The 56,162-nt window shown below is 63.8% G+C and carries 54 protein-coding genes and 1 pseudogene (1 of these 55 running past the window's edge); 31 read left to right on the top strand and 24 right to left on the bottom strand.

All coding sequences use genetic code 11. The features are described 5' to 3' along the window. On the bottom strand, positions 1-125 hold the start of the coding sequence (locus EIP75_RS00275; protein ID WP_125241221.1) for an acyl-CoA synthetase. The gene continues 1,432 nt to the left of window position 1, outside the view; only the first 125 of its 1,557 coding nucleotides appear in the window; its start codon is at positions 123-125; its stop codon lies beyond the left edge, outside the window. Positions 126-154: 29 nt separating this feature from the next. Then, the gene (locus tag EIP75_RS00270; RefSeq protein ID WP_125241220.1) at positions 155-1,309 is read right to left on the bottom strand and encodes a CaiB/BaiF CoA transferase family protein; all 1,155 of its coding nucleotides are present in this window, start codon (positions 1,307-1,309) and stop codon (positions 155-157) included. A gap of 284 nt (positions 1,310-1,593) precedes the next feature. Here EIP75_RS00270 and roxA point away from each other — a divergent pair, with 284 nt between their 5' ends. From roxA to EIP75_RS00200, 14 genes are all read left to right on the top strand, one after another. Next, positions 1,594-3,630: a rubber dioxygenase RoxA gene (gene roxA, locus EIP75_RS00265; RefSeq protein WP_199758450.1), complete on the top strand. Its 2,037-nt coding sequence runs from the start codon at positions 1,594-1,596 to the stop codon at positions 3,628-3,630. A 178-nt stretch (positions 3,631-3,808) separates the two neighbouring features. After that, entirely contained in the window at positions 3,809-4,573 is a 765-nt protein-coding gene (locus EIP75_RS00260) for a tetratricopeptide repeat protein (RefSeq protein ID WP_125241219.1), read from the top strand. Then, positions 4,570-6,009 (top strand): aldehyde dehydrogenase family protein, encoded by a 1,440-nt coding sequence (locus EIP75_RS00255; protein ID WP_199758449.1) that lies wholly within the window; start codon positions 4,570-4,572, stop codon positions 6,007-6,009. Before EIP75_RS00260 ends, EIP75_RS00255 begins: the two co-directional genes overlap by 4 nt. Next, the gene (locus EIP75_RS00250) at positions 6,006-6,488 is read left to right on the top strand and encodes a GFA family protein (RefSeq protein ID WP_125241218.1); all 483 of its coding nucleotides are present in this window, start codon (positions 6,006-6,008) and stop codon (positions 6,486-6,488) included. The genes EIP75_RS00255 and EIP75_RS00250 overlap by 4 nt, the downstream gene beginning before the upstream one ends. 6 nt (positions 6,489-6,494) lie before the next feature. After that, positions 6,495-7,139, top strand: coding sequence for a cytochrome c biogenesis heme-transporting ATPase CcmA (gene ccmA / locus EIP75_RS00245; RefSeq protein WP_125241217.1), 645 nt, complete (start codon positions 6,495-6,497; stop codon positions 7,137-7,139). After that, positions 7,139-7,807, top strand: a complete 669-nt coding sequence (gene ccmB / locus EIP75_RS00240) for a heme exporter protein CcmB (RefSeq protein ID WP_125241216.1) — start codon at positions 7,139-7,141, stop codon at positions 7,805-7,807. Before ccmA ends, ccmB begins: the two co-directional genes overlap by 1 nt. Positions 7,808-7,837: 30 nt before the next feature. Continuing rightward, the gene (gene ccmC, locus EIP75_RS00235; protein WP_125241215.1) at positions 7,838-8,632 is read left to right on the top strand and encodes a heme ABC transporter permease CcmC; all 795 of its coding nucleotides are present in this window, start codon (positions 7,838-7,840) and stop codon (positions 8,630-8,632) included. Continuing rightward, positions 8,629-8,841 carry a heme exporter protein CcmD gene (ccmD, locus tag EIP75_RS00230; RefSeq protein ID WP_233584600.1) on the top strand — a complete coding sequence of 71 codons (213 nt, stop codon included), beginning with the start codon at positions 8,629-8,631 and terminating at the stop codon, positions 8,839-8,841. Before ccmC ends, ccmD begins: the two co-directional genes overlap by 4 nt. Next, entirely contained in the window at positions 8,838-9,296 is a 459-nt protein-coding gene (gene ccmE, locus EIP75_RS00225) for a cytochrome c maturation protein CcmE (RefSeq protein WP_125241214.1), read from the top strand. The genes ccmD and ccmE overlap by 4 nt, the downstream gene beginning before the upstream one ends. Continuing rightward, complete coding sequence (locus EIP75_RS00220; RefSeq protein WP_125241213.1) at positions 9,293-11,281, top strand: heme lyase CcmF/NrfE family subunit; 1,989 nt, start codon at positions 9,293-9,295, stop codon at positions 11,279-11,281. The genes ccmE and EIP75_RS00220 overlap by 4 nt, the downstream gene beginning before the upstream one ends. A 5-nt stretch (positions 11,282-11,286) precedes the next feature. After that, a complete protein-coding gene (locus EIP75_RS00215) occupies positions 11,287-11,841 on the top strand; it encodes a DsbE family thiol:disulfide interchange protein (protein WP_125241212.1) in 555 nt (184 codons plus the stop codon). Positions 11,842-11,854: 13 nt separating this feature from the next. Further along, the gene (locus tag EIP75_RS00210; protein ID WP_233584599.1) at positions 11,855-12,316 is read left to right on the top strand and encodes a cytochrome c-type biogenesis protein; all 462 of its coding nucleotides are present in this window, start codon (positions 11,855-11,857) and stop codon (positions 12,314-12,316) included. A gap of 95 nt (positions 12,317-12,411) precedes the next feature. Beyond that, the gene (locus EIP75_RS00205) at positions 12,412-12,870 is read left to right on the top strand and encodes an Rrf2 family transcriptional regulator (protein WP_125241559.1); all 459 of its coding nucleotides are present in this window, start codon (positions 12,412-12,414) and stop codon (positions 12,868-12,870) included. Between the two features lie 96 nt (positions 12,871-12,966). Further along, positions 12,967-13,857, top strand: coding sequence for an NAD(P)/FAD-dependent oxidoreductase (locus tag EIP75_RS00200; RefSeq protein WP_125241211.1), 891 nt, complete (start codon positions 12,967-12,969; stop codon positions 13,855-13,857). A 6-nt stretch (positions 13,858-13,863) separates the two neighbouring features. Here the strand turns inward: EIP75_RS00200 and EIP75_RS00195 are convergent, their stop codons facing one another. Continuing rightward, positions 13,864-15,201 carry a hypothetical protein gene (locus EIP75_RS00195; protein WP_125241210.1) on the bottom strand — a complete coding sequence of 446 codons (1,338 nt, stop codon included), beginning with the start codon at positions 15,199-15,201 and terminating at the stop codon, positions 13,864-13,866. Between the two features lie 103 nt (positions 15,202-15,304). Beyond that, entirely contained in the window at positions 15,305-15,703 is a 399-nt protein-coding gene (locus tag EIP75_RS00190; RefSeq protein ID WP_125241209.1) for a VOC family protein, read from the bottom strand. 157 nt (positions 15,704-15,860) lie between these two features. Between EIP75_RS00190 and EIP75_RS00185 the strand changes: the two genes are divergently transcribed. The 4 genes from EIP75_RS00185 to EIP75_RS00170 all read left to right on the top strand — a co-directional run bounded on the left by EIP75_RS00185 (position 15,861) and on the right by EIP75_RS00170 (position 17,930). Continuing rightward, positions 15,861-16,706: a PA4780 family RIO1-like protein kinase gene (locus EIP75_RS00185; RefSeq protein WP_125241208.1), complete on the top strand. Its 846-nt coding sequence runs from the start codon at positions 15,861-15,863 to the stop codon at positions 16,704-16,706. Positions 16,707-16,732: 26 nt separating this feature from the next. Beyond that, entirely contained in the window at positions 16,733-17,209 is a 477-nt protein-coding gene (locus EIP75_RS00180; protein ID WP_125241207.1) for a helix-turn-helix domain-containing protein, read from the top strand. After that, positions 17,206-17,616 (top strand): VOC family protein, encoded by a 411-nt coding sequence (locus EIP75_RS00175; RefSeq protein ID WP_125241206.1) that lies wholly within the window; start codon positions 17,206-17,208, stop codon positions 17,614-17,616. The genes EIP75_RS00180 and EIP75_RS00175 overlap by 4 nt, the downstream gene beginning before the upstream one ends. A 119-nt stretch (positions 17,617-17,735) precedes the next feature. Next, on the top strand, positions 17,736-17,930 hold the full coding sequence (locus EIP75_RS00170; protein ID WP_125241205.1) for a hypothetical protein: 195 nt from the start codon (positions 17,736-17,738) through the stop codon (positions 17,928-17,930). Between the two features lie 3 nt (positions 17,931-17,933). On the opposite strand, the gene EIP75_RS00165 is transcribed toward EIP75_RS00170, so the two are convergent. From EIP75_RS00165 to EIP75_RS00150, 4 genes are all read right to left on the bottom strand, one after another. Then, the gene (locus tag EIP75_RS00165) at positions 17,934-20,129 is read right to left on the bottom strand and encodes an ATP-binding protein (protein ID WP_125241204.1); all 2,196 of its coding nucleotides are present in this window, start codon (positions 20,127-20,129) and stop codon (positions 17,934-17,936) included. 133 nt (positions 20,130-20,262) lie between these two features. After that, the gene (locus tag EIP75_RS00160) at positions 20,263-21,468 is read right to left on the bottom strand and encodes a zinc-dependent alcohol dehydrogenase (protein ID WP_125241203.1); all 1,206 of its coding nucleotides are present in this window, start codon (positions 21,466-21,468) and stop codon (positions 20,263-20,265) included. Between the two features lie 71 nt (positions 21,469-21,539). After that, the gene (locus EIP75_RS00155; protein ID WP_125241202.1) at positions 21,540-22,202 is read right to left on the bottom strand and encodes a cysteine hydrolase family protein; all 663 of its coding nucleotides are present in this window, start codon (positions 22,200-22,202) and stop codon (positions 21,540-21,542) included. 51 nt (positions 22,203-22,253) lie between these two features. After that, complete coding sequence (locus EIP75_RS00150; protein ID WP_125241201.1) at positions 22,254-22,748, bottom strand: YciE/YciF ferroxidase family protein; 495 nt, start codon at positions 22,746-22,748, stop codon at positions 22,254-22,256. 242 nt (positions 22,749-22,990) lie between these two features. On the opposite strand from EIP75_RS00150, the gene EIP75_RS00145 reads away from it, so the two are divergent. Both EIP75_RS00145 and EIP75_RS00140 read left to right on the top strand, forming a co-directional pair. Further along, on the top strand, positions 22,991-24,007 hold the full coding sequence (locus EIP75_RS00145) for a patatin-like phospholipase family protein (RefSeq protein ID WP_125241200.1): 1,017 nt from the start codon (positions 22,991-22,993) through the stop codon (positions 24,005-24,007). 7 nt (positions 24,008-24,014) lie between these two features. Next, the gene (locus tag EIP75_RS00140) at positions 24,015-25,010 is read left to right on the top strand and encodes a TIGR03557 family F420-dependent LLM class oxidoreductase (RefSeq protein ID WP_125241199.1); all 996 of its coding nucleotides are present in this window, start codon (positions 24,015-24,017) and stop codon (positions 25,008-25,010) included. Between the two features lie 12 nt (positions 25,011-25,022). Here EIP75_RS00140 and EIP75_RS00135 read toward each other — a convergent pair whose 3' ends face one another. Then, positions 25,023-27,158: a catalase gene (locus tag EIP75_RS00135; RefSeq protein WP_158622716.1), complete on the bottom strand. Its 2,136-nt coding sequence runs from the start codon at positions 27,156-27,158 to the stop codon at positions 25,023-25,025. Positions 27,159-27,546: 388 nt separating this feature from the next. Here EIP75_RS00135 and EIP75_RS00130 point away from each other — a divergent pair, with 388 nt between their 5' ends. From EIP75_RS00130 to EIP75_RS00115, 4 genes are all read left to right on the top strand, one after another. Further along, positions 27,547-28,014, top strand: a complete 468-nt coding sequence (locus EIP75_RS00130; RefSeq protein WP_125241197.1) for a DUF421 domain-containing protein — start codon at positions 27,547-27,549, stop codon at positions 28,012-28,014. A 121-nt stretch (positions 28,015-28,135) separates the two neighbouring features. Beyond that, the gene (locus EIP75_RS00125) at positions 28,136-28,804 is read left to right on the top strand and encodes a hypothetical protein (RefSeq protein ID WP_125241196.1); all 669 of its coding nucleotides are present in this window, start codon (positions 28,136-28,138) and stop codon (positions 28,802-28,804) included. Between the two features lie 16 nt (positions 28,805-28,820). Continuing rightward, positions 28,821-29,024 (top strand): hypothetical protein, encoded by a 204-nt coding sequence (locus tag EIP75_RS00120; RefSeq protein ID WP_125241195.1) that lies wholly within the window; start codon positions 28,821-28,823, stop codon positions 29,022-29,024. 193 nt (positions 29,025-29,217) lie between these two features. After that, a complete protein-coding gene (locus EIP75_RS00115) occupies positions 29,218-29,784 on the top strand; it encodes a YceI family protein (protein WP_125241558.1) in 567 nt (188 codons plus the stop codon). A gap of 60 nt (positions 29,785-29,844) precedes the next feature. Here the strand turns inward: EIP75_RS00115 and EIP75_RS00110 are convergent, their stop codons facing one another. Together EIP75_RS00110 and EIP75_RS00105 are read right to left on the bottom strand one after the other, a co-directional pair. After that, positions 29,845-30,327, bottom strand: a complete 483-nt coding sequence (locus EIP75_RS00110) for a GreA/GreB family elongation factor (protein ID WP_125241557.1) — start codon at positions 30,325-30,327, stop codon at positions 29,845-29,847. Further along, a complete protein-coding gene (locus EIP75_RS00105) occupies positions 30,320-31,336 on the bottom strand; it encodes a helix-turn-helix transcriptional regulator (protein WP_125241194.1) in 1,017 nt (338 codons plus the stop codon). Before EIP75_RS00105 ends, EIP75_RS00110 begins: the two co-directional genes overlap by 8 nt. A 107-nt stretch (positions 31,337-31,443) precedes the next feature. On the opposite strand from EIP75_RS00105, the gene EIP75_RS00100 reads away from it, so the two are divergent. After that, on the top strand, positions 31,444-32,064 hold the full coding sequence (locus tag EIP75_RS00100) for a glutathione S-transferase family protein (RefSeq protein ID WP_274379794.1): 621 nt from the start codon (positions 31,444-31,446) through the stop codon (positions 32,062-32,064). Between the two features lie 49 nt (positions 32,065-32,113). Here EIP75_RS00100 and EIP75_RS00095 read toward each other — a convergent pair whose 3' ends face one another. Then, positions 32,114-32,998, bottom strand: a complete 885-nt coding sequence (locus EIP75_RS00095) for a LysR family transcriptional regulator (RefSeq protein ID WP_125241193.1) — start codon at positions 32,996-32,998, stop codon at positions 32,114-32,116. Between the two features lie 76 nt (positions 32,999-33,074). On the opposite strand from EIP75_RS00095, the gene EIP75_RS00090 reads away from it, so the two are divergent. Then, complete coding sequence (locus tag EIP75_RS00090) at positions 33,075-34,334, top strand: SGNH/GDSL hydrolase family protein (RefSeq protein ID WP_125241192.1); 1,260 nt, start codon at positions 33,075-33,077, stop codon at positions 34,332-34,334. 86 nt (positions 34,335-34,420) lie between these two features. On the opposite strand, the gene EIP75_RS00085 is transcribed toward EIP75_RS00090, so the two are convergent. The 3 genes from EIP75_RS00085 to EIP75_RS00075 all read right to left on the bottom strand — a co-directional run bounded on the left by EIP75_RS00085 (position 34,421) and on the right by EIP75_RS00075 (position 37,822). Further along, on the bottom strand, positions 34,421-35,743 hold the full coding sequence (locus tag EIP75_RS00085) for a M16 family metallopeptidase (protein WP_125241191.1): 1,323 nt from the start codon (positions 35,741-35,743) through the stop codon (positions 34,421-34,423). Between the two features lie 215 nt (positions 35,744-35,958). After that, positions 35,959-36,804 (bottom strand): SDR family NAD(P)-dependent oxidoreductase, encoded by an 846-nt coding sequence (locus tag EIP75_RS00080; protein ID WP_125241190.1) that lies wholly within the window; start codon positions 36,802-36,804, stop codon positions 35,959-35,961. Positions 36,805-36,829: 25 nt separating this feature from the next. Continuing rightward, positions 36,830-37,822: an alpha/beta hydrolase gene (locus tag EIP75_RS00075; RefSeq protein WP_233584597.1), complete on the bottom strand. Its 993-nt coding sequence runs from the start codon at positions 37,820-37,822 to the stop codon at positions 36,830-36,832. Here EIP75_RS00075 and EIP75_RS00070 point away from each other — a divergent pair. Further along, positions 37,805-38,899 (top strand): AraC family transcriptional regulator, encoded by a 1,095-nt coding sequence (locus EIP75_RS00070; RefSeq protein ID WP_233584596.1) that lies wholly within the window; start codon positions 37,805-37,807, stop codon positions 38,897-38,899. The two genes, EIP75_RS00075 and EIP75_RS00070, sit on opposite strands and share 18 nt — an antisense overlap. Positions 38,900-39,573: 674 nt before the next feature. Here EIP75_RS00070 and EIP75_RS00065 read toward each other — a convergent pair. After that, a complete protein-coding gene (locus tag EIP75_RS00065; RefSeq protein ID WP_125241189.1) occupies positions 39,574-39,801 on the bottom strand; it encodes a hypothetical protein in 228 nt (75 codons plus the stop codon). A gap of 14 nt (positions 39,802-39,815) precedes the next feature. Between EIP75_RS00065 and EIP75_RS24995 the strand changes: the two are divergent. From EIP75_RS24995 to EIP75_RS00050, 4 genes and pseudogenes are all read left to right on the top strand, one after another. After that, positions 39,816-40,277: pseudogene (locus EIP75_RS24995) on the top strand (hypothetical protein); the annotation flags it as partial. A gap of 4 nt (positions 40,278-40,281) precedes the next feature. Continuing rightward, positions 40,282-41,076: a hypothetical protein gene (locus EIP75_RS00060; protein WP_125241188.1), complete on the top strand. Its 795-nt coding sequence runs from the start codon at positions 40,282-40,284 to the stop codon at positions 41,074-41,076. Positions 41,077-41,373: 297 nt separating this feature from the next. Then, positions 41,374-42,603, top strand: a complete 1,230-nt coding sequence (locus tag EIP75_RS00055) for a hypothetical protein (protein WP_125241187.1) — start codon at positions 41,374-41,376, stop codon at positions 42,601-42,603. 5 nt (positions 42,604-42,608) lie between these two features. Then, the gene (locus EIP75_RS00050) at positions 42,609-43,235 is read left to right on the top strand and encodes an ATP-binding cassette domain-containing protein (protein ID WP_125241186.1); all 627 of its coding nucleotides are present in this window, start codon (positions 42,609-42,611) and stop codon (positions 43,233-43,235) included. A 301-nt stretch (positions 43,236-43,536) separates the two neighbouring features. Here the strand turns inward: EIP75_RS00050 and EIP75_RS00040 are convergent, their stop codons facing one another. The 8 genes from EIP75_RS00040 to EIP75_RS00005 all read right to left on the bottom strand — a co-directional run bounded on the left by EIP75_RS00040 (position 43,537) and on the right by EIP75_RS00005 (position 55,808). Then, on the bottom strand, positions 43,537-44,316 hold the full coding sequence (locus EIP75_RS00040) for a hypothetical protein (RefSeq protein WP_148100957.1): 780 nt from the start codon (positions 44,314-44,316) through the stop codon (positions 43,537-43,539). Positions 44,317-44,383: 67 nt separating this feature from the next. Next, the gene (locus tag EIP75_RS00035) at positions 44,384-44,983 is read right to left on the bottom strand and encodes a DUF416 family protein (protein WP_125241184.1); all 600 of its coding nucleotides are present in this window, start codon (positions 44,981-44,983) and stop codon (positions 44,384-44,386) included. Between the two features lie 6 nt (positions 44,984-44,989). Then, on the bottom strand, positions 44,990-49,600 hold the full coding sequence (locus EIP75_RS00030; protein ID WP_199758448.1) for an RHS repeat-associated core domain-containing protein: 4,611 nt from the start codon (positions 49,598-49,600) through the stop codon (positions 44,990-44,992). A 115-nt stretch (positions 49,601-49,715) separates the two neighbouring features. After that, entirely contained in the window at positions 49,716-52,454 is a 2,739-nt protein-coding gene (locus tag EIP75_RS00025; protein ID WP_125241183.1) for a transglutaminase-like domain-containing protein, read from the bottom strand. Between the two features lies 1 nt (position 52,455). Further along, positions 52,456-53,181: a hypothetical protein gene (locus tag EIP75_RS00020; RefSeq protein WP_125241182.1), complete on the bottom strand. Its 726-nt coding sequence runs from the start codon at positions 53,179-53,181 to the stop codon at positions 52,456-52,458. Between the two features lie 17 nt (positions 53,182-53,198). Beyond that, complete coding sequence (locus tag EIP75_RS00015) at positions 53,199-54,503, bottom strand: leucine-rich repeat domain-containing protein (RefSeq protein ID WP_125241181.1); 1,305 nt, start codon at positions 54,501-54,503, stop codon at positions 53,199-53,201. Positions 54,504-54,669: 166 nt separating this feature from the next. After that, a complete protein-coding gene (locus EIP75_RS00010) occupies positions 54,670-55,251 on the bottom strand; it encodes a hypothetical protein (protein ID WP_125241180.1) in 582 nt (193 codons plus the stop codon). A 50-nt stretch (positions 55,252-55,301) separates the two neighbouring features. Further along, entirely contained in the window at positions 55,302-55,808 is a 507-nt protein-coding gene (locus EIP75_RS00005; RefSeq protein ID WP_158622686.1) for an archaeosortase/exosortase family protein, read from the bottom strand. Between the last annotated feature and the right edge of the window lie 354 nt (positions 55,809-56,162).

Here is a 56,162-nt window from a genome sequence, read left to right as displayed (position 1 = left end):
ACGCCGGCCAGGCGGGCCACGCGGTCGGCCAGTTGCCGGAAGCTCAGTTCCTGGTCGCCACAGGCCACGGCCAGGGCGTTGGGGCATTCGCGCACGGCCTTGTGCAAGGCTTGGGTCAGTTGCATGGGGAGGTCTCCTTCGTTGTGTCCGGGGCCTAGCGGCCCTCGGTGGGTACTGACGACTCTGGTTGGCCGGGACCGCCGCGCCAGCGGGCCAGGCCCGCCTCGCTCAGGCCCCAGTCGCGCAGCACGTGGTCCGGCTGCTGGGGAACTCGGCGGCGCGGCGGTGTCGCGGGTGTGCGGCTGAAGCGGGGCGCGGGCGCAGGCTGCACCACGCCATCGACGGACACGAAGGTCTCGCGGGCGCGGTTGTGGGGATGGCGGGGCGCTTCGTCCCAGTCGAGCACGGGCGAGAAGCAGGCGTCGCTGCCCTCCAGGATGCGGCACCACTCGTCGCGGGTGCGGGTGCGGAACACATCGGCCATGCGCAGCTTGAGCAGCGGCCAGCGCGCGGCATCCATCTGCACGTCGAAGGCCTGGTCCTGCACGCCGCACAGCTCCAGCAACTGGGCGTAGAAGCGCGGCTCGATCGCCCCGATGGCCACGTACTTGCCGTCGGCACAGGCGTAGGTGTCGTAGAAGTGCGCGCCGCCATCGAGCAGATTGGCGCCACGCTGGTTGCTCCACTGGCCCGCGGCCTTGAAGCCGTACAGGGCCGAGGACATCAGGGCCGCGCCGTCGACACAGGCGGCATCCACGACCTGCCCATGGCCCGAGCGCTGCGCCTCGTACAGCGCGGCCAGCACGCCGAAGGTCAGCAGCATGCCGCCCCCTCCGGCATCGCCCAGCACATTCAAGGGCGGCGCCGGGGTGTCGCTGTCGCGGCCCATGGCGTGCAGGGCGCCGCTGATGGCGATGTGGTTGATGTCATTGCCGGCGGTGTGCGCCAGCGGGCCGTACTGGCCCCAGCCCGTGACACGGGCATAGACCAGGCGGGGGTTGCGGGCCAGGCACACCTCGGGCGGCAGGCCCCAGCCTTCCATCACGCCAGGCCGGTGTCCTTCGATCAGCACATCCGCCGATTCGACCAGGTGCAGGAAGGTGTCCACCGCCTCGGGCCGCGCCAGGTCCAGCGGCAGGGTCTGGCGCCCGCGGGTCGTCACGTCGCGCGGGTCGTCCTGCGTGGGAGCACCTGCTCCCGCGATGCGCAACACGGCGGCACCCATGTCCGCCAGCATCATCGCGCCGAAGGGGGTGGGGCCGGCGCCGGCCATCTCTATCACCTTCAGCCCTGTCAAGGGACCCGACATCAAGTGCCTCCTGCAAGCCAGCAACCCTGGCCGAGGGCCGCATGGTGGCTCAAGCACGGCCAACAAGCCATCGTCAGAACCGACGAGGCGCACCCGGAAACGGGGTCCATCGCACGCGCAATGGCCGCCCCAAAAATCGTCAGATCTGACGAGAGCTGGCGCAGGAGCCAAGCCCTACTGTTCGACCCTGCGCCACCGACCTCGGCCGGTATTTGCCCGCGGCGGCGCACAAGGTCCCCTCGCTGAGACAGCGATCCCCACCAGGTGATCCAGGAGAACACACCGTGAACACATCCCCCAGGCGGGCCGTCCAGCCCGCCGCCGCCCTTGCGTTCCTGACGCTGGCAGGCCATGCCCTGGCCGCCGACCTCCCCTTGCTCGACATGCAGGACATCCGCGCGCCCTGGGCCGCGGCCTGCGAAGGCAAGCCCGATGCGACACCCTTGCCGGTGGACCCGCGCATGCTGGTCAAGGAAGGTGTCAACAAGCCGGGCACGGCCATCCAGTTCAACGCCTTCTACGTGGATCTGCACAACCCGCCCGAGCCCTACGTGGCCAAGCTGCCAGCGCGGCCGCAGACCTGCGGCCAGTACCGTGCAGCCGCGTACCGCGGCTACAAGTACATCACCGGCAAACAGTATTTCCAGCCCTTCAGCACGGCCACCGGCTATGCCAACCTGTGGAAGGTGTGGGGGCTCAAGAGCCGCCCCGCGGATTTCGATGAACAGGTGATCAAGCGCTACGGCTACACCTCTGCCGAATACCGCAACCCCTACCCGCTGCCGGGCGAGGACCCCAACAAGACCAATGGCGGCAGCGGCCAGCTGCCCCTGGGCTTCATGCAGGACAAGGGCAAGGACGGCAAGTGGAACGGCCTGGTGGGCGTGACGTGCTCGGCCTGCCACGACTCGCGCGTCGGCAACCCCGGCGAGCGTCCCTTCGCCTGGGGCCGCTCCAACGATGCCAACGACGCGGGCGTGACCCAGTCGGACATCTTCCGCGCCAACGGCGTCACAGCCGTGCTGCAGCTGGCGCCCATCCCCTGGAGCGTGGGCCGCGGCACCACCGATGCCATCGGCATCGTGGACGCCCTGCCCGCCATCTGGGACATGGACTCCATCCTGCTGTCGCCCAGCCTGATGGAGTGGTTCCCGAGCCATGCGGCCGGCATGTCCAAGGCGCCGCACTGGTGGCACCGGGCCTGGAAGCCCCGCCAGTTCTGGGACGGCGCACTCACGTCCGACAACGTGCGATCGGAGATGGCCTTCGCGGTGGCCAACGTGATGCGCAGCGCCGCCGAGCGCCGCGCCATCTACTACGAGTTCGAAGACATCAACATCTGGCTGATCTCGCTGTCGCCCCCCAAGTGGGACCAGGGCCCCATCGACACGCCGCTGGCCGAGAAGGGCGCCGTGATCTTCCACGAGCGCGACCTGTGGGCCAACGGCGCCAATGCGGGCATCCCCAAGCAGCCCGGCAATGGCTCGTGCGCCAGCTGCCACGGCGTCTACTCGCCACGCCACGCGGCCAACCCGAGCTTCCTGCCCGACCCGCGCCTCAAGGGCGTGGCCGGCGTCATCACGCCGTACGAAACCATCCTGACCGACGACAAGCGCGTCGGCCTGATGCAGGACGAGCGCAAGCGCCGCGCCTGGCAGACCTCCTGGTTCGCCTACAACGAGCTCAACCCGAAGTGGAAAGGCTGGAACGACAACCAGCTGATCAGCCAGCTGCGCCGCATTCCCCGCCGCACCTATGACCTGGGCTACGGCGCGCCACCCACCTACTCGCCCACAGGCCCCAACGAATGGCTCAAGCCCTTCGGCTACGTGGCACCGCCGCTGTACGGCGCATGGCAGGGTGCCCCGTACTTCCACAACGGCAGCGTGCCCACGCTGTGGGATGTGCTCCAGCCCTCGTCGGCACGGCCCAAGATCTGGCAGCGCCAGTACACGGCCCCCGGCATCGGCGGCAAGAACCAGGGCTACGACGCCAGCCTCGCTTCGTACGACTTCAAGAAGCTGGGGTGGAAGGTCAAGGACCTGCCGTGCAACAACAGCCAGGCCACCGCATCGCCCTACCTGCCCTGCTCCAACGGCATGGCGACCATCGACCAGCTGTTCGCCGGCATCGCCAACGCGGTGGGTGCGAACAACTCGCTGGCCTACCAGTCGCCCCCGCCGGTCACGGACAAGCAGATCCAGTCGCGCATGGTGTTCAACAGCCACCTGTACGGCCAGGGCAATGGCGGCCACGACTTCGTGCAGTCGCTGACCGACGAAGAGCGCTGGGCCCTCCTGGAGTACCTCAAGACCCTGTGAGGCACCCACCCACCTGAGCCCCCGGCCGGGGAAGGAGCTTGCGCTTCTTCCCCGGCCGCAGGCGCAACGGCAACGCCCGAGTCATCCACCTCTTCAAGCCCATGTCCCCACCATGACCTCTCCCTCCACCAGCCCAGACTCTCCAGGATCCCGCCCGTCCTTGCGACTGCTGGCGGGCATGATCACGTTCGTCGCCGTCACCAGCGGTGCCGGCATCGCCCTGCTGGGCCACCCGTCGGGCGCCGTGGCCAATGGCACGGGGGACAAGGCCCAGGCGCCGGAGACGGTTGCGGCAGGCAACGGCATGGGCGAAGAAGCCGCACAGCCGCTCGCCGCACCGGCCGAGAACACCGCAGCATCCCCCGCTGCTGTGCCGGGCGCATCCGCCGCGCTGCAACCGCCCCCCGACCCCGCCGTCATGGTGGCCCGTCTGGCCGCACGGCTGGAGAAGGAGCCCGACGATGCCGAAGGCTGGGACCGGCTGGCCCGCGCCTACACCGTGCTCGACCAGCCCGCCGACACCGTCAAGGCCTACCGCCAGGTGGTGCGGCTCAAGCCCGACGATTCACAGGCCCTGTCCGACCTGGGCCGGGCCATCGGCTACGCCAACGGCCGCAAGCTCAATGAGGAGGCCGAGTCCTTGCTCAACAGGGCCATCCAGAAGGACGAAGGCAACGTCATGGCGCATGCCCTGCTGGGCAAGACCGAGCTGGAACGGGGCCAGCCCCTCAAGGCGCGCCAGCACTGGGAAGCCGCGTTGGCCCACCTCGATCCCAAGCACCCGTTCGCGGACCAGCTGCGCAACGCCATCCAGATGACGGAGCCGCAGGCCTCACCGCCCGCACAGCCTGCAACGACCGCCTCGCCCAAGGTGCCCGCCGCCTCCACCGGCACGCCTTCCGGCCCCCCTCCCACCACCACCGCCTCGCCGCAACGCCCATGAGCACTGCCACCCACACCATGACCATCGACGGCAAGGCCGTCACCGCCGCCGCCACGATCAACGCGGTCAACCCCGCCACCGAGCAGGTGGTCGGCACGGCGCCCGACTGCTCGCGCGAACAGCTCGACCAGGCCGTGGCCGCCGCCCGCCATGCCTTCAGCGCGTGGTCGGCCACGCCCTTGAACGAGCGCCGGGCCGTGCTGGGCCGCATGGCCGGCGTCCTGGCGGCCAACGCCGCCACGCTGGGCGAACTGCTGTCGCAAGAGCAGGGCAAGCCCCTGGCCAAGGCGCAGGAAGAGGTGCTGATCTCTGCTCACTGGTGCGCCGAGGTGGCCAAGCTGCCGCTGGAGCCCGACACCCTGGCCGACACGCCCGACTCGCTGGTGCAGGTGCACCGCGTGCCCATCGGCGTGGTGGGCGCCATCGTGCCCTGGAACTTTCCCGTGGCGCTGGCCTTCTTCAAGATCGCGCCGGCCCTGCTGGCGGGCAACACCATGGTGCTCAAGCCCTCGCCGTTGACACCGCTCACGGCGCTGAAGTTCGGCGAGCTGCTGCGCGATGCCCTGCCGCCCGGTGTGTTCAACGTGGTCAGCGGCGGCGATGCCCTGGGCCCCTGGATGACGGCCCACCCCGGCATCGACAAGATCAGCTTCACAGGCTCGACCGCCACCGGCCGCAAGGTGATGGAAAGCGGCGCGGCCACGCTCAAGCGGCTGACGCTGGAGCTGGGCGGCAACGACGCGGCCATCGTGCTGCCCGATGTCGACGTCAACGCCGTGGCACCGCTGATCTTCTGGGGCGCCTTCGCCAACAGCGCGCAGTTCTGCCTGGCCATCAAGCGCCTGTACATCCACGACGCCGTCTACGACAGGCTCTCGCAGGCGCTGGCCAAACTGGCCGGCAGCGTGAAGCTGGGCGCGGCCACCGAGGCCGGCGTGGAGCTGGGCCCCGTGCAGAACAAGGCGCAGTTCGAGCGGCTCAAGGGCCTGCTGGCCGATTGCAAGGCGCAGGGCCTGCGCCTCCTGGCGGGTGGCGAGGTGGCCCAGCAGCCAGGCTACTTCTTCCCCGTCACGCTGGTGGACAACCCGCCCGAATCCAGCCGCATCGTGCAGGAAGAGCCCTTCGGCCCGATCCTGCCGCTGCTGCGCTTCACCGACATCGACGATGCCGTCGCGCGCGCCAACGCCTCGCCCTACGGGCTGGGGGCCTCGGTGTGGACGGCCGACGAGGCCCAGGGCCTGGCCATCGGCCGGCGCCTGCAGGCGGGTACGGTGTGGGTCAACGAGATCCACACCATCTCGCCGATCAAGCCCATGGCCGGGCACAAGCAGTCGGGCCTGGGTGTGGAACAGGGTGAGGATGGCCTGCTGGAGTACACGCTGCCGCAGACCGTCTCGCTCAAGCGCGGCGGGCAGGCATCGGGAGCCGGCGCATGAGTTCGGCCACCACGACCACCGACGCCGGCACAGCGGCACCGGCCGCCGCTCCGCAGAAGACGGCCGCCCTGCTCAGCGGCGGCTGCCTGTGCGGCCAGGTGCGCTACACCGCGCAGACCGGCCGTGCTGCGGCCATGGTGTGCCACTGCCGCGATTGCCAGAAGCAATCGGGCTCGGCCTTCTCGGTGCTGTTCGCGTTGCCCGCCGTCGACCTGGCCCTGCAGGGCGAGCTGCGCACCTACGTGGGCACGGCCGACAGCGGCAACACGGTGCACCGCCGCTTCTGCCCCGAGTGCGGCTCGCCGGTGACCACCGAGCTGCCGGCCCGCCCGGGCCTGGTGGTGGTCAAGGCCGGCACGCTGGACGACCCCACCTGGCTGCGCCCGCGCATGCACCTGTGGTGCGACAGCGCGCAGCCGTGGGTGGCCCTGCCCGCCGACCTGCCGTGTCTGTCCACCCAGCCACCGAGCGGCGGCTGAACGCCCATGAGCCTGCAGTCCCGACAATTGGCCCTGGCCCGCGGCAACCATTGGCTGTTCGATGGCCTGGACATCGATGTGGCGCCCGGTCAGGCGCTGCACGTGACCGGCCGCAATGGCAGCGGCAAGACCAGTCTGCTGCGCGTGCTGTGCGGCCTGGTGCCGCCCAGGGACGGCGAACTGCGCTGGCAAGGCCGCCCTTATGCGGACCAGCGCGACACCCTTCGCCAGACACTGGTCTACATCGGCCACAGCAGTGGCTTGAAGGATGACCTCACCGCGGGCGAGAACCTGCGCATCGCCTCGGCCCTGTCCGGCCACGGCTGCTCGCCCGAAGCCGCCGCCCACGCCCTTGGACGGTTGGGCCTGGCCGACCACCTGGACGTGCCGGCTCGAACACTCTCACAGGGGCAGAAGCGCCGCGCCGCGCTGGCCCGTTTGGCCTTGCCCCTGGCCCCCCGGTTGATCGTGCTGGACGAACCCTTCAATGCGCTGGACGCGGAATCCGCCGCATCGCTGATCGAGCTGCTGAACGCGCACCTGGCCTCGGGCGCCATCCTGGTCTACACCACCCACCAGGCCACGCCCTCGCTGAGCGCCCATGTGCATGAACTGCGTCTGGGGCAGCCCCATGAAGCCGAGACCTGCTGATGCTGCGCACCTTCAGGGTGACCCTGTGGCGCGACCTGCTGCTGGCCCGGCGGCGCCGCGCCGAAGTGCTCACGCCGCTGTTCTTCTTCATGATGGCGGCCTCGCTGTTCCCGCTGGGCATCGGCCCGGAAGGCGCGCTGCTGCGCACCCTGGCACCGGGCATCCTGTGGGTCACGGGCCTGCTGGCCAGCCTGATGTCACTGGGCCGGCTGTTCGAGCAGGACTGGGCCGACGGCACGCTGGAGCAGATGCTGCTGTCGCCCGACCCGCTCGCAGTGATCGTGGCCGCCAAGGTCCTGGCGCACTGGCTGCTTTCAGGGCTGCCCCTGGTGCTGCTGTCGCCGGTGCTGGCCCTGCAGTTCGGCCTGCCGGCCGAAGCGGTGGGCGCGCTCGCCCTGAGCCTGGCATTGGGCACGCCGGTGCTCAGCCTGGTCGGCGCCATCGGGGCGGCCCTGACGCTGGGGCTGCGCGGCTCGGGCGTGCTGGTGGCCCTGCTGGTACTGCCGCTGTGCATGCCGGTGCTGATCTTCGGGGCGGGTGTGGTGGACGCGTGGTCTGCCCCCCAAGGCCCGTCGGCCCACCTGTCGCTGCTGGCCGGCCTGCTGATGGGCGCGGCGGCCCTGTGCCCCTGGGCGGTGGCCGCCGCCTTGCGCCTGGCGGCTGAATGACCTCGCCGCGATCCAAGGAGACAAGACCCCATGACCACACCCCACACCACCGTCAGCCCCTCGCCGGGGCGACCGCCCCGCCTGGCACTGCAGTGGGCCCTGCAGTTCGCAGCGCCCCAGCGCTTCTACCCGATCGCGGGGCAACTGGCCGCCGGCTTCATGGTGCTGGCCGTGGCCTTCACCGTGCTGGGCCTGTGGATCGGGCTGTTCGTGGCCCCCACCGACCACCAGCAGGGCGAGGCCTACCGCATCATCTTCGTGCATGTGCCCGCGGCCTGGCTGTCCATGCTGATCTACCTGCTGATGGCCTTCTGGGCCGCGGTGGGCTGGATCTTCAACACCCGGCTGTCGTCGCTGATGGCACGAGCGCTGGCGCCCAGCGGTGCGCTGTTCACCTTCCTGGCGCTGTGGACGGGCGCCCTGTGGGGCCGGCCCACCTGGGGCACCTGGTGGGTCTGGGATGCGCGGCTGACCTCCGAGCTGATCCTGCTGTTCCTCTACATCGGCTTCATGGCGCTGCAGGCCGCCACCGACGACCAGCGCCGTGGCGACCGGGCCGGTGCGCTGCTGGCCCTGGTCGGCGTGGTCAACATCCCCATCATCTACTTCTCGGTGCAGTGGTGGAACACCCTGCACCAAGGCGCCACCATCCGGCTCACCGAGGCGCCCTCCATGGCCGACACCATGCTGCTGGGCCTGGTGCTGTGCACGGCCGGCCTGTGGGCCTACGCCATCGCCGCCACCCTGCGGCGTCTGCGCTGCCTGGTGCTCGAGCGAGAGCAATCCACGCTGTGGGTGGCCCGGCTGCCGGAGGTGGCGCGATGACCGCGATGAACTGGAACAGCTGGCGGGACTTGATCGCCATGGGTGGCCACGGCCTGTACGTGTGGGGATCGCTGGGCATGGTGCTGGCCGTGATCGCGGCCGAGCAGATCGCCCTGGCCGCGCGCCGCCGCGCGGCCATCCGGGCCATCCAGGCACGCCACCCGGACCGGCGCCAACACGGCGCGACCGCGACGAAGGAGACGGCATGACCAGCCCCCGGCGCAAGCGACTGGCCCTGGTGCTGCTGAGCCTGCTGGGCATGGGCGCCTCGGCCGCCCTGGTGCTGTCGGCCTTCGAGAAGAACCTGGTGTTCTTCTTCACGCCTGCCCAGGTCCTGTCGGGCGAGGCGCCTGCCGGGCAGCGCCTGCGTGTCGGCGGGTTGGTGCAGGCCGGCAGCGTGCAGCGCCATGCCGACGGCCTGAGCGTCAGCTTCGTCATCACCGACACGGTGCAGCAGGTGCCCGTGCGCTACAAGGGCCTGCTGCCCGACCTGTTCAAGGAAGGCAAGGGCGTGGTGGCCCAGGGCCGGCTGGGCCAGGACCGGGTCTTCATGGCCGACGAGGTACTGGCCAAGCACGACGAGAACTACATGCCGCCCGAAGCCGGTGAAGCACTGAAGCAGGCCGCCAACCAGCGCAAGGATCCCAAGGAGGCCACCCGATGACCGCGCAGCTCGGACAGATCGCCCTGGTGCTGGCCTGGAGCCTGTCCATCTTGCTGGGCCTGCTGCCGCTGTGGGGCGCCGCGCGCGGCCTGCCCAGCTGGATGGCCCTGGCCCGCCCACTGGCCATCGCCGTGTGTGCGCTGGTGGCCGTGGCCTTCGGCTGCCTGGTGGCGTCCTTCGTCGCGATGGATTTCAGCCTGGCCTATGTGGCGCGCAACGCCAACTCGCTGCTGCCGCTGCACTACCGCATCGCGGCCACCTGGGGCGGCCATGAAGGCTCGCTGCTGCTGTGGCAGCTGATGCTCAATGCCTGGACCCTGGCCGTGGCCCTGCTGAGCCGGGAGGTGCCCCCGCCCACGCGCGCCCGGGTGCTCGGCGTGCTGGGGCTGATCAGCATGGGCTTCCTGAGCTTCATGCTCTTCACCTCCGACCCGTTCCGGCCGGTGTGGCCCGTGCCGGCCGATGGCGCCGACCTGAACCCCCTGCTGCAGGACGCGGGCATGATCTTCCACCCGCCGCTGCTGTACATGGGCTATGTGGGCCTGTCGGTGGCCTTCGCCTTCGCCATCGCGGCCCTGCTCGATGGCACGCCCGATCCACAGTGGGCACGCCACGCCCGCCCCTGGACACTGACCGCCTGGGCCTGCCTGACGCTGGGCATCCTGCTGGGCAGCTTCTGGGCCTACTACGAGCTGGGCTGGGGCGGCTGGTGGTTCTGGGATGCGGTGGAGAACGCGTCCTTCATGCCCTGGCTGGTGGGCACCGCGCTGCTGCACTCGCTGGTGGTGACGCACAAGCGCCAGGCCTTTCGCAGCTGGACGGTGCTGCTGGCCATCCTGGCGTTCTCGCTCGCGCTGCTGGGCACCTTCCTCGTGCGCTCGGGCGTGCTGACCTCGGTGCATGCCTTTGCGTCGGATCCGGCGCGGGGCCGCTTCATCCTGGTGATGCTGTCGCTGGTGATCGGCGGCTCGCTGGGCCTGTACGCCTGGCGCGCGCCGAAGTGGTCCAGCGGTCCGGCTTTCGGCTGGTTCTCGCGCGAGGCCTTCCTGGTGCTCAACAACCTGTTCCTGCTGGTGGCCGCCGGCACCGTGCTGCTGGGCACGCTCTACCCGCTGGCCGTGGACGCGCTGGACATGGGCCGCATCTCCGTGGGCCCGCCCTACTTCGAGGCGGTGTTCGTGCCGCTGATGCTGCCGGTGCTGCTGCTCATGCCCATCGCCCCCTGGCTGGCCTGGCGCCAGGCCGATCCGGTGCGCGCCTGGCGCGCGCTGAGGGGCGCGGCCCTGGCGTCGGTGGTGCTGGCCGCCGGGCTGCTGGCCAGCCGGCTGGGCTCGGCCACCATGGCGCTGGGCGTGATGCTGGGCAGCTGGATCCTGCTGGCCACCGTGGGCCATGCCGTGTCGCGACTCAAAGACCCACAGGGATGGACCACCGGCCTGCGTCAGCAACCACCCGCCTACTGGGGCATGGTGATGGCCCATGCGGGCATCGGCGTGTTCGTGCTGGGCGTCACCTTGCTCAAGGGCCTGGAGCACTCGCAGGACCAGAGCCTGCGCGTCGGCGAGGCGGTGGAGGTGAGCGGCTACCGCTTCGCCTTCCAGGCCGTCGACGAGGTCAACGGCCCCAACTACCTGGCGGCGCGCGCCACCTTCGAGGTCACGCAGGACGGTATGCCCGTGGCCACGCTGCATCCCGAGCGGCGCCTGTACACCGTGCAGCGCACCCCGATGACGGAGGCCGCGATCGACCGGAGCCCGCTGCGCGACCTGTATGTCTCGCTGGGCGGCACCACGGACGAAGGCCGCTGGGGCGTGCGTCTGCAGGTCAAGCCCTTCATGGGCTGGATCTGGGCCGGCTGCCTGCTGATGGGGGCGGGTGGCCTGGTCTCGGCCTGCGACCGCCGACGCCGGCGTGCCCAGCCCACGACGGCCCACGCGCTCTTGCCCAGCGACGCTCCGGCCTCGCCGGCCCCTCACACCGCCTGACCCACATGATCCGCTACATCCTTCCCCTGGCCTTGTTCATGGGCCTGGCCGCGCTGCTGTGGCAGCCACTGGGCCGCGCACCCTCGGCCCTGCCTTCACCGCTGGTGAACCAGCCCGTGCCCGCCTTCACGCTGGCCACCTTGCCGGACGACCCTCCAGCCACGGCGGCCACCACGCCGAACACATCCTTCAGCCCCGCGCAGCTCCACGGCCGCGTCTGGATGCTCAATGTGTGGGCCTCGTGGTGCGCGGCCTGCCGGGATGAGCATCCCCTGCTGGTCGATCTGTCGCGCAGCCGGCAGCTGCCCATCGTCGGCCTGAACTACCAGGACGATCCCCTGCGGGGCCAGGCCTGGCTGCGCCAGCATGGCAACCCTTACCAGGTGACGGCGCAGGATGTGGACGGCCGCGCGGGCATGGAGCTGGGCGTCTACGGCGTGCCGGAGACCTTCGTCATCGACAAGCAGGGCCGCATCCGGCTGCGCCACGCCGGCCCCATCACGCCGCAGGTGCTGCAGCAATCGCTGCTGCCGCTGATCGCCGAACTGGAGCGCGGCTGACATGGCGACGCGCATGCTGCTCCCCGTGCTGATCTGCACCGCGCTGACCGGCACGGTCGCCCCCTCGGCCCACGCCCATGCGATGACCACGGCCCTCACGCCGGCCGTGGCGTCACCCAGCACCGATGCGCAGCTCGATGAGCGCGTCAACCGCCTGGCGGGCGAGCTGCGCTGCCTGGTCTGTCAGAACCAGACCATCGCCGAATCGTCCGTGCCGCTGGCAAGGCAGCTCAAGGCCGAGGTGCGCACCCAGCTGGCCGGGGGGGCCAGCGAGCAGCAGGTGCGCGATTTCATGGCCCGGCGCTACGGCGACTTCATCCTGTACCGCCCACCGGTGACGCAGCTGACCTGGCTGCTGTGGGGCGGGCCGCTGCTGCTTTTGCTGCTGGGCGGCTTGCTCCTGAGCCAGCAACGCGCCCGTGCCCGCACCGACACGAAGGACGACGCCGAGGCCCTGGACGACGACACCTGGTAGGCCGCAGGCGCTTGCCAGGCGGGACGCGAGGTATGCTCCCTCGCGTACGGCACCGCATCGAGGGGCCGCCACCCAAACGCTCCATCACCGCCCCCGTGAGAACCGACAGCCGCCTCTCCCGCATGCTGCACGTGCTGCTGCACATGGCCCGCGAAGACCAGCCCTTCACCTCCGAACGCATCGCCGAGATGCTGGGCACCAATGCCGCGGTGGTGCGGCGCACGATGGCCGGCCTGCGCAAGGCGGGCATGGTCTCGTCCGAGCGCGGCCCCCAGGGCGGCTGGCAACTGGCCTGCGACCTGCAGCAGGTGAGCTTGCTGGATGTGCACCAGGCCGTGGGCGGCCCCACCCTGTTCGCCATCGGCTCCGACCGATCCAACCCCGACTGCGCCGTCGAGCGCGTGGTCAACGCGGCCCTGGCCGACACCCTGCGCGAGGCCGAGGCCCTGCTGCTGCAACGCCTGGGATCGGTCTCGCTGGCCGACCTGGCCCAGCAGTTCGACCTGCAATGCCGCAAGCGCGGCAAGCGCCCCCGCGCCGGCCACCCGCACTGAGCCTGCCAATACGCTGAAGAACGCATTGCCCCGGCGGCGCCATCCCTTTTGCCATTTATGTATCATCAAAAGATACGAATATCGAAAGGACCCACCATGACCCACGACGTCATCATCATTGGCGGCAGCTATGCGGGCCTGTCCGCCGCCTTGCCGCTGGCACGCGCCCGGCGCTCACTGCTGGTGGTCGATGCGGGCGTGCGGCGCAACCGCTTCGCGGCGTTCTCGCACGGCTTTCTGACGCAGGATGGCGCGCCGCCCGACCAGGTTGCACACACCGGCCAGGCTCAGCTGAAGGCTTATGAGACGGTGGACTGGTCCGCCACGCCCGTCGCCCAGGTCAGCGGCCAGGCCGATGCCTTCTCGGTGCGGCTTCAGGATGGCACCGAGCACACCGCCCGCCGCCTGGTGCTGGCCACCGGTGTGAGCGACACCTTGCCCGAACTGCCCGGCCTGGCCGAACGCTGGGGCCGGCAGGTGTTCCACTGCCCCTACTGCCACGGCTACGAACTGCAGCAAGGCCCGGTGGGCGTGCTGGCCACCTCGGCCCTGTCATCGCACCAGGCCCTGATGCTGCCCGACTGGGGCCCCACCACCTTCTTCCTGAACGACGTTGCCGAACCCGATACCGACACGCTGGCGGCGTTGCAGGCGCGCGGCGTGACCCTGGTGAGCGGCCAAGTGGCGCGGCTGGAGGGCGATGAGGCCCTGCAGGTGGTCATGCAGGATCAGCGGCGCTTCGAGATGGCCGGGCTGTTCATCGCCACGCAGATCTTGCCGGGGCCGCTGGCCACCCAACTGGGCTGCGAGATGGACACCAGCCCCATGGGGCCTTTCGTCAAGACCGATGCGCTCAAGTCCACCACCGTGCCCGGCGTGTTCGCCTGCGGGGATGTGGCCCGGCCTGCCGGCTCGATCGCGCTGGCCGTGGGCGATGGCGCCATGGCGGGTGCGGCGGTGCACCGCTCGCTGATGTTCGGGCTGTGATGCGCCTCAGAACCCCAGGCTCACGCGGCGCTGATAGCCGGCCTCGCGCACGGCCAGCAGGCGCGCACGCTCCACCGCGCTGACCGTGCGGGTGCCCTGGGGCAGCACCGAGGGCAGCGCCGCCAGCTTGACCACCTTGGCCACCACCTGAGGCCCGTTGCCCACGGTCTGCGCGGGCAGGTCCTGCCAGCGGACCATGATGGTGCCTTCGTGGCGCCCCTCCGTGTCCAGCCAGTTGTACACACCCGGATCCTGCGCGGCCACCACGAAGGTATAGGCGCCATCGGCATCGGCCACCGACTGCTTGTTGTTCAGGCTGGTCTGGCGCCGGATGGGATCACCCGACACCAGCCATGGGTCGGTCACCGGCACCACGAAGTAGCCGGCCCCGCCGGCCTGCAGCGTGATCACCAGGGCCTCGTCATCGGCCAGCTTGAAGTGGCCGAAGGCGCTGGTCTGCGTGACCAGCGTGCCCAGCGTGCTGGAGGTGCTGGGCGTGGACAGCGTGTTGACCCGGTTGAGGTGCGTCTTGAGGCCCAGCGCGCCCACGCCGTAGGTGATGATGGATTCCTGCAGGTTGGCCCAGGCCTCCAGGCCCACGGCCGCATCGCCGCGGGGCGCGCGCGTGGGTGCCGCGCCCAGCCGCTGCACGGTCAGTGCATCGGGGGTTTCGGTGGACCAGTCGCCCAGGTTGTTGCGCACGAACAGCTGCTTGGCCGCGCTGGTGGACTGGATGTGGTTCACGCGCCCGTTGGCCGGGTCGCTGTCGATGGTGACTTCGTAGCGGCCATCAGGCCCCACCACCAGGTCCTTGCCGGTGAGGTAGGCGATGGTGTTCTGCGAGTTGACGTTGCTGATCAACGAGAAGGTCACATCGGTCGGACCGGCCCCGAAGCGCCGCCCCTTCAGCACATAGCGCGAGCCCCCCTCGATGGGGATGGTGCGGTAGATGTTGTCCGGGTTGTCGTAGGAATAGCGGCCGCCCTGCACCACCGTGCCGAACCACCGGTGCGGCGGCGCATTGAGCCAGTAGACCTGCGGATACAGCGGATCGCCGTTGACCGCCTTCTGCACGGCGCTGAAAGCCAGCTCGTCGATGGCCTGGTCCAGCCGGGATTGCGCCTCGGCGCTGACGGGCAGCCCATGGGCCAGCTGGTAGGCCGCCTTGGCCTGCAGGCGCGCCACCGGGAAGGGATAGGCCTGGTCCACGCGCACAGCGCGCTGGTCCAGCGCCAGTTGATCGGCCGTGGCCAGGGGGGACCATTCCGCCGCCATGGCCGGGACCTGGGCCGCCATCACCAGCAGGCAGGCCGCCCAGAACGAAACAGGCTTGATGAACACCATGCGCCTCCTCAGGGACATCACAACGAGCCTGACATCCTAGGGAGCCTGCGGAGATCGACCAAATGAGATTTCCGCGCTTGCTCATGCGCCCGCAGACAGCGCGTCAGGCCACGCCTTCCCGCACCTGGAAGACATTGCCCTCGGGATCGAAGCCATCGCACGCGCGAAAGCCCCTGGCCTCCCATTCCTTGCCCTTGGCACCGACCTGGCCGCCCAGCGCCGCGGCACGCAGGCGGGCCTGCTCGATGCTGTCGACAGGCAGGCAGACCTTGATCGGCGTGTTCTCACGCACCTGCGGTGGCACGGTGATCTGCACCTGCGCGGCCACCTTCTTCGGGATGCCATGGATCACCAGCTGGAAGACATCCGTGTCCAGGACGATGTGGTCCTTGTCGCGGTGGGCCTCTTTCATCCCCACCACCTCCGCATAGAAGTGGGCGAGCGCGGTGATGTCCTTGGCGAAGATCACGGCGCTGGGTTTGGGCTTGCGTTGGGTGCTCATCAGGCGCTTTCAGGCTGGGGTTGGAGCACGACTGTACCCGGCGGGCAGCCCACCGATCAGTGCCGCGGATCCCGACGCCTTATCATGGATGTGATCGGGCGATGCGCCCCCCAGCACCGCGCCTCTTCCAGCCCAGCCACCCTCAGCGACCTACCGGATGAAAGTACCACCTCGACTGCAGTCGCTCATCGAAGAAGGCATGATCGATTCGGTCGTGCGCCAGCTCATGAGCGGCAAGGAGGCCATGGTCTACGTGGTGCGCTGCGGCGACGAAGCGCGCTGCGCCAAGATCTACAAGGAAGCCACGCACCGCAGCTTCCGGCAGGCGGTGGACTACACCGAGAACCGCAAGACCAAGAACACCCGCCAGGCCCGCGCCATGGCCAAGGGCACGCGCTTCGGGCGCCAGGCCCAGGAGGCCGCCTGGCAGAGCGCAGAAGTCGATGCCCTGTACCGTCTGGCCGCGGCGGGCGTGCGGGTGCCCAGGCCCTACAACTTCCTGGACGGCGTGCTGCTGATGGAGATGGTGGCCGATGCGAACGGCGAGGCGGCCCCGCGCCTCAACGACGTCGTCTTCACCGCCGAAGAAGCACGCGCACATCACCTGACGCTGCTGACCGAGGTCGTGCGCATGCTGTGCGCAGGCGTGGTGCATGGCGACCTTTCCGAGTTCAACATCCTGCTCGCGCACGACGGCCCCGTCATCATCGACCTGCCCCAGGCGGTCGATGCAGCGGGCAACAACCACGCCAAGCGCATGCTGCTCCGGGATGTGGAGAACCTGCGCAACTTCTTCGGCGGCTTCGCGCCTGACCTGCTGTCCAGCCACTACGGCCCCGAGATCTGGGCCCTGTACGAGCAAGGCGGCCTGACCCCGGAGACCCCGCTCACGGGCCGCTTCGACGGCGCCGCAGGGCCGGTGGACCTGGGCGGTGTCCTGCGCGAGATCGACGATGCGCGGGACGAGGAAACAATGCGCCGGCTGCGCATGCAGCAGGGCTAGGACAGGCGGCGCCCCGGCGAAGATCCATGGACCAGGATCCCGACCTGCTGCGCCGGCTGCTGCGCGCCAAGGACCGGATGGACGCCGCCTCGCACGAGGCTTGGCCTGTCGGGCGGCTGGCGCAGGTGAGCGGCGTCTCGCAGGCCCACTTCGCCAGATCGTTCAAGCAGGCCTTCGGCATACCACCGCACCGCTACCTGCTGACACGGCGCATCGAGCGGGCGATGGCCCTGCTGCGCGACACCGACCTGTCCATCACGGCCATCGCCTTCGACACGGGCTGGAGCAGCCTGGGCACCTTCGGGCGCACCTTCCACGACGTCACCGGCGACAGCCCCAGTGCGGTCCGCGCGCGCGCCAGACAGGCACCGCACGAACTCGCACGCGTGCCGGCCTGCATCGTCAGCGCCGCGCACCGCCCTGGGCTGACGACAGCAGTTTCGGAGAAGCGCCGACAAGCCGGCAGCGGTACAAACGAGCCCGAACAACAGGAGATCCCATGACCCAAGGTGTTGAAGTGGTTGGTTTGTACGTGCACGACCAGGACGAAGCGCTCGCGTTCTATGTCGACAAGCTCGGGTTCCGCGTCCACACGGACGTGGGCAACGGCGACTACCGCTGGCTCACGGTGCAGCACCCCGAGCAGCCCTCGTTCCAGCTGGGGCTGTTCAAACCCGGCCCGCCGGTGCTCGACACAGCGACAGCGCAGGCCCTGCGCGCGCTGGTGGCCAAGGGCGCCATGCCGCCGCTGGTGCTGACCGTGGATGATTGCCGCGCGACCTACGAGCAATGGCTTGGCCGGGGCGTGGAGTTCACGCAGGAGCCCGTGGATCGCTACGGCACGGTGGACGCCGGCTTTCGAGACCCGTCGGGCAACGGCTGGAAGATGATCCAGGCGCGCCGTGGCTGAGGTGTCCACCAGCAACCCGTCACAGGGGTCGAGTCGGGCCTGTGTGCGCTGTACGATGAAGAGCGGCCCTGTGAAGCAGCACGAACAGCTCAGGATCAACCGACGAAGGAAAGATCGTGGTGTCCAGGGTAGACGCCTACGACTGGAACTTCGTCTGGAAGGTGTGGGACGCACTTCGCGACACCGCGTATCACGGCACGAACACCGAGTTCGCGCTGGGTGACACACCTGAGCATCGGTCGATGGGGGTGTGGAGCGATGGCACACCGATCAAGCCACTGAAGGTGCAGCATGAGGCGCCGATCAGGCCTTGACCTTCAACTGGCGGACGTACCAGCCACAGCCTTCTGCAGCGCAAGAAGAAGGTCATCCAGGTGATAGGGCTTCCTGAGCACCGCCACGTCGGACTGAGGCGCCTGGGCGCTGTAGCCCGTGGCAAGCACCACGGCGATATGCGGATGCGCCGTACGGCACCACTTCTCCAGATCGACGCCCGTGGTGGCCCCTGGCATGACGACATCACTGAAGATCACGTCGAACACGTTGTTCTCCGCCAGGATGCGCTTGGCCTCGTCACCGCTCTGGCAATGCGTGACGGTGTGCCCGGCGGCCTCGATGGCTGGCACGACCACGGAAGCGACCAGCGGGTCATCCTCGACCATCAACACCCTCAGTGCCCTGCAATCGATCTTTGACTTGACCGGTGCGTCCGGATTCTGGACCGGGCTGTGGGCGGTGGGCGGCAGGAACAGCACCACGGTCGTCCCGCGGCCGGCATCGCTGAGGATGCGGGCATCGCCGCCCGACTGCCGGGCGAATGACAGCACCTGGGCCAAGCCCAGGCCCGAGCCAGCCCCCACCGGCTTGGTCGTGAAGTATGGATCAAACGCCTTGTGCAGCGTTGCGGCGTCCATCCCGGGCCCATCGTCCCGGACCTCCAACCGAACGTAATGTCGATGCACCGATTCGGGCAACCCGGTCTCGCTTGCATCGGTCAAGGCTGCACGCAGGTCGATCTGCCCGCCCTGGGGCATGGCATCTCGTGCGTTGAAGATCAGGTTGAGCAGCGCGAGCTCCAGTTGGGTCGGATCCACGAACACGGCCGGCAGCCCCGGCTCGATGTGCGCACGGAGCGTGACATTGGCACCGGCAGCCTTGGCGCTGAGTTCGCTGATCTTGAGCACGAAGTCGCTGAGGTCCACCGGCTCCGGCTCCAGCGCATGGGCTCGCCCGAAGGCCAGCATCTGCTTGACGAGGTTGGTCGCCTTTCCCGTCGCCCGGCTGGCCGAGTCGAGCATCCTGCGCGGCGGACCATCGGGGGTGGTGGCAGACAGCAGATGAAGTGCGGCGCTGATCGTCTGGAGTAGGTTGTTGAAATCGTGCGCGACACCGCCCGCCAGGCGGCCGACCGCTTCCCGCTTCTGGGATTCCGCCAGCTTGGCCTGAACGTCCGCCGTGCGCGCGACCGCATCATTGATTCGCGCTTCGAGGATCTCGGTCGATTCCCTTGCCCGCAGCCCGGCGTCGCGCAAGGCGTCTGCCACCTTGTCGGTCTCGAACAGTCCGGTCTTCACGGAGGTGGGCACCTGCTCATGGGCCAGCTCTTCAGCGGCACTCTGCAAGGCCAGGATGGGCCGGCCGATGCTGCGGGCCACGTACAGCGCGCACAGCAGGCTGAGTGCCAGCAACCCGCCGGCAAGGCTGACCGCATTGAGGGCCGCCTCGCGCGCCTGCGCGTTCAGTGCGGCCTCCGGCACAGCCACGATCGTGTACCAGCCATACCGGTTCGGTCTGCTGAGGTATGTCAGAGAGGGGATGTTGTCCAGCGTGAACCCCTTGCCAAATCCCCACTTGCCTTCCCGGACCCGCTGCCTGACAGGTGTCGTCACGTCCCGGCCAAGCCACTTCGCGGGGTTCACGCTTCGTGCCAGCACCCGCAAGTGCTTGTCCATCACCGTGACCAGTGCGCCATGCGGTCCGACTTGTTGGCTCACGATGGACTGCAGCACCGCCGGGTCAAACGCCACGACGACGCTGTAACCCGGATGGCTGGCGGCGTGGGCGGCGGTGACGCCCACCACAGGCTTCGAAAGCACCGGCCCCTTCATGGAAAAGTAGACGTTCTCGCCCGACTCGAGCCATGGGCTGCCTTCCGATATCGAGATCGACAACCGCGGATCGTAAGGGCGGTACGTGTCCAGAATCTGCTGCTCAGCGCTCAGCAACATGACCCAGCTGTCCGTTCCCCGCGTTGCGCTCCTGGCCTCTTCGTAGAAGCGCTCGAGATCACTCACATTCAGGGCGCTGGAAGCGCTGAGCGTCTTCGCCATGAAGAACCGCTTGTCGACCTCACGTTCGACGATGCCTCCGACGCTGTCGGCCATCTTCTGCACGTCATCGAGCGCAGCGTTGTGCTGATCCACATAGGCCAGCCTGGCCACAATGCCAATGGCCAGCGCAGAGGGCAGCCATGCCACAAACACCAGCCAAAGTAGTCGACTGCGGATTTTCACGATGGACAGGGCGCTTGCATGCCCCGGAGCGTAGCATCCCTTCGCCGAAGGCCCTCCGCGATCAACTGTCGTTTAGAGGCCGCACATTGTCACGGACATCTGAGATGCTCAGGCAGCGCGCCAGCCTTTCAACCTAAACCTCCAGCGGCGCGGGATGCGTGGCGAGGGAGGGGCCATCCGGCGTCAAGACAACTTTGCGGCAGGCTTCCTGCTTTTTCTCGAAGACCTCGTATCCGCGCACGGCCTGCGACAGTGGGAGGTGGTGACTGATGATCACCTCAGGGCTGATGCGGCCTTCCTCAATATGGGCGAGCAACTCCGGCAGGTAGCGTTGCACATGGGTTTGCCCAGAGGCAAAGTTCAGCCCCTTTTCGAATGCGTCACCGAATAGAAACCCATGGATGAAGCCTGCATACACGCCCGGAACACTGACCACGCCGCCGCGCCGCGTGGCTGCAATCGCCTGACGTAAGGCCTTGCCGCTCGATCCTTCGAGCTTGAGGTCGGTCAGCACCGTTTCAAGCGCGCTACCCTTGGCCTCGAAGCCTACGGCATCGATGGACGCGTCCACTCCACGAAAATCCGTCTGTTCGACGATGAACTCCGCAGGATCCTCGATGTCATCGAAATTGATCGGAATCACGTCATAGGTCTGCTTGGCAAACTCGAGCCGATAGGCGTGGTGGTCCACCATGAAAATGCGCTCTGCGCCAAGCAACCTGGCCGAAGCCGCTGCCATGAGTCCCACCGGCCCTGCTCCAAAAATGGCCACGGTCGAGCCCGGCCCTACCAGTCCATTGACAGCGGCCTGGTAGCCCGTGGGAAGGATGTCTGACAGGAAGAGCACTTTCTCGTCAGACAGACCTGGCGGTATAACGATCGGGCCGACGTTGGCCTTCGGCACCCGTACATACTCGGCCTGGCCGCCTGCGTAGCCTCCATAGAGATGGGAGTAGCCGAACATGCCCGCTCCAGAGCGGACGTTCTTCTTGTTGAGGATGGCGCCCCGGCCCGGATTGGTGTTTTCGCAAGCGGAGAACAGTGTCTTGCTGCAGAAGAAGCAGTCGCCACAAGAGATGGTGAAGGGCACGACCACCCGGTCACCCTTTTTCAAACGGGTAGCGCCAGCCCCGACCTCTTCGACGATGCCCATGAACTCATGGCCCAACACGTCGCCGGCCTTCATGCCAGGGATCTTGCCCCGGTATATGTGCAGATCCGATCCGCAAATGGCGGTCGCCGTCACCCGCAGAATGATGTCCTGGTCGTCCTGGATGACCGGGTCCGGCACGGATTCAAAGCGGACGTCTTTGGCTGAGTGGTAAGTCAAGGCTTTCATGATGTGTCTCCTGAGAAGGCAAGCCACAGGTGCGCCGCATGCAGACGACGCATCAATCAGACAAAATCCGCTCACCGCTGATCGATTGCCCCGAGTGTTTTGACGTCGAGCGCATGCGACGGCGTGACATCCAGCTCAAGCACATCGGCCAAGTGACGCACCGCTTGAGCCTGACGACGATCGTCATGCGTGGCAAGGCAGTCAGACGGGCAGTGGACGCTGTAATCGCGCATGCGTGCGTCGAGAACCGTGGCAAGCACGCATTGATCAGTGGCCACACCGGTGACAAGCAACCGCCTAACCTTCAGATGGCTGAGCAGCATGTCCAAGGGGGTGGCGAAGAAGGCCGATTGCTTTGGCTTCAGGACGAAATAGTCCTCTTCATCTGGAAAAAGCAATTCATTGAGCCGGGCGCGCGCGCCTCCCGAGCGAAGCCCTTGCTCCACCAGCCCCCGGAAGTCTGTGCGCCAGTGCCCGTGGTTGTCATTCGCATAGATGACCGGAACGCTGTTCGCTTTGCAGCGCCTCTTGAGTGCCTGGGTCGCCGGTGCGATAGCCAGCGCCCTGCTGAGCAGGCTGTCTGCCTCAGGAAAACTCCATGCGCCCAGCATATCGACCACGAGCAATGCGGTTCCCGCCGGGGCCTCCTGGCGGGCGAGTGGCGATTTCGATGCGTCATTTGGTGGCGGGGTTTCTCCCGCCGCCAAATGACGCGTCTTCTCAGCGGCGTTCATGCTGCGCCTACCATGGTGTATGCCTCAGGGCGTTCAAACAGGCGGACATGATCAAGCGGCTTCGGCTTCATCAAGCTTTGCGGCGGTCGCCAATGTGCCCAGCTTTTCGTCTGTGGCCTTCTCTTCGGCCAACGACTCAGACAATAGCTTTCGAGCGTCGTCGAGGCCAAGCTTGGTCGCCAGGACGATCAATGTCGTGTAACTTGCGATCTCATAGTGTTCTGCTTTCTGGGCGGATCCGATCAAGGCGGCATCAAGGACCGGTCCTTTTTCCACTTCGTCAATGGTGTCCTTGGCTTCTTCGATGAGGCCCTCCATGGCCACACACTTGATGCGCTTGAGCTTGATCCCTGCAAGTTCAACAATTTTGTCGATACGTTCGACCTGTCCCTGAGTTTCCTCCAGATGTTGCTCGAACGCCGCCGCCAGTTGCGGGTCTGCGGCGGCTCGGGCCATCTTGGGAAGCGAACGGGTCATTTGCTTCTCGGCGCTGTACATGTCCGAGAGTTCGTGGACGAATAAATCGTGGACTGTCTTGATGGGCATGCTTGGCTCCTTGGGTAAGGGATCCCTCTCTCCAGCAACCTGCATGCCCAAACCCGGTCAGACCCCAACAAGGTGGCGTCGGCCTGCTACGCATGCCGGCCATGCGAAGCCATTGACCACACGCCGCACTCAAGGTGTTGCCCGCGTATACCCTTTAGTTCTCCAGGCAAGAACCACGAACCTGGTTTTATCGGCTTTGTGCTTTGGCAAGTGGACTGGCATATGCCAGCAACGGGGGATCCATGGCCATTCGTGTTGTCGTCATGTTCGGCGGCGGAGGCGCACTGGGCGCCTTCGGATGCGGCGTCTGGAGAGCCTTGTCAAGACGGCTTCAAGGCAGCAAATTCGTCGGTGCGGGGGGAACCTCGATCGGTGCAATCAACGCGGCCATCGCAGTCAAGCATGGGCAGGACCTCATGGCTGGAGCAAGGGCGATGGAGACCATTTGGCGGGAGGCGCTGGCCACGCCATCCTTGCCTTTCGCGGGCATGCCGATGCATCGGCTGACGCAGAGTTGGAATGGCTTGCTCACCGGCCTGCTGTGCGGCACACGCGGGCTTGGGGCGCCGAACCCGCTCGTCTGGAACCCCGTCATGGGCATGGATCGCTTTACCTATCCATTGATGGATCGCAGCCGGATGTGGGGCCTCTTGTCCGGGATTGGGGATCTGACCGCAGCAACCCCTGCGGACCCGCTCCTCGGGGTCGGCGCCGTCGACGTCGTGAGCGGCCAGTTGGTCCTTTTCAACAACGTGGACATGACGCTTGGCGCCGCCCATCTGGGGGCCAGCTCGGCCATCCCGATGCTGTTCGACCCGGTGGACATCGGTGGCCGAATGTATTGGGACGGCGATGTCACACGTCAGGCGGCACTGCCGCTCTTGCTGGAGGCCCTGAGACGCACCGGGCGATTGGCCTCCAGTGCAAACCGGGGAATCCAGAGCATCCTGGTCACCATTGATCAGATGTCTGAGGAGGCTGCGCGGCTTCCTTCTTCCGGCATCGAGATTGCGCACCGAGTCCAGGAGCTCATGGCGCACGGCAAGATGAGCTTGCCCGCCGAGGCGCTGGCAGGATTCAGCCACGTGCTTGCCATACGCAGACCGCCATTGGAGCATGACGCCATTTCCGGGCAGCTCGACTTCTCGCCAGAGCGGGTGGACGAGCTCATCGCGTTGGGCGAGCGACAAGCCATTCAAGCAATAGACGAAGCTGGCCTCCCTTTGCCCGCCACCATCAAAGAGCCACACTGGGTCTGAGACTCTCATGACCAAGTACAGCTATCACGCATCGCACGAACAGTTCTCCCCAAGCCAGTTGGTTTCCTTCTGCAAACTGGCGGAGAACCATCGATTCGACGCGGTCTTCTGCTCCGACCATCTGCAACCGTGGGCCACCACTCAGGGCAATTCCGGTCACCTTTGGTCCTGGCTGGGCGCCGCCATGCAGGCGACCCACCACATCGCCTTCAGCACCATCACGGTCCCTGGCGGCATGCGCCATCACCCAGTCATGGTGGCCCAGGCCATGGCGACCTTGGAAGAGATGTTTCCTGGCAGATTGCCCTGGATCGCGTTTGGCAGTGGGGAGGCGCTGAACGAAGCCGCCCTGGGAGGAGACTGGCCGCCTGCGCCACAGCGGAATCAGCGCTTGGAGGAGGCGGCCGGCATCATCCGCCAGTTGATGAGAGGGCAAAGTGTCACCGATCTAGGGATGTTCGATCTCCACGACGCGCGAATCTGGGTGGGGTCCAAGAACAGCCCTCAGCTCTTTGGCTCGGCCATGACGGAGGCCACCGCCCATTGGGTCGGCGGCTGGGCAGACGGCCTACTGACGCTTGGTACCGATCTGGGCGGGCTCTCGAAGATCATCAATGCCTTCAGGCAAGGTGGGGGTCGAGGAAAGCCGGTCCATGTAAAGATCGACACTTGCCACGGTAAGAGCCGGCCATCGGCGCTTGAAGAGGCCCACCGGCAATGGCGGTACGCCTGCGTGGAACGCTGCAAGCATCATGATCTTCGAACGCCTGAAGCATTCGAAGCCGAAAGCCACACGCTGAAAGTCGAGGACATGGATCGCCATGTCCTCATCTGGACCGATGCCCAAGAACTGATCGACCATCTGTGGGCGTGCATCCAAATGGGCGTCGGTGCAATCAACCTTCATCACGTCGGAATTCAGCAGCCAGCCTTCATCAGCACGGTGGGCTCAAGCGTTATTCCGCCCTTGAGGCTGAGAGAGCGCTCCACAGGCAACGCGTAGACGTTGACAGGATCATGCGGCGATGGAGTCCTTCTGAGCACGCTCCCAATGCCGGTGCACACCAATGTCGGCGATGAACTTGCGGACAAGCGCGTTCGTGTCGAGCGAAGTGCTCACGCCTGGGACGGTGGCCCCAGCGGCGGCAGGGATCCCGGCGAAACTCAGCAAGTCGCTTGCGCCTGCAAGTGCAGCAAGCGCCTTGGCGTGTTTGAAGGCTTCCCGGACGAAATGGACGGCGTCTCCGGAAGCTTTGAGGGCCTTCACACTGGCGTCACCGCCAGGAACGAACACCGCGTCGAACACGACCGAGGGCATCGTGACGATCAGGTCGTCGACTTTGACTGCGCCCCCGTTCGCGCCGCGCAGGTTGCCCAGGTGCGGCGCGAGCACTTTCACGACCGCGCCCGATTTGGTCAACTCGGCCTTCACGGCCTGCAGCCCCGCCTCATCGACACCGTCTGCCGCCAGGAAGGCGATCTTGCGGCCCACGATGCTCTTGGGGTTCCCGCGCGCGATCATGCTCAGTGCAGGCGACGGCGCGTATTTCCTGTTGCCCACGCGGGGACTGGCTGGCGGCACAGGCACACCCAGCACGGCCGCCACACGCGCCGCAAGATCCCGGTCGACGTTGACGAGGTTGGACAGCATCCGAAGTCGCACCGCAGGCACGCTGACCTTGCCCAGTTCGAACTGAAGCGCCTCGACGATGTGCTGCTGCTCCGGCTTGGTCTGGCTCTGCCAGAACAGGGTGGCTTGCGAGTAGTGGTCCGCAAAGGTTTCCGACCTGTGGCGCACCTTGTTGCCAGAGATCGGCTCCGGATAGGACGCGAAGCCGCCTCGCGAGGGTGGCACCTCCTGAATCGGAGGCACATCGATCGAACTCGGCTCATAGTTCACCCGACCTTTGGCGATGGTCTGGCGATGAAATCCGTCACGCTGCAAGTTGTGGAAGGGGCAAAGGGGCCGATTGATGGGAATCTCGTGAAAGTTCGGCCCACCCAATCGTGTGAGTTGCGTATCGACGTATGAGAACATGCGCCCCTGCAGCAGCGGATCGTCCGTGACATCGATGCCTGGAACCAGGTTGCCGGTGTGAAATGCCACCTGCTCGGTTTCGGCGAAGTAGTTGTCGGGGTTCCGGTTGAGCGTCATCTTGCCAATCGGCCGCACGGGCACCAGCTCTTCCGGAATGAGCTTGGTTGCATCGAGCAGGTCAAATCCGAAACGTGTGGCGTCGGCCTCTTCGACCACTTGCACGCCCAGCTCCCATTCCGGGAAGTCCTTGGCCACGATCGCATCGGCCAGATCGCGGCGATGGAAATCGGGGTCCTTGCCCGCCAGCTTCTGCGCTTCGTCCCAAGCCAAGCCGTGCACCCCCTTCAACGGCTTCCAGTGAAACTTGACGAAGCGGCTCGTGCCTTGAGCATTGATCATCCGGAACGTGTGGACGCCGAATCCCTCCATCATCTGGTACGCGCGGGGAATAGCTCGATCAGACATGATCCACATGACCATGTGCGTTGACTCAGGCATCAGCGAGATGAAATCCCAGAACGTGTCATGTGCTGTGGAAGCTTGAGGGATTTCGCGGTCGGCCTCGGGCTTGGCCGCGTGAATCAGGTCGGGGAACTTGATGGCATCCTGGATGAAGAAGACGGGAATGTTGTTGCCAACCAGGTCGTAGTTGCCTTCGTCGGTATAGAACTTGACGGCGAAGCCGCGCACATCGCGGGCCGTGTCGGCCGAGCCCTTTGATCCAGCCACCGTCGAGAACCGTACGAACACCGGCGTTTTCTTCCCCGCCGAAGCCAGGAAGCTCGCTTTGGTGAGTTGTGACAGCGAGGCGTACGACTCAAAGACCCCGTGGGCCGCGGCACCGCGGGCATGGACGACGCGCTCGGGGATGCGCTCGTGGTCGAAAGCGGTGAGCTTCTCGCGGAACAGCTGGTCTTCCAGGAGCGCGGGCCCACGCAGCCCCGCCTTCAGGGTGTTCTGGTGATCGGCGATCTTCACACCTTGGTTGGTGGTCAGCGCCTGGCCGGCATCGATCGACGTCTCCCGGGCCAGGTCTTCAAGCTTGTTCGCGATGGGCGCCCCCGCAGCCACCGGCCCTGCCGGTTGAGCGGCCACAGCGCGGTTTGCGACCATTGGGGCCACGACGGCACCTGCGGTCGTCACACCAGCAGTGCCCAGGAATCGGCGACGAGAGGCATCTGCGACAACTTGTTCTTCGGGGGTATCAGGGGCGGTCATTGATGTTCCTCTTTAATTAGAAATCACGGCACGACCCGATACCGGCAATGCATCGAGTCGCCACAACAGATCCATGCTAGCGGGATCGAATCGTGAAGTGCCGAAATGAAAATAATGCTTACGATTTAGCTTGACGCAATCCATTGCTTCATTGCCGCGTCCATCCGACACGGAATGCGGGCACGGCGTTTGCCTAACGGCCCCTCGAAATTTCTACCCATCAAGGAAGAGCCATGTTCATCCAGCTGGCAAAGGAAAAATCAACCGACAAAAGAGATCTGCCATGTTTGACCTAGACCTGCCATGGTGGGAGTTCATCTTGCGCGGCGCCATCATCTATGGGGCGCTCCTGGTGCTGGTGCGTGTCTCGGGAAAGCGCACCGTTGGGCAGTTCACACCCTTCGATCTGATCGTCGTGCTGTTGCTCAGTGAAGGGGTCAGTGCAGGCTTGACGGGTGGCGACGACTCTGTAGGCGGCGGCCTTCTGGTGGTGACCACGCTGATCGGGCTCAACCTGCTGGTGGCCATGGCCTCTTCCCGCAGCAAACGTCTGGAGGTGATGTTCGAAGGCAACCCCGTGCTCATCGGTCGGGATGGACAGTTCTTCGAGCAGGTCCTCAAACGTCATCACGTAGGCGACGGCGATGTCCAGAAATCGCTGCGTGAAGCCGACTGTGACCTCCACGAAATGCGCTACGCGTTCCTGGAGACCGACGGCACGATCAGCATTCAGAAGAAACGCGGGAACTGACCCGTTGACCCAACTGCATCTCCCACGACCTAGGGAGCGACACCCATGGGCGCTTGAGATAACGTGAAACCGCGCAGATCAGGCGCGCTCACAATCACATCCATCGAACACAGGGGGCCTTATGGGCGACAGCTTCATTCCCGTTCCATGGGGACAATCTTCCTTTGGTGATGACTCTTTCTCGGCCCAGCAAGATCAGCCAGGAAGCCAGCGCGGAGGGCGAGATGGCGGCGCTCACACAGGCGCCCCTCCAGGCCATGCTGAGGTACCCGGTAAAGGCAAGTTCGATGTCAAGCGAGTGGGAACCACGCTGCTGATCACGGCCAGCGGAGAGGTGCCGAACGTTCAGACCCTGGCGGATCTGCGGCAGCTGGAGATCCGCATCTGGCCACCCCAGTTCGGGCTCTTCTTCTATACCCCACCCATCACATCGCCTGCGGTGAGGAGGTTCAACTTCACTGAACACTTCGGCTTTCCACTCGATGTCTCGCATGTCGTGATCCACAGCGCCGATGGGCCACACGCGCACGAGATCTCAGATGTCACGTCTGCCTTGGCGCCCACCTTGCTGCACAAGGACGGATCCGCACACGTGAAGACCGGCTATGGCCCTTCACTTCAGGCCGCCCTGGACCACGCCGTGGCGCAATTCACGTCTTCGCCTTTGCCCGTTCCTGATGGCTTTGTCGTCTATTCAGTGCTGAGCTCCGGGAGGATCCAGGGTGGACTTGCTGGGATCGACCGGCACTACGCAACCGTAGAAGCCAAAGCCACCTTGGGCCTGGCTTGAGCACAGGAGCCATTCCATGAAATACGACATCCTTTACGCCAAGGAAACCACGGCAGCTCCAGCGGACTTCCCGCAATGGGTCTTGGCGAGCAACAATGCGCCGCTTGGGAACAACCTCTACGTGGTTCTCAATCAACTGGCGGGGTTCGGCTGGCAGGTCGTGTCCACCGGGAACTTCGGGCTGGGCGTGAAAAGCGAGATCATCATCGCGCACGCGTGAGACCTCCGGGTTCAGGCTGAGTGACGCCTGAGCAGCGGCCGGTAGGGGATGACGCATCATTGACACTTGGCAATTGGCCAGCGCTTCCTTCAGGAAAGCCTGACTGACGTTCAGATGCCAGTATGTCGAAAACCGCCCACCCGGATCGTCGTTGGGTTGGCGCCCCTGCCAAGCCACTGCTCAAGGAGAGATGATGAAGTCGCTGCTGCTCGTTCCCGCCCTGCTCGCCCTGGCCGCCCAGGCCGCCCCCGTGACCTATGAGATCGACCCGACGCACACATACCCCAGCTTCGAAGCCGACCACATGGGCTTGTCCTACTGGCGCGGCAAACTGAACAAGAACACCGGCACCATCGTCTACGACAAGGCCACGGGCGAGGGCAGCGTCGACGTGAAGATGGACCTGGCCAGCATCGATTTCGGGCTGGACGCGATGAACGCCTGGGCCACCGGCAAAGATTTCTTCAACGTGGAGAAGAACCCGAGCGCCACGTTCAAGGGCCGCTTTGATGGGGCCAAGGGCGGCGTGCCGGCTCAGGTGGTGGGTGTGCTGACGCTGAACGGCAAGACCAGGCCGATGACCCTGACCATCCACCAGCTCAAGTGCATGCCGCATCCGATGCTCAAGCGCGACTTCTGTGGGGCGGATGCTTCGGGCAGCTTCAACCGCGAGGAGTTCGGGCTGGGGGCCGGGAAGGATTGGGGCTTCAAGATGGATGTGGGGCTTCGCATCCAGGTGGAGGCTGTTGCCAAAGAATGAGGCTGCAGCCGCCCCACGACAGTCACTCAGCGAACCACGCGGCGTGAACTTGCTTGCGGCTCAATGAACCCGCAGCACCTCAAAGTGTAGTCGGCTGGGCGCCACCTGTATCGACACCTCATCACCCTCGCATTTACCCAGCAGGGCCCTGCCCAAGGGGGTTTCGCTGCTGATGACCTGAACGATTTCAGCGCCGATGACCAACTTCATGCTGCCCCCATCCGGGCCGAGAAAGAGCTGTTGTTGCTTGTCGTCGGAATCGACCAGGCAGACCAGCGCACCGAGCTGGATGCCTTTGCTGGCATCGTAGGGGCGCGGGCGGAATTGATGCCAATGGGCCATCGCCTGGCGGATGGCGTCGGCGCGACGAGCCTGGCCGGTGGCCAGGTAGGCGGCTTCGAGCCCCAAGGTGTCGTATTTGTTTTCGGCGATGTTTTCTTCGTGGGTCGCCGTTTCATGGGCCGCCCGCGCGGCCTGTTCGGCTTGCCGCAGGTCTTCGGCGAGCCGTTCCAGCACCTGCTGCTGTAGCAAGAATTTATCCATCATGAAGGTCGGCATCTCGAACAAGCGGGGGCAGGTCTTGATTATGAAGGGCACCTGTCGCGTGCCGCGCTGCCCTTTCCCCTGCCCTGATCAAGCGCTCCTTCAACTCCACCGGCCCGAGCACCTCGAAATCCACATCGAACGCCAGCAGCCAGTAGGCCAGGTGATCGAGTGCATGGGCGCCGCATTGCAGCAGGCAACGCTCATCATCGATCGCCTCGAGCAGCCCGTAGGCAGGCGGGATGCGCTGGGCCATCACCTCGCGGGGCGCGTGCAGCACGACACGCGCCTGCGTGGGATAGGGCGACACGGCCAGTGAGCGAGACACAAAGGCCTTGAGGTCACCGCCTTGCGGGCCAGGGCGCGGCGCGAAATGCGCACCGATGGTGGCTGGCGGCTGAATGCGGTCCAGGCGGAAGGTGCGCCAGTCTTCTCGCCCGCGGTCCCACGCCACGAGGTACCAGCGGCTGCCCGTGTAGACCACGCCTTGCGGGTCCACCCAGCGCTCACTCGCGGTCCCGCGGATGTCGGTGTAGGTGAAGCGCACGCTGAGCTGGTCTCGGCAGGCGCCGGCCAGGGTAGCGAGCAGGGTCGCGTCGATGACGGGGCCGATGCTGTCGAGCGGCGTGATGGTGGTGCGCAGGGCATCGGCACGTTTGCGCAGGCGAGAGGGCATCACTTGCTCGAGTTTCACGACCGCGCGCAGTGCCGTCTCTTCGATGCCGCTCACCATGCCCAAGGCCGCGGTGCGCAGCGCGATGGTCACGGCCAGCGCCTCATCGTCGTCCAGCAGCAGCGGGGGCAGCGCCTGGCCGGGGCGGAAGGCGTAGCCGCCGGCCACGCCGCTGCTGGCCTCGATGGGGTAGCCCAGCTCTCGCAGGCGGTCGATGTCGCGCCGCACGGTGCGGGGATGAACCTGGAGCCGCTCGGCGAGCTCGGCGCCAGCCCAGTGGCGGCGGGCTTGCAGCAGCGAGAGCAAGCGCAGCAGGCGGGAAGACGAGGTGAGCATGCGCCGCACTCTAGCCCACATCGAGGGCCGATTCTGTCCGCAATGGTGCCTACAGTGAATCCCATCAACCCGTGACGAGCCCGTCACCCAACCGAAGGAGAATTCTTGTGTCCCAGCAACATTCCATCGTCCTGTACTGGCACCCCATGTCGAGCGCCACGCCGGTCGCTTGCGCGTTGGCCGAACTCGGTGTGCCTCACCAGCGCGTGAAGGTCGACATCAAGGCTGGCGAGCAGCACAAGCCGGCGTACCTGGCCCTCAACCCGAACGGCAAGGTGCCGACACTGACGGTGGATGGCGCGCCCATGTTCGAGGCGCTGGCGATCCAGCTCTGGCTGGCCGAAGAATACGGCGTGGCGAAGGGTCTGTGGCCCGCCGCCGGCACGCCCGAGCGGCTACAGGCGATGTCGTGGTGCGCCTGGGCCTACGTCACCTATGGCACGGTGCTGGTGCGCCTGCAGATGGCCACGATGGGCGACGAGGCGCTGCGCAGTGCGGCGCATGCCGATGCCGCGCGCGAGGGGCTCGACGGGCTGTTGGGACTGCTGGACGAGCGGCTCGCGGTGCAGCCGTGGATGCTGGGTGCGGGCTACTCGATGGCCGATCTGCTCGTGGCATCGGTCATCGGGTACAGCGTGTTCATCGGCGCGCCGGTGGCCAAGCATGCGCATGTGCAGGCCTGGCTTGGCAAGGTGCAGGCGCGACCGGCCATGAGCAGTGAGGGATGAAGGCTGCGCGTAGACGCGGCCGACGGCCTGGAGAGCGCGGCGCACGCCGCTACAGCGACTGGATCTCACGTGTGAGCAGATCCATCATCACCTGCACCCGCATGGGCTGTCGGCGGCGGCGCGGGTACACCATGTGTGCCGTCTGCGACGGGCCGGTCCATTGCGGCAGCAGCCGCACCAGTTGCTTGCGTTGGATCAGCTCATTGACCATCCAGCAGGGCTGGAATGCGATGCCAGCGCCGTCGCGCACGGCATCCAGCAGCGCCACCGCATGGTTGATGCGGTAGCGCGAGTTGATCGGGAGGTCCACCGCGCCGTCAGGGCCGGTCAGCGTCACCGCGTCGTCCGTCTGGAGCGGGTAGCGCAGGAAGCAGTGGCGCGCCAGGTCTTTCAGCGCGCGCGGCCGGCCGTGCCGCCTCACGTACTCGGGCGAGGCCACGATGTAGCGAGGCCAGGTGGCCAGCTCGCGCGCGACCAGGTCGGGTGGCAGCGCGCCGCCTATGCGCACCGTGAGGTCGAAGCGCTCCTCCACCGGGTCGACGAAGCGGTCTTCCAGCATCAGGTCAACCTGCAGCTCGGGGTACTGCTGCAGCGCGCGCAGCATCAGCGGGTTGAGCTTGAGCTCGCCCAGCGCCATCGGCGCCGAGATGCGCACCAGCCCGCGCGGCTGCCGCGTGCGCTCGTCGAGGTCGGCCACCGCCTCCTCGTAGTCTTCGAGCAGACGGCGCGCGCTTTCAAGGAAGCGCAGGCCCTCGTCGGTGAGCATCACGCGCGCGGGCCCGCGCTCCAGCAGGCGCACGCCGAGCGATGCCTCCAGCGACGCGATCAGCTTGCTGACCGTGGGCTGCGTGGTCGACAGCGACCGCGCCGCCGCCGACAAGGTGCCCAGCTCGGCCGACCTCACGAAGACGTTCATCGCACGCAGCCGGTCCATGGCATTCCACTTTCGAATGGTTGGCCTTCCATCTTGCCATCTTCCCATCGCAACCGGAATTGACGAAAGTGGGGCCATGAAACAGTTCATCGCCTCCTCCCTGCTGGTGACCCTGGTCGCTGGCGCCGCGGCAGCGCCTCAGGCCACCGCACCCGCCGAACACTGGCAAACCACCTGGATCTCCAGCCCGCAGCCCGTGTGGGGCGAGAGCTGGGTGCTGCCGCTCGGCATGCCGACGAGCCTTCGCGACGTGACGCTGCAGCAACCGCTGCGCACATCCCTTGGCGGTGAGCGTGTACGGCTCGTGATCAGCAACGAGTACAGCACGGGGCCGCTGAAGGTCGGTGCACTGGCCGTGCGTGCCACGGGAAGGGGGCCTGCCGTTCCCGTGCGCTTCCAGGGCCGTGACGCCATCACCGTGGCGCCCGGTGCGCGCGTGATCAGCGACGCGGCCCCCCTGCCGCTGCGCGCGGGGGAGCGGCTAGAGACAGCGCTCTATCTGCCGCAGACCACGGCGGTCGCCGGCTTCCACTGGAACGCGCAGGACACCACCCGGATCCTGCCGGGCCACGCGATCGGCCGCCGCGGCATCGCGCCGACGCAGACCCTCACCACGCGCGCCTTCATTGCCGAGTTGCGCGTCGCTGGAACACGCCCGCCGCAGACCGTGGTCGCGATCGGCGACTCGATCACCGACGGCAACGGTTCCAGCATCGGCCGCGACCAGCGCTGGCCTGATCACCTCGCGCGCCGGCTGGCGCCGCAGGGCGTGGCGGTGCTCAACGCCGGCATCGCAGGCAACCGGCTGCTGCGCGGCGGCTGGGGCGACAGCGCGCTCGCACGCTTCGAGCGTGACGTGCTGCGCCACCCGGGCGTGCGCGCGGTGGTCGTACTGCTGGGCACCAACGACATCGGCTTCCCGGGCAGCCCGTTCGCGCCGCACGAGGCACCGGCTTCGCTGGAGACACTGACCGGGGCGTTCCGCCAGCTGGTCGAGCAGGCGCATGCACGCGACGTGCGCGTGATCGCCGCCACCGTGCCGCCCTTCGAGCATGCATTGGCGGGCACGCCACTGCAGGGCCACTACAGCCCGCAGAAGGAAGCGCTGAGGCAAGCGCTGAACGCATGGATCCGCAAGGCAGGCGCGTTCGACGGCATCGTCGACTTTGACGCCGTGTTGCGAGACCCCACGCATCCGTCGCGCCTGGATCCCGCGCTCGACTCTGGCGACCACCTTCACCCCGGCGATGTCGGTTACCGCCGCATGGCCGAGGCGATCGACTTGCGGGCGCTGCTTGGCAACACCGACACGGAGGTGCCGAAGAACGCGCGCTGATGCGATGTAAGGCGCCAGGGCCTGCCCACAGGCCTTTGGAGCAAGCAGTGCTCCGCGCAAGAAGCCCTCTGCGACTTCCGGTTCTTCTAAGGCGCCTGAAGGACGCTGGCGGCCAAAGAGGCCGCCAGCTGCCGCGCAGACTTGGCGCTGACGCCCTTGCCCGTGATCGACAGCGCCGGGGGATGGACGAGCATCCGCGCGAAGACGTCCCGTACTTCTTCCGAGCGGATGTCGTCGATCAGGGCCATGGTGTCGGCCAGCAGCGTCACGGTTCCACTGGCCCAGAGCTCTTCGACGGCCCGCTCCATCGTGGCGAAGGGGCGTTCACTGGCGCGCACGTGGGAGACGGTCAACTGGTTCTTCGCCCTCTCCAGATGGACCGGGTCGATGGTGGCCGCCTGGGCATGAAGCAGCTCGCCCGTGGCTTGGACCAGCGCCTCGATCTTGTCCGGGGTGGTCACGGCATGGACCACGAAGTTGAGCCAGTTGTCTCCGCTGTCGAGCGTGGCATCGGCCGTGTAGGCCAGGCCGAGCCGCTCCCGCACCGTGTCGACCAGCGGTGCCGACATCCCGCCGCCGAAAAGATTGGCCGCGAGCGCGGCGGCCAGGCGCCGGCGCTGCGATGGCGTGCCGTCCGGGCCCGTGGGCGTCAGGGGATAGGCGATGTTCAGGAACACCTGCGACACCTGCGTGAAGCGCCGGGACACGGCCTGGCAGGCATACGCTGCGGGCACTGGGGGATGCGACCCGAAACTGTCGGCCGATGCGGGCATCGCCGTGAACAGATCCTCGGCCAGGCTCATCCAGGCGTCGACATCGAAGTGGCCGGCGGCTGCGACAACGGTGTTGTGTGCCACGTAATGCTGCTGCACATGGCGAACCAGATCGTTGCGTGTGAAGCCCACAATGTTGTCGACCGTGCCGATCACCGGCATGCCCATGGAAGCGGCGCCCCAGAGGGCGCGGTCGAGCAGGTCGCTGGAACTGTCCTCGGGGTCCTCGTCGTACTCGATGGCTTCCTGGCGGATCACCTCCAGCTCGCGCTGCAGCTCGATCTCGGGAAATGTGCTGTGGAGCACGATGTCGGCCACCATGCCGAGCAGTTGCTGCGCGTGCTCTCCCAGACCGGTCATGAAGTAGCCGGTGCTGTCCTTGCCGGTGTAGGCGTTGACGTCCGCGCCCAGCCGTTCCGCATCCAGATTGATGGCCTGCACAGAGCGCGTGGTCGTGCCCTTGAAGGCCATGTGCTCCAGGACATGGCTGATGCCATTGGTGGCGGGCGTCTCGTCGCGGGAGCCGACGCGCAGGAACACACCCACGCTGGCGCTCTGCACGTGGGGCATGGGAAGGGCCAACAGCCGGACGCCGTTGGGGAGTGTGCGGAGGATCGGAGTAGCGGGCATTGACATCAGTCGTTTCTGGCAACGGCGCTCTGGCAACACTCGCCAGTGCGCGCGTTGCCCAGTGCCATGCTTGCGGGCCAAAGGCTGCCGATGAGCGGCCGGCTACCAATTTCTTGTTCCATGCACCATTGTCGCTGCGCTGCACGGCCGGGCGCGCATTGCGACGGAACTGCGCTTGAGTTCCTGCCGGCTTTGTAGCCAAGGTCGGACGACCGCGCCCGTCATGCTCCTCGGTCTGAACTGGAAGCGGACAGACGGATGCTTTCCTCTACCCGCCCCCGGCTGTATCCAATGGCATCGATGATCCGCCGAAACACCCCAGGCATCCGCGCGATCAGCGTCAGATGCTTCGGCACCACGACCATGTCACTGCGGCGTTCGATGCCCTTGACCACCCCCGCCACCACCTCTTCAAGCTCAATGCACTTCCACAAGCCAGTGTTGCCATTGAAGATCTTGTGTCCAGCGGGGTCGGCCAAAAGGGCATCGACCATGGGCGTGTTGAAGAAGGTGGGATGCACGCTGCCCACGCCAACGCCCAGATGACGCAACTCCACGCGCACGCTGTCACACAGCGCCCACACGCCAGCCTTGGTCGCGGCATAGATGCCGTTGAGCGGGTTATGCACGAATGCGGCCATGGACGAGATGGCCATCATGTAGCCGCGACGAGTCCGCACATGCGGCAGCGCAGCGCGGAAGGTGCGCCAGACACCATTGAGGTTGACGTCGGTGTGGCGCTCCATCAGTTTGGGGTCCAATTTGGCCAACGGGCCAAGCACACCAATGCCAGCGTTGGCAACGACGACATCGACACCGCCGAAGTGCGCGGCCGCAGCGGCAAAGGCGGACTCCAGGTCTTCAAGGGAGCACACATCGACCTGCCATCCGCGCGCAAGGTTCAAGGGGCCCAGTTCCGCAGCCTGCTTGGTCGCTGCATCCAGATTCAAGTCGAACAGCGCCAGCTTGGCCCCTTTGGCGTGCAATGCCTTGGCCAAGGCATGCCCCAGCCCACCTGTCGATCCTGTGATGACCACCACGCGGTCTTTCAACTCATACTGCTTCATCGTTCTGCTCCAGTGATACGGAAAGTCAACGCACGGGGACCACGCGCTGAAGGAATGTGAGCTGGTCGGCCACCGCGCGCTCGAACGCGGCGCCCAGGTAGATCTCGAAGTGGCCCTCGGCGTAGCGCTTGATCTCTTTGTGAGGCGCTCTTGCCGCATGGCGCAGGGTCGCTTTGGCCGGTGCGACCGAATCGGTTTCGCAAACACAGAAGAGGACCGGCGCCTTGATGTCACGGGTTCGCCGCCCGGGGTGGTAGCGGACGATGTCCAGCGCGAAGCGCGCGGCAATGTAGTCGGGAATGTGCGAGCCAGCGGGATGAAGGGCACGGAAGCCAGTGAAGGCATCGGGCGCGTTCATCAATGCTGTCTGGCCTGGCGGCGCCGCGAGCGCAACATGGACCGGCTGTCTGCCAAGCCATGAGCCCACGCGATCCAGGATCGCCAAAGCAGACACCTTGATGGAGGTGGCAAAGTCCAGCGCCAAGCTGGAAGCCAGGCCGTCGGTGAAGGGGCACTGCGAGACCACCGCCGCCACATCGGGCGTGTCTGCGGCCACCGACAAGACGTGCCCCCCGCTGAATGAGGTGCCCCACAGAATCAGCTTAGAAGGCAGTACCTCGGGTTGGGCGCGGGCACAGGCCATGGCGGCCTTCCAGTCTTCCAACTGCCTGGAGATGTCGACGAGTTGACGCGGTTCACCACCGCTTTCGCCCAGGTGCCTGTAGTCGAAGACGAAGCAGGCGTAGCCCGCTCGCGCAAAGCGTTCCGCGAAGGCGGGCAGGCGCATCGCTTTGACACCCCCAACGCCGTGGGCCATCACGATGACCGGACACGGCCCACGTCGGACGGGGCGGTAGAAGGTGGCCGCGCACCAACTGTCGCCAGAGCTGAAGCGTAGTTCGACTGACTCTGCGGATGTGGACATCGGTGATCTGTTCATGAATGCGCGGAAGGTGCCCGCTACAAGCAAAGTGCCCGACTTGGGCACCGCGCCATTTTTGTGAACTTCGGCCAGCACCGCTTGACACTTGGCGCACACGACCTTGATACTTTGCGCCATTTGAGTGGAGCGCGTTCCATGGGCAAGCCGCGATTTCGCCGTGTGGTGCCGGCAACCTACGTACAGCTTCTCTACGAGTACCTGGGTGCGCAGGGGCACGATCCGCAAGGTGTGCTTGGCCACGCATGGCCCACCCCGGATCCACACGGGCTCGGTGGTGTCGATGTCGAGCTTTGGGGAGGCATGCTGGAAGCGGCCCGATCACATTTGCAAGACCCGCTCATTGCCATCCACATGGCGCAAACCGTGCAGACCCGGCACCTGGGTGTGCTGGGCGCCGTACTGCTCGCATGTGACAACCTGGGCCAGGCGATGGAGCGCTTCGAGCACTACCAGCGGCTGATCTTCGACGTGGTGCAGATGTCGAGCCAGCCAGTGCCCGGGGGCGTGGCCTTGCGCTGGGATGTGCACGACTACACGCCCGGCCCCCTGGTCAATGAAGCCGGCTTTGCGGTGATGACGCAAGTCGCCCGCATGCTGGCGCAAGGGCCTGCATCGCCTCGCGCCGTGAGCTTTCTGCATGCAGGGCCTGCAGACATCAGGCCCTACGAAGATCACTTCGGCTGTGCGGTGTTGTTCGCTCAGCCCGAAGCCACTGTGACGTTCGATGCTGCGCTTCTGGCATTGCCACTGAAGACCCGTGATCCTGGCCTGATCGCGCTGCTGGCCAAACATGCGGACGAGCAATTGGGCAAGCTGCCGCAGGAGGACGGCTTTGTCGAAGCGGTCAGGCGCGAGATCGCACGGCTGATCACCTTGGGCGAGCCACACATCGACCATGTCGCCGCGAAGCTTCACTGCCCGACGCGCAGCTTGCAGCGAAAGCTCAGCGCGGCTGGCACGCATTACCGCCAGGAGCTGAACCTCGTGCGCCATGAACTGGCCCGGTCATACCTTCGGGATCCCCGGCTCAAGGTGGTCGACGTTGCATTGCTGGTCGGGTATTCGGAGCACAGCGCGTTCACCCGGGCCTACAAGGAATGGACGGGCAAGTCGCCACAAGATGAGCGCGACGCGTACCTTAAGCAAGGGTGATGCGTACGCGGCGGAATATGCGAGGAGAAGACAAACGCAGCCGCACCATCTTTAGAATTAACCGCCACATTTGTTTCCGCTTGACAGGCAACGGATGCCTCCATGACGAAGGAACAGGGCTGAATCAGTCCGTTGCATCAGGTCGCGTCGATACTTTGTTTTGAGCTCACAGGTAACGGATAACAAAGTTTCAAAACGGTCTCAGAGGCAGCAAGCGTCGATTTGCACCAATTGAAGTCGTCGCAAAGTCTCAAAATTTCCGGGTATCCGAGCTGCCGTTTGTGGATCGCGCCAAAACATAGTCTCAAAACCCGCCGTCACAGTTGGTGATTTCCAGCCTTCCGCGAGATGCCATAATCAAGTCATCTACTTCGCATGTTTCCGAGCAAAGCACGCCGCGACGGCCGGCAAAATCAAGTTCTCAACTGCCCCAATAGAAGCCAGCAGCCACTTTGGCTATAGATCCGAAGCATTCACGCGAGGTTCACTTAACGACGTCCGACTATGCCCGCCAATCAGGGGGATTGGCATAACAGTCCTGATCGTGGCAGGTCTTGAAGGTGATCAAACACTGCGAACACCGAACTGCCGCGATCAAGGTGCCTCAGTCGCGGTCCGTAAGTGATGATGAACCCTAAAGCTGCTTGCCGGCTGGCTCAATGAGGAGCAAAGGGCTAGAACCCTTCGCCAGCAAGCACCGAGCCACCCAGCTTTAAGTCTTGCTCCATGAAAGCGTCCAGTCGCGCCCTGGCAGACTCCTCGCTGAGACACCTCAGTCGTTCATCGTAGCGACGACGCAACTCCTCCAGCGCTGCCTGCTTGGCTGAGTCGGTCATGTGAGGCGGCTGTTGCGATTTTTCCATGTCAATAGAATAGCTGAAGCCATCAGGCAGCGCAGCCATTTACCCTGTGACCGATGTGGCACCTGATTGGCGACAGAGCTCCAACAGAGGTAAAGACATTGATGATTCCAGCTTTCCCGGCAGATGCGACGATCATGTCCATCCATCTCGCATGTGTTCGCGCCGGCATCGACGCTAGCATTCAATCGTCGGCACGAAAAGTCTATAGGTCACCGGCCTCTTGGAGCATCAGCAACCGTTACGGATACCAAGCTGAGAACTTTGTTTCGATAATTTTGCGAGGAACCGCTCCTGCAGAGCAGTTGATAGAACGGCATTCTCTTTTTCCATTCGTGTCCAGTCTGCTTACATCCGACATGATTGCCAGGTGGCGCACTGCCATAGTTCGTGGTCACAACGATGTTTTCCGGCCAAGCCACTTCTCTATTGCGATGAGAGGCATAAAGTCCTCGCATGCCTTGCGCCAGTGTCCAACTTGCATAGACAACGACGTCGCGTATTTTGGGGCCGCACACTGGCATGTTTGCCATCAACTACCAGCCGTTTACCTCTGCCAGGCCCATGATCAGCAACTACAAGATCATTGCGGAAAATGTGGCCAGTTCTTTGACGCCAAGTTGGCGCTACAGCTACCTGGTGATCCCTGCCCAGCTTGTGGTTCACGGGCCGCCGCCGCCTCCAGCAAACTCCCGGTTCGAAGCGCGGGGGTATAGCGCCTATAGTGATCTTGTCACGCGCACACTAACTCGTGACACTGAAGAGGTTTCGCCGCACGTACGCCATCGCTTAATGCAGCACCTCATTGATACGGCCAAATCAGGAGACACGTCCCTTCTAAAACTGTTCCTGAAATGGTGGTCAGTTCGAGATCTGACACAGCTGGAAGGACTCTTAAACACGGAGATTAAGCTGTCCGAAGCCGAACAGCTATTTCGCACAGGCTACACCCAAGTAAGTACGCCGTTCTTGCTGGCAGCCATAGCATTCGCCTGGTCGCACACCTCCGAGACGGGCAAAACACGGCTCCTGAGTCAAGAAACGACTGAACTTGATATCTTTAGTCTCCGACCGAATATAGGCGAGGCCCCTCTTCTCCAGGAACTGGAGAATGCTGCCCGAAGGCTGCACCTGCCGCTTGTTGCTGCGCAGCTACTTGGCAAAGGACAACGTCAAGCTGCAGTCGAGATGGTGGGATCGGCCAACGTTCTCCTTCTGCTTGAAGGACTCGCGGCGGAAAATCGGATCACCTTTGACCGACGATCCGTCGAACATGCCGAATCAGTTAAATCCCTGCAAAGCCGCAATGGTCACTAGCCGCTGACGTAAAAATTTAAAGCCGCCGTAAAACGAAGGTGGCGATGCTCATCGTCAAACGTGAAGCACGGCTACTACCTCAGGGGTCGCCCGCCGATTGCCCATGTAAGAAGGCATGCAGTGTTCAAAGCGTCGGACAGGGCACGATGATGCATGCCCTGCATTTCCAGAGCGGCCATTTCCAAGGCTTTGCGCATACCTACTTGTTTGCCAATCCGCTGAGCTTTCGCAAATCGCTCCTTGAGATTGACGGAGCTCGGTGGTGCGGCACAATCCGCGTTCTCTTTCTTCCATTCGATGATTTACCGCCTGCTTGCCCTGCGTCTCCGCTGGTACAGCGAAGCCACCGCCTTGCTTCTGCTGCGGCGTTGGCAGGCCATTGTGCTGATCCTCGGCACCTTCACGCCGGTGGGTGGCTCACTGCTCCGGGAAGCGGCGTACCCGGTGATGGTGCTGCTGTCGGGCCAGCATGGAGTCATCTGGCTCATGGGGGCGCTGGGCCTCTGGCAGGGGTTCTGGGCGCTGTGGGCGCTCATGCAGCGTGAGCAGGTCCGAGGGGGGCGGTTCGCGGATTTCGCGCAGTCCTTTCCGCTGCCGCACCGCACTTGCCGTGTCGTCGATCTGGTCGTGCTGCTCGTCTCGGACACACCGTTGCTGATCCCCTTTGTGGCCAGCGCCTTGGCGCTCGCCGCAAGTGACTCAGAACCTTGGGTCTGCGCGCGGGGCGCGCTTGTGCTGGTGTTCATGCTGGCCTCACAGCTCTGCGCTCAGCTCGCCGTGCTCAAGGGGCGCACGGCGGTGATCGCCGGCTTTGTGCTGGTCGATGCGTGGGTAGCCACGGCCATCGGCCTGCCCATGCCGCCCTTTGGGTCGGTCGTGCTCCTGACCCTGCCCACCCTGGCCAGCCTGGGGGCCCTGATCGCCAATGTCCCGCCGCTGTCGCCTCGCACGGCCCAAGCCCTGCGCCAACTGACACAGGCCGGTGAAGACTTGGTGTCGTGGCTGCTGCGTCCGTTGTCTCCGATGGTGCGGCTCTCGTTGGGGGTTCTCTACAGGCAGCACCTGTCATCCATGCTGGCCAAGTTCTTCACCTGCATGCTGATCGTCTTTGCCAGTGCCGGCCTGATGTCGGTGTGGGATTTCGATGGCCGCTGCCTGCCGATGGCCTTCATCGCGGCGGGCCTCACGGCGCTGGCCACCAGCGGCTTGTACAGGCCGCTGCAGATGGCCCACGAAGCCGCGTTGCCCTTCACCGCGGCTTTGCCGCTGGCGCCGCGTTGGTGGCGATGGGCCGACACGCTGGTGGTGCTGAGCTTTGGTGCGCCCTTCGCGCTGTGCCTGGGCGGGTACCTGGTGTCCAACGCGGGGCTGTCCATCCTCACCGCGGTGGGTTTTCTGATCAGCTTCCTGCTGCTCGTTGCCGCGCTGAGGCCACCTCAGCTGTTCTCCAACCGCCACGCCGTCCTTGCCAGCACCGTGCTGGCCAGCCTGTGGACGTTTGGCGCGGCGAGCGTTATCCATCCCTGACACCCATGAGCCTGCGTTTCCACCGAGTCTCCAAGGCCTTTGGGCGTAGCCGTGTGCTGCAAGGCGCCAGCCACAGCTTCGCGCCCGGGCTCTATGCGCTGCATGGCCCCAATGGCATCGGCAAGTCCACGCTGCTGGCCATCCTGGCGGGCATCCTCGATCCCGATGAAGGCGAGGTCCACATCGACGGACACTCCCTGCAGAGCGATCCGGTGGCGGCGAAGGCCCGGCTGTCCTACGTGCCGGATGAGTGCCCCCTCTACCCTTTCATGACAGGCCGGGAGCTGCTGCAATTCATCGCAGGCGCCAAGTGCACGGTGATCGGCCCCGAGGTCGAGACCCTGGTGGACCGTTTCCGCCTGCGGCCCTACCTGGACACGCGTTTCGGGCACATGTCGCTGGGCACCCAGAAGAAGACGATGTTGGTGGCGGCCTGGATCGGCGCGCCGGCCGTGCTGCTGATGGACGAGCCCAGCAACGGCTTGGACCAGACCACCCGCGAGGTGCTGGCCGGATGCCTGCAAGCCCTGCGCGAGCGTTGCGTGGTGATCATGTCCACCCACGACGCCGAGTTCGCCCGCATTGTCGGCGCCGGCGTGATTTCATTTGACGAGCTTCAGGCGCAGGGTTGATGAACCTTGAGAGCCCGGGAATCCTCAGGATAACCAGCGGATTCGACATAGGACGAGTCTCCGCCAAGGTCATTGACCGACATGTTCGGCCAGGCATGAAGCATCGGCAGCCCCGTTGCGTCTTTGCGCGACGGTGGGCCTGGATTGGGAGCTGAAGGTCGAGGTTTTCAAGCGCAGGGGGCCGGTGTTGCAAACTAAATGGCAACACGGCCACGGTGTGTCACCTGCAAGGGACATGTCAGTGCCATTGATCCCGCAGTCCAGCGGGCATGCCCACGATGTCTTCTTGGCTGACGTTCAGTCAATTTTCTGCCAGAAGCTTTTGCAGTTCCCCCGTCACAATGCTATTTCGCAAGCACTCTAATCTGGCGCGCATATTGGAGCTGTACCGCCTGATGGGCTTTCCCAACTCTTCATTCAACAGGCTGACTGCCGATTCTGAATCGCCCAACCAGACAAGAAGCGCAGCTTGATTCTCTGCTGATTTGCTAATCGTTCTCAAATCGCCAAGCGACTTGAACCGAGCATAGTAAGGCAGTGCGTATTGTCGGATTGTTTGCTTCAGAAATTCGACTTCCTCCATACGAAAGTCAGTGTTCCTGAAAGTAAAGCTGTCTGGGAAAGGGTGTCGCCGCTTGGGGCGGAGGGGATCGTCGTACGCGCGACTGAGCCTGGTTCCAGAGAAAAAACTTCCGACAACAGCCTTTCCGTCGGGATCGAGATTTTCGCCGCTGACTTTGGTCAGAGATTCTTGTATTAAGGGGACAATGAATCCTACTACTATGTCAACTCGCAATATTTCCGGGGCATGTTTGGTGAGGAAATGAATTGACAGCCCATCCTGCCCCACCAAAGGGTGTGCACGCCCCCATGTGACCACCTCCGAGTTGGAAGCGACTAAGCAAAAGCCATATTCCTCCAGTGCCCGACTCAGCTCCTCCTGCAGTCGAGTTTTCATTTGCTTTGTTGTCAATGGCTCATGCTTGGGCTTTGGAGACAACTTGAACTGAATAGCTCGATATGAATCGATGAAGTTAGTAAAATCATCCCATCGCCGCAAGAAAAAATTCCTCTGGGTCATTTGCTTTACGCCGATTCCCTCATGTCGGAATTGACTTTGTTGGCTTAAATGACATCACTGCGTGCGTCTAGTCCATCTGTCGAAGCGCCACCGAGCCGAGATTCGAATCGGCATACCCAATGATCTCGCTCAATATAATTTCCTCAGAATGGTTCCCGCTCGCGATCTCGATAATTTTGGCTTGCGCCATCAACTCTTTCAGCATTATTTTATGATTCTGAATGAGTTTTTCAATATTTTTGTCAAAAAAATCAATCCGCTCCAATTCCTGTATCACCCTATCCGCAGAGTCAATAGATAAGACTGATATCTGCAGAACCTTTTCGTGCATAGGGCTCCCAAGGCAAGTTGCCAATAACCATGCCGAACTTGCTGCGTCAAGCGCATAAGACGCACTCAAGTCGTCGTAATCATTGGTGTCGGGGGTGAGGTGGGCAATCACTGATGCCACTTCACCAAATACGCCTTGCTTTGACAACGCGACATCATAAGTTGATTGAATTCTCGACAAGGCGCGCAGGAAATCTTCGCCACGCTCAAGCTGGGCATGTTTTTTTGCAAAAAAATCAAATCCGGGCGCAAGCCTGCGAACAAGACCGACACCAACCAGATAACATTTATTTGCAGAAAGCCTTGATATCGCCTCATGAACTTCCGATTGAATCATTGCATTTTACTTCTGATAAACCCCGACCGAGGAGTTGGTGTTAGCTTTGTTTGGGTAGATCAAAAAACCTCCGTTGGCAGCACCAAAAAGCGAACCAACGCCCCCCCCCACAGCCAGTGATTCTCCAAATGTCACACTTGGCAAGTTAAATCCAATCGTATTTGATGCCCCTGACTTCAAGGGCGAAGCTGTAGCGACCCCAAGATCATCCAAAAAGGATTGGCAAGCACTACAAATTGGACGGGATGCTGCTGTAGCAACAGGCTTGAGTCCAGCATTGATTGCGGCATTTACGCCTGTAACTTCAGCGTGTCCCATCCCTACGGCAGCAATTTCACCTTCGACCAACAATGCTCGTTGCGCGGGTCTAAGCGCTTTTTCGCTGGAGGAAATAATCGTGACAGATTTGCCAGAGGCATCAATCGCACGTGTTGCAGCAATCGTTGTCTTAGATTGAGTTATTGAGGGTACAGCCTGCCATACCTGATTTGCTCGCCCCGCCAAGCCTGATCGAGCGGAAAGTTCCGCTAATGATTTCAGTTTGTTTGCAACGCCTACGCCGACTGCACCCAATGTAGCATCAACAGCGATAGCTTTGGAATCAAAAACAGCATCCCAGTTGCCCCCGGAAGTTGCATATCTAATGAGTCCACCCGCAACAACACTTGCCCCTGCGCCAGCAACGAAGTTCAGTACGTGCCCACTAGGATCGTTCGCATTGACCGGATTCGCTCCAGCGTATTGGTAAAAATTGACATCACCCGCCGCGAATCCCAAAGGGTCCTCGCTGATGAACCGTCCAATTGCCGGATCATACGAACGGGCGCGATACTGCATCAACCCATTCCCATCGTCCTCACGCCCCGTGTACTTGAGCCTGTTCGGACTGCTCCCCGTGCTGGACTGCGCCTGCCCGAAGGCCATGTACTTCACGCTTTGCGTGGTGCCACCATTGTGCCCCGTCACCGCCGTCACGCTGGTGACCTGATCGTGGTGGAACAAGAAGGGCTTGAGCTTGCTGTCGGTGTCGTACATCCACGCGGCCACCAACTCGTCCACGCTGCTGCCCCGGAAGTACTTGGCTTGCAGTTGCTCGCCTGAGTACTCGCTCTCCAGGTGCTCGCCTTCCAGGAAGTAGCTGCGGTTGCCCAGGCTGCCACCTGATCTGCCGATGCGGTAGTCCATCGGGTCGTAGCTGTAGCTTTCTGCGCCCACGGTCTTGACGCGGCCCTTGGCGTCCCAGGTCAGCGTCTTGGCGCCGATGCCGCTCTGGCTGGTGAGCCGGCCTTCGAAGTCGTGCGCGAAGCTCGACTCCACCGTGCCCGTGGCACTGCCAATGCGGATGTCGGCCAGGCGGTTGGTGTTGGCGGTGTAGTTGTAGAAACGTGTGCTGCCACCTTGGCTCAAACTGCCTTTGGTGTAGGTCTTGCGGTTGCCAACCTTGTCGTAGCTGAACAGCTCGTCGTTGGCCGCACCGGGCAGGTCGGCTTGCGTCAGGCGGTACAGCGCATCGAGCGTGTAGCTGCTGGTGCCGCCGACGTCCGTCTGGCTGGTGATGTTGCCCACGCGGTCGCGTGTGTAGCTGGTCTGGCTGACCAGGTTGTTGGCAGCGTCATACTGGCTCAACTGCGTGGCCCAGCCGTTGGCGTCGAACTGCTGGGTCAGGCGCGCGCCGTTGGCCGTCACCCGGCTGAGCAGGCGGCCGGCCGGGTCGTACTGGTAGTCCACCTGCGTGTAGTCGGGGTTGCGCAGCATCACCAGGCGGTTGGCCGCGTTGTACACGTAGCTGGTGGTTGAGCCCTGGTAGGTGGTCTTGGTCAGGATGTTGCCCACCTTGTCAAAGGTGAAGGCCATGAAGCGGCCCCGGCTGTCGTCCTTGCGCTCCAGGCGGTTCAGGCTGTCCCAGGTGAAGGTGTAGCTCACGTTGCCGTTGGCAGCGGCACTGCGGTTGCCTGCGGGGTCGTAGCCAAAGGTCTCGGCCGTGTTGTCCTTGAGGTAGTCCACCCGGGTCAGGCGGTTGCCGTTGTCAAAGGTGTAGCGGGTGACTTCGTTCAGGCGGTTGGTCTTTTCGTAGACGTTGCCTGCCTGATCAGGCTTGTAAGCGATGGCCTTGGCGCTGTGGTCGGTCTCGCTGGTCAGCCGGCCCAGGTCGTCGTAGGCAAAGCTCCAGGTCTTGGCTTCGGCGTCCTTGACCGTCAGGCGGTTGCCCAGCAGGTCGTAGGTGAAGCTGGTTTCGCCATTGAGTGCGTCGGTGATCTTGGTGACGCGGTTGAGTTCGTCGTAGGCGCGGTGCTCTGTGCAGCCCAGGGTGTTCTTGGGCTTCAAGCCCGCCTGGGCGTTGGCGTCGATCACGCAGCGGAGGTTGCCGTTCTCGTCGTACTGGAACTCGCTGCGGTAGCCCTTGGCGTCGATGGCGGCCTTCTTGCGGCCCAGCTCGTCGATCTCGAAACTGGCCTTCTCGTCGTTGGCGTTCTTGACGCCCACCACGTCGCCGCGCAGGTTGTAGATCGTCTCCGTGCGGTAGCCGGTGGCGTCCACCACGGCGGTGCGGCGGTTCATGGCGTCGTACTCGAAGCGCGTGATGTGGCCTTCGGCGTCCGTCACGGTGATCACGTTGCCTGCGTTGTCGTAGGCGTACGTGGTGGTGTTGCCTTGGGCGTCGGCCTCGGTCTTGACGCGGTCGGCTGCGTCAAAGGTGCGGGTGACGACGTTGCGCTCCTCGAACGTGCCGTTGCTGCGCTTGTAGCGGTGCGTCACCTGCCAGGGCATGCCATTGGCATCGAAGCGGTTGATGACCTCGTTGCCCAGGCTGTCGGTGACCTTGATCACGCGGTCCAGCGCGTCGTAGTCGTAGCTGGTGGTCAGGTCGATCAGCGTGGCGTTGGTGGGGCTGGTGCGGCGCTTGAGGGTTTCGGTCTTCTTGCGGCCCAGGCTGTCGTAGGTGTAGGTCTTGGTGACGGTGGTGCCTGAGGGCATGCCCACGATGTCTTCCTGGCTGACGTTCAGGCCATTGCTGCCGGGCTGGTAGGTCAGGCGGGTTTCGCGGTAGCGGGTGGCGTCGAGGTACTGGCGGCTGTAGTTCAGCGTGGCATTGCTGTTCCAGCACAGGCTGGCCAGCAGCACGTTGGTGCTGGTGGTGCCGGCCGATGTCAGTGCGCTGATACGGGTTTCCTTGGGACGTTGGTTGTGATCACAGGCCGAGGTTGAGGTGGCAAACGTGGTGGTGCTGGTGGTACCGCGCTTGTCCTGGGTGGTGGCCACCTGGTCCAGTGAACCGTAGGTGATGTCCACCGTGCGGTTCAGGGCATCTTGCTCGCGGGTGACGTTGCCAAAGGCATCGGACGTGCCTGTGAAGGCCTTGTCAGCGCGGTAGCTGTAGGTGGTGGCATAGCCCAGCGCGTCGTACTTCTTGCTGCGGATGGCGTCGCCCTGGTTCTCGAAGAGCAGCACGCCGCCGTCGGGTTCCACGAGCTTGGTCATGCGGCCGTTGTCGTCATAGTGGTACTCGCGCACCCCGCCTCGAGCGTCGGTCACGCGGGTGCTCTTGCGGTAGAGGTCATAGTCCAGCGTGTCGCCCACGTCGAAGCTGTTGGTTTGCTGGAAGGTGCGGCCGTTCTCGTAATACTTGAACTTGGTAGCCACCGTCTTACCGTCACGCTGTAGGGACTTAGCAATGTTGGTCAGCAGGTGCTTGGGTCCGTCGTAGCTGTATGTCAGCACCTGTGACAAGGGGTTGGTCATCGTCTGCAGGTTTCCAGACGTGTCGTAGGCGTAGCTCCACTTGCGCGCGGTCCAATCGGTCACATCCTTGAGCCGACCATCGGGGTGGTAGCTAAAGGTGATGCCTGTGCGGCCACTAATGCCGAGGTTATCGGTAATGGTGGACAGGCGCCCGTTGACGTCGTAAGTCAGCGTCAGGCGGTCACCCCATGGGTTGTCGATGTACTTGAGGCGGGCAACCACGTTGGGCGTGGTTTTGAGGTTGCCGGTCGGAACCTCAAAGATGTATTTGATGCCGTTGCGAAAGGTCAGCGTGTGTTGACCAGCGCTGGGGCTGTCAAGCGCCAGCGTGTCGTACACGCCCTTTGGTGACATGACGGCAAAGCTGGTTTCGTTCACCAGGTAACTTTGCTCACCGCCGCGCTCGTCGGTGTAGGTGATAGAGCTGGTTTTGCTGTTGCCGTTCTCGGGTTTTTGGCTGGTGGTGCAGTTGGGGCAGTCGCCAAAGTCGTTGGACTTCAGTCGCATCATATAGCTGTGCACCCAGCCGTAACCCAGGCCGCGATCCACCTTGGTGGAGCTGGGCGCACTGTTGTAAGTGCGCGTGAAAGCCGTGTTCAGGCCATTGCGCCCGCGAATGACGAAATCGGTTTCATCATGGTAGTTGTTGCCGGTGACGGTAGAGACCGGGTCGGCTGTGGAGGGTGTGCGGATGGGGTCGTTGTTGACGGTGCCCACCAGCACTTGGTCGTTGAACTGGTCGTTGTTGAAGGTAGGGACAACGGAAGGCGTTGCGCCACCAACGCCAGCATTCTGGAGGTTGATTGATCGAGAAGGGGTCAGAACAATATTGCCATCAACGTAGCCGCCTGCCAAGGCGGGGGCTGTGTTCGTCAAGGTGAAACAGGCTAGCGTAATGGTGCACAGCGCCCTGCGATGACGGGTCGACCAAGGCTTTGTGCAGGCGACAGCAGAGCCATCCACTGCTGAGGATGTGAAGCGGCGCATCATGTCAGTCCCCTTGCGTAACAGCTTTGGTATTGTCTGGGTCGGCATCTATCGCTTTGGACGAGTTAATCGGATCACTCCGCATCTTCAGGCCCTCCAGGCCGACGTAGCCGCCTCCGGCGGAGATGCTTCGATTGATGATCTCCATCGCCATCGATATGAGGTAACCGGTTTCAGTCTCCCACTCTGATCGAATGTCTACCTCGAAGCGGTAGTTCGATCCGGTAGCCAATTTCGAAGGCAGGGTGTACTCCACCCACGACTGAGAAAGATCGCGCAGATACAGATCATTACGGAAGAATGCGATGGTCGTTGTGTCATAGGCATCGCTGGCCTGCGGATAAGCGCGATATATGCGACCAGTGGGTGAGAACCCCTTGTTGCGGTCGTAGTAATCGAAATCCACTTGCCCGATGTAATACGGAATAATCGTGTAGAGCCAATAGTTCTGTAACTGGCTGATCACGGTGAGCACAGGGCCGGAGAACGTCTGGTTGCACATCGATATCGGAAGAATCGAAGCATTGCCGTTCGCGTTGTAGTACGCCTGCAATTGCCCTTCCCAGTAATCGACGCATTCCGACCAAGCATATATTCCCGTGCTGGTGGAGTAGACGAATCGACCCACGCGCCTTTGCGTGGCGCTGGTAGCAGTGGTGACTGTGGGAAGCATCGTGTCGAAGGTCTTGCCCTGCGTCCCATGGGTCCACGTTGCTGGCGCTGTTGAGTAGACCGTGAGTGGCGTATAGGTGAAGCCTGAGGGCACGGTGGCACTGAAGCCCAAGCTAAGATACGACGCAGGCAGGGTGTCGATGCTGGCGTTCTTCTTGAGGTTGAGTAGGGTCGCCCCATTGGCCAAAGCCATCTGGATGCCGCGCACGGTCGATACCGCATCGTAGCCGGTCAGCTCCTGCCAGATTTCATGCTCCAGCGAAGAAGTAAGATGCCCCATGAACTCAAACTGGCTGCTGGAGTAGTTCAGCGCAGTATCGTTGCTGCGGTAGGATCCGCCAATCGTGATGCCTTTCATGTCGATGAGCAGGCCGCCAGGCAGGATCGAGAACGCCGTGCCATTGATGTACTCAGCCTCGTAGACGGAACTGACCACTCCTAGGAACCCGAGTACCGGCGTCTTGACCTTTCTCAGCCGGTCGACGCGCTCGAACTGTTCCCGCAATTTGGCGTAATACTGGGTGGCAGCCACATGGATCAATCCACCCGTCAGGGCGTCCAGGGCTGGGCGGTTCTCCAGCAGCTTAGTATCCGTGCTATCCCAGCCGTTGCCGTTGGCGTCCACGTAGGGGGTGCAGTTGGTGCCATCTGCCTGGCAACCGGCTTCGGTTGGATTAAAGACGACTTTGTAGAGGTCGTTGGCATCCAACAATTCTCCGGCCGCTCGATGAACCTGGGTCCAGTTGGATGACTCGCCGCCCGTGGCGATGAGGTAATAGCCGCCCACCATACCCTGATAGGTTGCGCTGATGTCCCGGTCGGGCTGGCCGGAGACCACTGAAGGCGCACCGCTCATCGTTATTTCCATGGTCACGACGCTGCCCAAGGGCACATCACCGTTGCTGCCCCGGCTGTCGATGGGGCGCGCGATTTCGATGCCGCCTAGCCGCACCACCATGCTGGGGAAGCCGTCGCCCGGATCGAATTCTGGGACAAAGGTCAAGCGTTTGGTTGCGATCTCGGCGAGAAGAATGTTGGGAGTTCCGCTGCTCAAGCTGATGACGCCACCGCCGGAGAACACGGCCCTGTAGGTCATCCTCATGCTCAGCGTTTTGCCCCACTTCTTGGTTTCAGTGGAGGGTACAGCAGCGTCGTGAGCAGCAACCGTGTCATAGCGGCGAATGGTGCCGATGACCTGATAGGGCAGAGAGGCCGGCAGCAAGCCCTCGCGGATTTCGACGATATTGCCGGCGTCTTGCACGTCCTCCAGCGTCTTGCCTGCGTGATTGGTTCGTAGCCATTGACCGACCTGCTCCTCATAGATGGCCAGAGGGTTCTTGTCGCGCCGCGCCGCGTCGTTGTTCTTGATTGCGTTGTAGTAGGCCGTGTAGTCGAAGGTGATCGCGCTATAGGGATCCAAGTTCAAGCCGTTGTAGGTCTTTTGCTTGAAGCTGGCGTCCAGGGGCACCCAAGTGCAGCGCGACGCGTTGGCAGCCTGGCTGCAATCGATAGCGGGGGTGACGGTATGGATGCCGCGATACTGGTCGAACGGTACGAATGCTTCGGCCCACGCATGCTCAAAATCGACTGTGCTTCGATCATTCGCCAGCGCCACACCTTGGATACCTTGATCTTTCAAGACTTGGATTGCAGCGTCCAGGCTGCTAATGCCCAGCCAATTGGTCAGCTGTGCAGCGGGCATGCGAACGGTCCCTACTGCGTAGCGGGCGGGAATGCTTTGCGCACGCAGCATGGCGATCAGGCTGCTGGCAATATCTATATCGCTGCCGCGCTGACCAAGGAACGTGTTAACCGAGCCAGAGCGCGAGCCGTGATAGGGAGCGTAATCGATCGTGTTGTGAAGATACTCGTAGATGGCCACGGCCGTGCCAAGCTGTGCTGCCTTGTCACGCAGAGGTTGAGCTTCTGCGCTGGAATAGACGATCTCGGGTGTTTCGGTAACGACCTGGGCCTGCGTGCCGTTCCAGCCAAAAGTGAGTACAGCGAGGATCGTCAGGCCCGTCGCAGTGCGCGCAAGGTGTCGCGCGGGGTTGATGCTGTTTTGTAGCATGTCAGTTCCCTGATGATTTGGATGCCTTCACGCGCCGAGCAGGATTCGTCTCTGCGGGCATGGCCTTGAGGGTGGGCGTGCCCCGGCCTGCGGGAACATCGCTTGGGCGGCCCAACTCACCTTGCAGTTGCTGATGCAATACCAGCAGGTCGCGCGGGCCATCAGGGCCATCGTCGGCCAGTGCGGTGTCGAGCTTTTCCGCCCAGCGTTCGAATAGCTGAGCTCGCTGTTTGCCAATTGGCATGCCCGCCGATAGGGTGTCGTCTTCCGGAACGGAACGCGAACGTGAGGCTTTCCATTCACCTCTGCCCTTAAGTTGCGCGACCAGGGCGCGTGCGTTCGCGCGAGCTGCTCTGCGCGATTCGGGCTGAGGGTGAGCATCGTTTTCCGCTGAATTGCCTAGTTTTTGCATTTCGTTTTGAACCGATGCACTCAGGACACCGCGGTTCTGCGGCCCCACATCCGCTGCGACGACGCGGCTCAGGGTTGCCCGCAATTGGGCAAGTTGCTCGACATCGGTTGCGTCTTCCGCGCCGCCCTTCTTGGCAGCCAGGACATTGCGCCCGACTTTGCGAATGGCCGAAATCTGCTCTGGACTTAACCCACGAGCAACTACTGGAGAGTTTTGCGAGGCATTGGATGGCTTCATGGCGCTTCTCTCTGCATGCGCAAGTGGCAGCAAGATCGACAGCGCCAACAGCACAGCGGTGCAGCGTGTATCTTTCATCAGTAAACTCCCCTTTTTCATGCGCCGTAATCGGATCTGCGTCCAGTTCGGCCAATCAATCCCATTAATGCAGCGCCCAGGATTCCCAATGCCCACAGCGGCAATGGCGTGTCTCCGTCGCCCGACGCGACCTGGGTACCACAGCCTGGTTCTGCGCATGGATTGCCGCTTATGTCGGTGTTAGTCAGATTGGTCAACCCGGCGATGGGCGACGTATCGGTGATGCCGTTGTTGGATGCATTCAGGCTTGTCAAATTGACGGCATGCTGCAAACCGTTGAGGCTGGTCACCCCCCGGTTGGAAATGTCCAGCGAGGTGAGTTCCGCCAGTTCACCCCGGTTGAGTTGGTCCATGGCGCCGCGCCCCAAGGCTTCGTTGATCGCTGTGCGCAACGCTGCATCGCTCACCTCCACGCGCTCGCGGCTGGTGCTGGCATCCTTGCCATCTGCCGCAATGAATGCCTGGGTGATAAGACCGGTGGCGAAGACTCCAGAGTCAAACCCACCATCTGGCCGCTGGATGGTGACCAGCGAGTTCAGCAGCGTCTTGGCGTCGTTGGAAGCAGTGTCCAGACGCAGGTAGGCCAGAGCCGCTGCGGCGCGAACGTGTGGCGCTGAAGAGGCCGTGACCTTAGTCTTGAGTGTGGCTACAGCGTTGTTCAGCGGCACCACCAAGGTGGTGTCAGACGATTTGTAAGCAGCCAGTGCTTGAACCACTCGGGCTGTGGTGTACGCATCTGTGGTGGTGCCCGTAGCGGCTGCCCAGCCTTGATCACCACTGACGGTCAACTGCGAGGACTTGAGGTAAGCAATGGCCTGGGCACTGGAGAATGTAGCGCCCGCAGTTCTCAAAGCATCGAGCGCCAGAGCCGTATCCAAAGGCGACGACCGATAGCGTTTGGAAAGCCCCCATCCGGACTGTCCTGCAGCAGGCGTATTCACCGCCGCAAGCAGCGCATCGATGTCTTGTTGTGCGCTGGACTGCGTGGCCCTAAGTACAAGCAGCCGGCGAGCGCGAGCATCAAGGTTCTGCGGATCGTGGTTCTCTATCCAAGCCTGGCCAGCGTAGTATGTCGCGTTGCGCCGATTGGCCTGATGCAGGGCGAGAACTGCCTCGGCGGTTTGCAGGAATGTGCGTGATTCAGAGCTATCGCGCCAACTGCCATCACTCTTGGCTTGTTGTGATTCCAGCCACATCGCTGCGTTTTGTGCTGGGCCCGCATAGATTCCCGCATGCGCAGACATAGGCGCTTGCCCTGTCAGTACGATGACCACACTTAACGCACGAAGCCATACCGTCAACCTCGCAACCTGATTGCCCATAGGTCCTCCACTCGTCCATAGATCGGTGGAGGCGCATTGCAATGACAATGCTTAAAAGAAATCTCTTTGGCTCCACCCTTATGGGGAGCACGTTACAGACGGGCTGTGACAGTTTGACGTGCGTTGTTTCATTTCGGCTACCAAGTGGGCTCAACCCAGCCAATGTTCAAGCGTTGAACCGCTTCGCGAACTGAATGGCTATCACGGCGCCCGCCAACCCAAGGGCGTATCTGCCACCGTCATGAAGGAAGTTCTTCCAGTGAACCACTGGTGAGCCAGAACCTGGCGCAAGCGCCTCCAATACCAGTTGCCAAAGCTCGCCGGCTAACACTACAGGCACGTCTGCGCTGATCAGGAATGCCAACATCGGACACAGTGCCAGCACCCGAATGCCCAGTTCTCTCCAGGAGGTATGGTGAGGCGAATCGCTCAAAGGCCACGCACATGTCACCAACAATGCCACCAGTGGCCCCTGAAGTGCATGTGCCAGCAAGGTCGACGCATTGGCTGTACCGCGTGGGTCGGGATAAACCACGTGTCCGCCGATGAAAACGATGTGTTTCCACATGACGGTGGCGCGCAGCACGCGGTCTGCACCTTCTTGATCAACGGCCAGGCGCAGCAGCTTGAAATCCCCGGCAATCGCTTCGAAGACTGCGCCAAACAATGGCAACAGCCACGTGACGATGCTCTCTCCAAACAGCACCGCAGCTGGGATCAATACCACTGCGGTGACCACGAGACGCATGAGCGTCTGTGCAGCGACCCCAGACAAGTTTTTTTGGGCATCCGTGCTCATCATGGCTCGGCAGGCGAGTCACGTTTAACCGGGGCATGCCAGTTGAGCCAGAGCAGGAAGTACGCTGACACGGCCACGATCAACATCAATGGCGCGACTACGCCGTGCAGCATGTCGAATAGGCTACGATCCCCTCGGTAGGCATAGAACAGCCCGATGACCCTTGCCTGGTTCAAGCCCAGAACCACGCAGACACCAAGCGAGATGCCCATGAGCCGGGCGCTGATGGAGATCGGCGCTACCAGCATGGCGGCCATCATCAAAAACAGGACATCCACGCCTTCACAGCCGTTGATGATGTTGATGCCTCCACCAGGCGCTTGCAGGCGAGAGCCCACTGGCTGCACGCCCGTAGTTGGGTCAATGATTTGTATTAAGGCCGCAGCCGATTTGACGGTGACTTCATCAATGACCATTCGCTCGATCCACGTGTCTCGCGCTGCGGTGCTGTACCAGCCCTGCAATACCGCAAAAATCGCCAGGAAGACTGCAGCGCGCCACATCATGGCGTTGCTGGATCTGGAGGTGGCAGCACGAAGCACTGTGCCTGAGCCCTTAGGCGTACCGTGGAGGGGGTGCCTGTTCATTTGATTCTGCTGAGGATGTAGCCAAACAAATTACTTCAGGGACGTGACAACTCCATGAACCGCCTGCAGCAATTGGCAAAATGCAGATACGCCTCATCAGATTTCAGGCGTCCGCGCTCTCAGGAACGCTTTGTTGGCGATTTCTAACGCGTCACTCCCTAATCTGAGGAGAATATGCCGAACAGCTTACGAGGCATCATCCACCACCATAAATCGAAGCTGCCAGGTAGCAGATAGCATGTCCGCGCCGATACCAATGGCCGTGGCCAGGTG

Source organism: Aquabacterium soli (assembly GCF_003933735.1).
Taxonomy (GTDB): Bacteria; Pseudomonadota; Gammaproteobacteria; order Burkholderiales; family Burkholderiaceae_C; genus Aquabacterium; species Aquabacterium soli.
The sequence above is the reverse complement of the archived record's forward strand: the minus strand, read 5'-3'. Positions and strand labels throughout refer to the sequence as shown.

Excerpts from the sequence above, each read along its gene's own strand:
- EIP75_RS00270 (WP_125241220.1), bottom strand. The coding sequence starts at position 1,309 with ATGTCGGGTCCCTTGACAGGGCTGAAGGTGATAGAGATGGCCGGCGCC.
- EIP75_RS00260 (WP_125241219.1), top strand. The coding sequence starts at position 3,809 with ATGATCACGTTCGTCGCCGTCACCAGCGGTGCCGGCATCGCCCTGCTG.
- EIP75_RS00255 (WP_199758449.1), top strand. The coding sequence starts at position 4,570 with ATGAGCACTGCCACCCACACCATGACCATCGACGGCAAGGCCGTCACC.
- EIP75_RS00250 (WP_125241218.1), top strand. The coding sequence starts at position 6,006 with ATGAGTTCGGCCACCACGACCACCGACGCCGGCACAGCGGCACCGGCC.
- ccmA (WP_125241217.1), top strand. The coding sequence starts at position 6,495 with ATGAGCCTGCAGTCCCGACAATTGGCCCTGGCCCGCGGCAACCATTGG.
- ccmB (WP_125241216.1), top strand. The coding sequence starts at position 7,139 with ATGCTGCGCACCTTCAGGGTGACCCTGTGGCGCGACCTGCTGCTGGCC.
- ccmC (WP_125241215.1), top strand. The coding sequence starts at position 7,838 with ATGACCACACCCCACACCACCGTCAGCCCCTCGCCGGGGCGACCGCCC.
- ccmD (WP_233584600.1), top strand. The coding sequence starts at position 8,629 with ATGACCGCGATGAACTGGAACAGCTGGCGGGACTTGATCGCCATGGGT.
- ccmE (WP_125241214.1), top strand. The coding sequence starts at position 8,838 with ATGACCAGCCCCCGGCGCAAGCGACTGGCCCTGGTGCTGCTGAGCCTG.
- EIP75_RS00220 (WP_125241213.1), top strand. The coding sequence starts at position 9,293 with ATGACCGCGCAGCTCGGACAGATCGCCCTGGTGCTGGCCTGGAGCCTG.
- EIP75_RS00215 (WP_125241212.1), top strand. The coding sequence starts at position 11,287 with ATGATCCGCTACATCCTTCCCCTGGCCTTGTTCATGGGCCTGGCCGCG.
- EIP75_RS00210 (WP_233584599.1), top strand. The coding sequence starts at position 11,855 with ATGCTGCTCCCCGTGCTGATCTGCACCGCGCTGACCGGCACGGTCGCC.
- EIP75_RS00200 (WP_125241211.1), top strand. The coding sequence starts at position 12,967 with ATGACCCACGACGTCATCATCATTGGCGGCAGCTATGCGGGCCTGTCC.
- EIP75_RS00195 (WP_125241210.1), bottom strand. The coding sequence starts at position 15,201 with ATGGTGTTCATCAAGCCTGTTTCGTTCTGGGCGGCCTGCCTGCTGGTG.
- EIP75_RS00190 (WP_125241209.1), bottom strand. The coding sequence starts at position 15,703 with ATGAGCACCCAACGCAAGCCCAAACCCAGCGCCGTGATCTTCGCCAAG.
- EIP75_RS00185 (WP_125241208.1), top strand. The coding sequence starts at position 15,861 with ATGAAAGTACCACCTCGACTGCAGTCGCTCATCGAAGAAGGCATGATC.
- EIP75_RS00180 (WP_125241207.1), top strand. The coding sequence starts at position 16,733 with ATGGACCAGGATCCCGACCTGCTGCGCCGGCTGCTGCGCGCCAAGGAC.
- EIP75_RS00175 (WP_125241206.1), top strand. The coding sequence starts at position 17,206 with ATGACCCAAGGTGTTGAAGTGGTTGGTTTGTACGTGCACGACCAGGAC.
- EIP75_RS00160 (WP_125241203.1), bottom strand. The coding sequence starts at position 21,468 with ATGAAAGCCTTGACTTACCACTCAGCCAAAGACGTCCGCTTTGAATCC.
- EIP75_RS00155 (WP_125241202.1), bottom strand. The coding sequence starts at position 22,202 with ATGAACGCCGCTGAGAAGACGCGTCATTTGGCGGCGGGAGAAACCCCG.
- EIP75_RS00150 (WP_125241201.1), bottom strand. The coding sequence starts at position 22,748 with ATGCCCATCAAGACAGTCCACGATTTATTCGTCCACGAACTCTCGGAC.
- EIP75_RS00145 (WP_125241200.1), top strand. The coding sequence starts at position 22,991 with ATGGCCATTCGTGTTGTCGTCATGTTCGGCGGCGGAGGCGCACTGGGC.
- EIP75_RS00140 (WP_125241199.1), top strand. The coding sequence starts at position 24,015 with ATGACCAAGTACAGCTATCACGCATCGCACGAACAGTTCTCCCCAAGC.
- EIP75_RS00135 (WP_158622716.1), bottom strand. The coding sequence starts at position 27,158 with ATGGTCGCAAACCGCGCTGTGGCCGCTCAACCGGCAGGGCCGGTGGCT.
- EIP75_RS00130 (WP_125241197.1), top strand. The coding sequence starts at position 27,547 with ATGTTTGACCTAGACCTGCCATGGTGGGAGTTCATCTTGCGCGGCGCC.
- EIP75_RS00125 (WP_125241196.1), top strand. The coding sequence starts at position 28,136 with ATGGGCGACAGCTTCATTCCCGTTCCATGGGGACAATCTTCCTTTGGT.
- EIP75_RS00120 (WP_125241195.1), top strand. The coding sequence starts at position 28,821 with ATGAAATACGACATCCTTTACGCCAAGGAAACCACGGCAGCTCCAGCG.
- EIP75_RS00115 (WP_125241558.1), top strand. The coding sequence starts at position 29,218 with ATGAAGTCGCTGCTGCTCGTTCCCGCCCTGCTCGCCCTGGCCGCCCAG.
- EIP75_RS00110 (WP_125241557.1), bottom strand. The coding sequence starts at position 30,327 with ATGGATAAATTCTTGCTACAGCAGCAGGTGCTGGAACGGCTCGCCGAA.
- EIP75_RS00105 (WP_125241194.1), bottom strand. The coding sequence starts at position 31,336 with ATGCTCACCTCGTCTTCCCGCCTGCTGCGCTTGCTCTCGCTGCTGCAA.
- EIP75_RS00095 (WP_125241193.1), bottom strand. The coding sequence starts at position 32,998 with ATGGACCGGCTGCGTGCGATGAACGTCTTCGTGAGGTCGGCCGAGCTG.
- EIP75_RS00090 (WP_125241192.1), top strand. The coding sequence starts at position 33,075 with ATGAAACAGTTCATCGCCTCCTCCCTGCTGGTGACCCTGGTCGCTGGC.
- EIP75_RS00085 (WP_125241191.1), bottom strand. The coding sequence starts at position 35,743 with ATGTCAATGCCCGCTACTCCGATCCTCCGCACACTCCCCAACGGCGTC.
- EIP75_RS00080 (WP_125241190.1), bottom strand. The coding sequence starts at position 36,804 with ATGAAGCAGTATGAGTTGAAAGACCGCGTGGTGGTCATCACAGGATCG.
- EIP75_RS00065 (WP_125241189.1), bottom strand. The coding sequence starts at position 39,801 with ATGGCTGCGCTGCCTGATGGCTTCAGCTATTCTATTGACATGGAAAAA.
- EIP75_RS00060 (WP_125241188.1), top strand. The coding sequence starts at position 40,282 with ATGTTTGCCATCAACTACCAGCCGTTTACCTCTGCCAGGCCCATGATC.
- EIP75_RS00055 (WP_125241187.1), top strand. The coding sequence starts at position 41,374 with ATGATTTACCGCCTGCTTGCCCTGCGTCTCCGCTGGTACAGCGAAGCC.
- EIP75_RS00050 (WP_125241186.1), top strand. The coding sequence starts at position 42,609 with ATGAGCCTGCGTTTCCACCGAGTCTCCAAGGCCTTTGGGCGTAGCCGT.
- EIP75_RS00040 (WP_148100957.1), bottom strand. The coding sequence starts at position 44,316 with ATGACCCAGAGGAATTTTTTCTTGCGGCGATGGGATGATTTTACTAAC.
- EIP75_RS00035 (WP_125241184.1), bottom strand. The coding sequence starts at position 44,983 with ATGATTCAATCGGAAGTTCATGAGGCGATATCAAGGCTTTCTGCAAAT.
- EIP75_RS00025 (WP_125241183.1), bottom strand. The coding sequence starts at position 52,454 with ATGCTACAAAACAGCATCAACCCCGCGCGACACCTTGCGCGCACTGCG.
- EIP75_RS00020 (WP_125241182.1), bottom strand. The coding sequence starts at position 53,181 with ATGAAAGATACACGCTGCACCGCTGTGCTGTTGGCGCTGTCGATCTTG.
- EIP75_RS00015 (WP_125241181.1), bottom strand. The coding sequence starts at position 54,503 with ATGGGCAATCAGGTTGCGAGGTTGACGGTATGGCTTCGTGCGTTAAGT.
- EIP75_RS00010 (WP_125241180.1), bottom strand. The coding sequence starts at position 55,251 with ATGCGTCTCGTGGTCACCGCAGTGGTATTGATCCCAGCTGCGGTGCTG.
- EIP75_RS00005 (WP_158622686.1), bottom strand. The coding sequence starts at position 55,808 with ATGATGTGGCGCGCTGCAGTCTTCCTGGCGATTTTTGCGGTATTGCAG.